The sequence below is a fragment of the Algisphaera agarilytica genome (assembly GCF_014207595.1).
GTDB lineage: Bacteria > Planctomycetota > Phycisphaerae > Phycisphaerales > Phycisphaeraceae > Algisphaera > Algisphaera agarilytica.
Window position 1 is genome coordinate 2680102 of record NZ_JACHGY010000001.1, and the last position, 57671, is coordinate 2737772.

Consider the following 57671-nt stretch of genomic DNA (forward strand, 5'->3'; position numbering starts at 1 on the left):
TTTCGTGTTGCAGGGTGTCGCGCAGCGACTCGAGCAGGTCCCCGATGAGGTCCACGGCCCGGTCGCGCGACGACTCCCGGCCGTTGTTGTAATTCGGGATCAGGATCGAGACACGCGGCGCGTTGGACATGTCTCATTTATCGGTGGCCCGCCGCTTGGTTCTGGATTCACGGCGCAGCGGCCCAAACCGCCGCAGAGTGAACCGGATTCGGCGGGTGAAGTAGCGAAAAGCGGGCGTGGAGACCGATAAATCCCGCATGAATACTTCGTTGATCGCCGGTACCGCTGCGCCCGTTGAGTCCACTGAAGCGGGTGAGGCCGCGTCGCTGCGTTGGGAACACCAGCGGGCGGGCGGCGTGGTGGTGATCCGCCACCGCACAGCCGTGGACATGCAGCCCACCGAGACCTGGCCGGACGAACTCGCCGCCTTCCTCGGGATGAGCGGACAGGTCGGCATGGTGGGTGCCAAGCGTCTCGCGCCCGACGGCTCGATCGTCTCGATGGGCGAGTTCGTCATCCACCCCAAGGGCTTCCACCACCACGGAAAGGGCGTGCCCGCTCAGGCCTACCGCTTCCCCGAAGAAGTCGACACGATCGCGGGTGGCGTCGTGGTGATGAACGAAGAAGTCTTCGACGAAGTCGGCGGCGAAGCGCTGCTCGGTTGGGGACAGATCGGCTTGCTCGCTTTGGGTATTGCTGTTCGGCAGACGGGACGCAAAGTGTTGGCCGTGCCGCAGGTGCTGGTGACCGACGCGTTTACCCCCGAGTATCAGGAAGACGAAGCGAAGAAGTTCCAGGAGCGGTTCGGCTTCGATTGGTTCTGTGCGGACATGGACGCGGTGCGTGAACAGCACTTCGAAGACGGGCTGATGTGGAACGTGCGCTACCACGCCGCGGCGATGCCGTTTGAGAAATACGAAGAGCGCGGCGCGCTGGTGTGGGAGAGCTACCAGAAGGCCGACTTCTTCCGCAAGCGGGCACACCACCTCGCGAGTGCCGCCAAGCAGTGCTGCCCCAACGAAGGCGACCTGCTCTTGGATGTCGGTTGCGGCGACGGCTTCTTCTCGCACATGTTTGCTCAGCAGGGCATCGAAGTCCTGGGCATCGACCCCGAGCCCGAGGGTGTCGAGCAGTCCCGCCAGATGACCTCCACCCAGCAATACCCCGGCAAAGCCCCGCGTTTCGAACTGGGTCGCGGCGACGATATCCCCCGCGAAAACGAGAGTGTGGACGCGGTCACGCTGTTCGACGTCATCGAACACCTGGCCAACCCGATCGTCATCCTGCGTGAGATCTCACGCGTGCTCAAGCCCGGCGGCAAGGCGCTGATCGTCACCCCGTCGTGGCAGTTCGGCGGCTCGTCGGATGCCGTGTACCACGGCTTCGAGTACACGATGGAAGAACTCGTCCGCCAGGTCGGCGCGACGCCCGGTTTGACCGTCGTGCATACAGGTCAGATCACCGGCGTCTATCGCGACCTGGTCATCGTGGCGCAAAAGGGTTGAGAGCCGCTTGCGGCTTAGCGGGTTCCCCGCATTCATGATGATTTGGGCTAAGCCGCAAGCGGCTTAAGCGACGTGTTGATTGAAATCAAACGCGGGGGCGGATGCAATGCCGTCCGATGGTGTTGCGTTGAGCTTGGCGATGAATACGCCCTGGTCTTGCGACACCTGAACACCCTGCGTGCCCTGCGGCGTGATCGAGGCGGGTAGGGATTGCAGCGCGTGTTGGATCGTGGCTTGTTCGGAGCCGCTGAACAACGCGACCCAGAGCAGCGTCGTGGGTTGCGAGATTTGAAGTTGAGGCAGTTGGCTCGCGGCTTTCAATCCGAGCAACACTCGTTGGTTGCAGTCGGCATCATCGGTGACGCAATAACCCAACTGCTGAGCGATCCACCCGAAATGACCGTCGTCATCGCCGACGAGGTGCAGTGTGCTGCCCTCGGCGAAGTTGCCCAGCGCCTGGGCGAACCACCGCGACTCGCCGATCGCGGCGGGGCTTTGCTCGCGGTGTGTGGCGTGCCAATGCGTTGTTTTTGAAGTGTTTTCGCTCGGCCAGGCGTTGATGTAGTCGCCGTAGTGCTCCGCCCACTTCGATAGCACCAGGCTGTAGTACACCGGCATGGTCGTTTGCGCCGAGGACTGCCCCGTCTCGAGGAAGGCCTGCCACTGCGGCGCGAACACGCCGGCGATCAGCGGGGCGGTGTCGCGGAAGTGCTGGGCGATCTGTGATTGGTTCTGTTCGAGCCAAAGCCCGAGCGGTGGGGTGAAGCCGCGCTTCGGGCGGTCGTAGGCTTCGCGGGGTAGGTAGCGTTCGCAGAGCTTGAAGAGCGGCCACTTGTTTTGGCCGTCGCGCACCTTCATCTCGGACGGGAGCGAGAGGAGGAAGTTGACCACATCGTGATCGAGCAGCGGGTTGCGTGCTTCGAGGCTGGCCGACATGGTCATGCGCTCTTCGATGGTGACCAGGTAGTCGGGCAGGTTGGTTTTCACGTCGGCGTACAACACGTTGTTGAGCGCATCGCCCGAGGTGCGCCAGAACGGCGCGACGCCGTCGGCGGGGCTGTGCGCTTCGGTCACGGCGTGGCGCAGTTCATCGCTGAACATCGATGCCCGCCCGCCGTTCCAACCCACGAAGCTGGTTCGGCCGAGGTAGGTGTTGAGGTGATCGACGGGCGGCAGGTGTTCGTGACGCGCGGCGTCTTGCGGGGCTTCCAGCACCCAGTTGTATCGCCCGGGGTAGCCCGCGGCGAGTTCGTCTCCGCCCTGACCCGAAAGCACGACGGTGAGGTGTTCGCGGCAGAGCTGGGCGAGCTTGCGTTGGGCGATGACGGTGAAGTTGCCGTAGGGCTCATCGAAGTAGCGCAGCGCATCGTCGAGGTCGCTCAGGAAGTCGCTCCCGGCATCGCCCCCGGAATCACCGCCGCGCACCATGCGCGAAATCCACTGGCATTCGTGGTGTTTCGCCACCATCTCGGCGAAGGGGAGCTCGTTGTGCGCATCGGATTCATCGAAGCCGATGCTGAACGCGCTAATGGGTGAATCGCTGACTTTCGAGGCGATCGCGGTGATGAGCGACGAGTCGATCCCGCCCGACAACAGGCAGCCCAGCGGGACATCGCTGACCATGCGTTTGCTTACCGCGTCGGTCAGCAGTTCGTCGAGCAGTTCGACCGCGTCGTCAGCATCGGTTGGCACGTCGGCAGGGTCGTAGGTTTCGACATCCCAGTAGCGATCGATGTTGATCTGCCAGTCGCGTGCGCTAAGCCGCAAGCGGCAACCGGCGGGGAGTTTGTGGATGCCCCGGAAGATGGTGCGGGGCGAGAGGATGTAGCCGCGGGTGAAGAACTCGTCGAGTGCTGCGGGGTCGATGTCGAACTTGCGGTCGAGGTAACGCAGCAGTGCCTTGAGTTCGCTGGCGAAGACGAGCTGGTTGCCGTCGTCGTGCCAGTAGAGCGGTTTCTGTCCGAGCCGGTCGCGGACGAGCAGGAGCTGGCGGGCGTGTTGGTCCCAGTGCGCAATAGCGAACATGCCCTCGAAGCTCTGCACGGCGTCGGGGCCCTGGGCATTGAGCGCCGCGAAGAGGACTTCGGTGTCGCCGTCGCCCTCGAAGGTATGGCCTTGTTGCTCGAGCGATTGGCGGAGGGTGCGGTAGTTGTAGACCTCGCCGTTGTAGACGAGCGCGTGGCGCGGCTCGGCGGGCTGGTCGAGCATGGGCTGCTGGCCGTGGGTGAGGTCCAACACTTTGAGCCGGCGGTGCGCGAACGCGATTCCCGGCGCGATCCAGTCGCCTGCTTCGTCGGGGCCGCGGTGGGTGAGCGTGTCGCGGGCGGCGATCAGGCGATCACGGTTCGTTTCGAGTTGGGGGTCGCGTTGGACGACGCCGAGGATGCCACACATGGGATGAGTTATCGGCGGTTGCGGGTGGGATGCGAGATAAAAGAAACCCGCAGGAGATCGGAGATCACCTGCGGGCTTTCGGTTGGCGGGTGTGTGGGGTATGAAACGAAAGAAGGGCGGCTTCCGAAGAAGCCGCCCTTCCGCATCAGTGATCGGATGAAGGGTTTGATCCGCTTCATCCACGTTTCGAGTCGCCTCGAAACGCTTTCCGTTGCGTGCTCGGTTTAGCCGAGCAGCGAGAGCACGTTCTGCGGCTGGGAGTTTGCGATTCCCAGCGTGTTGGTCGCGGCCTGAACCAGGATCTGCGACCGGGTCAGCTCGGCGGTTTCCGCGGCGAAGTCGGTGTCGCGGATGGCCGATTCGGCGGCCGAGGTGTTTTCCAAGGCGATGCCCAGCGATCGGATAGTCGCCCCGACGGTGTTCTTCTGGAACGCACCGAGTCGACCGCGGAGGGTGGAGACTTCGGCGACCGCGTCGTTGACGATCTTCTGAGCGACGGTGAGGTCGCCGTCGACCACGTTGGAGTCTTGGCCCGAGGCGAGCTGGTTGAGGAAGCCCGATTCGTTGGAGCCGAGGTTCCGCGAGGCGACGTTGGAGATGCCGATGGAGACCTGGTTGCCGATGTCGACGTTGGGGCCGAGGTTGAAGTTGGCTCCGCCGCCGGTGATGGTCACGGCGTCGATGGCGGCGAGGGCTTGAGCCCCCGCGGTGGTCAGGTCGATTTCAACATCCAGGAAGTCGCTGGACACGCGGGCCGAAGAGCCCTTGGTGGTGGCGGCGACGCCGTTGATGGTGGCGCCGATGTCCTGGCCGGCATCACGCAGCGGGTTGTTGGCGGCGGAGAACGCGGTGCCGCCGGCGGTGGATGCGGTCAGCGAGGCGTTGCTGCTGAGGTTCAGCACCGAACCGGCTTGGCCGGCATCGTCACGGATGTCGATCTGGACGAATTCGTCGCTACCCAGGCCGACGGAGTTGAATTTCACGCCGGTACCGGAGGCCACGGCGGAGACGCCGGTGATCTCGGTGAAGGTGTTGATGGTGGCGGCGATGTCCGCCAGGGCGGTGCCCGAAGCGAAGCTGAACTCGCGGCTGCCGATGGAGCCGGCCAGGTCGAAGCGGAAGGTCGCGTCGGCGGCGGAGAGGTCCAGCGCACCGTTGGTCGAGAGGAAGAAGCCGGCGTTCTGAGCCGACTGGGTGACCAGCACCTTGACGTCACGGCTTTCACCCGCGGGGATCTTGGCCGCGTTGACCTTAACTTCGTCAACGGTGGCGGCCTGCGATTCGAGGTTGAAGTCGTAGGTGCCGTTGAGCAGCTTGGTGCCCTGGAAGCTGGTGGTTTCGGAGATGCGGTCGATCGTTTGGAGGATCGAGTCGATCTGCAGCTGGTTCGCTTCCTTTTCGTCGGCCGAGAGGCCGGCGTCGTTGGCGGATTGGCCGACGAGCGATTGGACTTCGAGGAGAAGGTTGTTGATCTCCTGGAGGCCGCCCTCGGCGATGTTGACGACCTGTTCCGCACGCTCGGCGTTGCTGATGGCCGCCGTGATGGAGGCTTTTTCCGATCGCAGCGATTCGCTGGCGATCAGGCCCGCCGGGTCGTCCGCCCCGCGGTTGATCCGCAGGCCGGTCGAGAGGCGTTCAAGAGAAGTGTTGAGTGAACGGTTTTGTAGTCCGAGGACGCGTTGACCCAACAAAGACGAGACATTGGTATTGATCCGACTCATAACTGTTGTCCTTCCGTGAACACGTGCTTTTAAAAAGTGTCACGTTCGTGGTTGAGGCGTCCTGCCTTGACCGTTAGCAGATCTGTTCATCCGATCTGAAGACTGATGCTGCGTTGAGGCGTTCCCGGTTCCGCGGAGTCGCGGGTCGGCCTCGCTGCATGCATGTTCTCGGCCTTTCCCGCAGATCACCCCCAGTCACTTCCGCATTTCCCCTTATCGGAACCGCGATCCACTCACCGCCGGGTGTCGGCGGGTCGGGTGGGGCCGTGATTGGGTCCGGAAACGGGTTATCGCGGAGTGCGCGCAAAAAAAAGCGGCGACCCGTTGGGGCCGCCGCGTTCGGTATTGAGTTGTCTAAACTGTTCCGGAGAACTTATCGGAGCAGCGAGAGGGCGTTCTGGGGCTGGCTGTTGGCGATGCCCAGAGCGTTGGTCGCGGCCTGCACCAGGATCTGCGAGCGGGTCAGCTCGGCAGTTTCCGCGGCGAAGTCGGTGTCGCGGATGGCGGACTCGGCGGCCGAGGTGTTCTCGAGGGCGACGCCCAGCGAACGGATGGTCGAGCCGACGGTGTTCTTCTGGAACGCACCGAGGCGGCCACGCAGGGTGGAGACTTCGGAGATGGCGTCGTTGACGACCTTCTGGGCGTCGGTCAGGCTGCCGTCGACCACGTTGTTGTCTTGACCCGAGGCCAGCGAGCTGAGGAAGCCGTTGGTTTCGGTGCCGAGGTTACGGGTGGCGACGCTGCCGATGCCGATGGAGACCTGGTTGCCGATGTCGACGTTCGCACCGAGGTTGAAGTTCGCGCCGCCGCCGGTGATGGTGGCTGCGGTGATGGAACCCAGGGCTTGAGCGCCGGCGGTGGTCAGATCGATCTCGACGTCGAGGAAGTCGGTCGAGAGCTTGGCCGTGCCACCGTTGGTGGTGGCGGCGACACCGTTGATGGTGGCGCCGAGGTCTTGGCCTTCGTCACGCAGCGGGTTGCTGGCGGCGGAGTAAGCGGTGGCACCAGCGGTGCTGGCGGCCAGCGAGGAGTCGGCCGAGAGCACGTACACGCCGCCGGCTTGGCCCGCGTCGTCCTTGATGTCCACCGAGACGAACTCGCTGGAGCCCAGGCCGGTGGAGTTGATCTTCACGCCGGTACCCGAAGCGGTCGCCGAGACACCGGTGATGTCGGTGAAGGTGTTGATGGTCGAAGCGATGTCGGCCACCGAGGTGCCCGAAGCGAAGCTGAACTGACGACTACCGCCCGCACCAGCGAGGTCGAACGTGAACGCGGCGTCAGCAGCGGACAGGTCCAGCGCACCGGCGGTGGAGAGGAAGAAGCCGGCGTTCTGAGCCGATTGGGTCACCAGGACCTTGACGTCGCGGGTGTCGCCCTTGGCGAGCTTGGCGGCGTTGATCTGGATGTCGTTGACGGTGGCGGCTTGGCTCTCGACGTTGAAGTCGTAGGTGCCGTTGAGCAGCTTGGTGCCTTGGAAGCTGGTGGTTTCGGAGATACGGTCGATCGTTTGAAGGATCGAGTCGATCTGCAGCTGGTTCGCTTCCTTTTCTTCCAGCGAGAGGCCGGCGTCGTTGGCCGACTGGCCGACGAGCGATTGGACTTCGAGGAGGAGGTTGTTGACTTCTTGGAGGCCGCCCTCGGCGACGTTCACGACTTGCTCGGCACGCTCAGCGTTGCCGATCGCAGCGGTGATCGAAGACTTCTGCGAACGCAGGGCTTCACTGGCGATCAGACCCGCGGGGTCATCACCACCACGGTTGATCCGGAGACCGGTCGACAGGCGTTCAAGCGAAGTGTTGAGCGAGCGGTTTTGTTCACCGAGAACACGCTGGCCCAGCAAAGAAGTGACGTTGGTGTTAATGCGACTCATATCTTAAAGCTCCTGGAACTTATCCTTAGTTTTCCGCGATAAAGACGACGTCATCCTTGGTCGCCCGGCGGTTTGAATGAACTCGGCTTCGAATCTTTTCACTCTCAGCCGGTTGCCACTCTCGGCACGGCCCCACGCCCACACAGCGTGAAGTTTCCTCGTGCCGCCCGGTACCGCCGGGTCTGGCCAACGGATTGCTCATCGTCCCCACGACGAATTCAATTCAGCACGCATAATTCCGCGGACCCGTTTTGCGGGTTGTCGGACCCAGTCAATCGTTACAACCGTTACAGACGGACCTATCTGTCCGGATAACCGGGCGTAGAACCGCCTGAATTCACCGGGAACCGCAAAAATAGTTTTGACTTGCGTAAAACAGTGGTCCGGAAAAATCACGCCGCATGCGCGATCCCCCGCATTCACTTGGGAAGCGATGCGGAGCATAGAAAAAACCTACGACGATCTTAAAGATCGCCGTAATGTGAATTCCACAATAATAGGGTTTACCAGTGACTCAGCCCGCGTCGCTGTCGGTGCTGCGCCGGTTGCGTTCCAGGTCGTCGATGTACGCTTCGGTGCGATCGAGCTCACGCTTGAGGTGACGCACACGCAGCAGGCTCTTGACGCGCGTGATCAGCTCGAGCTTGTTCACGGGCTTGGTGAGGAAGTCGTCGGTGCCGGCCTCGACGCCGCGCTCGATGTCGCCGAGCTCGTTGAGCGCGGTGACCATCATCACCGGGATGGTCCGCGTCTTGGGGTTCTCTTTGATCTTCTGGCAGACCTCGAAGCCCGACATCCGCGGCATCATCACGTCCAGCAACACCAGGTCCGGCGTGGGTTGGCTGTCGTCTTCGATGATCGACATGGCTTCTTCGCCGTCGAACGCCGTCAGCGTCCGGCAGGGCAGCGCTTCGAGGTAGGCCTGAAGCAGTTCCACATTCTGCTCGTTGTCGTCCACCAGTAGCAGGGTCGAATCGGAGAGGTCCATCGGCTCGTCCTGGTCGGCACCAGTGGGCAGCGGGGCGGAGGAGGTCGGCGTGGGGGTGTCGCTCATGGTCGGGGAGGAGTCAGGGGCGAGCGGCGTGAGCCGGTCGCGGAGTGGGGTCAGGTGCGGTTCAGCGGTCGAGGCGAGGCGCTCGACCAGGGCGGCGAGATCGGCCGGGTCATCGACATCGTGCCAGCCGGGCAGCGGCTGCAGGTCGATGCCCGCATCCCGCGCGATCGCTAGCGTCTGATCGTACACGGCAGGCGTCCCCCAGTCGATGCCTGTTAATAGTCCCGGCAGGTAGTCCCGGCAGGCCAGCGTCCAATAACCCCCGTCTTCCACCGGCCCGATGACCGCGGCGGCGTGGTTCAGCGCGTCGCCGATGGATTCGAGGATGTTCGTCGGCACGTCGGGGCTGTCGACCCCGAAAAACACCACCCCGTCGTGCCCGGTCTGCTCGCGTGACCCCTGCCAAACCCGGTCCAGACGCTCTCCGAGGTCGCCCTCGCCCTGCGAGACGACGTGCCAACCCAGGCTTTTCGCGGCCTGCGGAGCCCCCGCGGGGTCATCCATCGCCAGAATCAGCCGGGGCTGACTCCCATCCGGGGCACGCAGGTGGGCCGAGACCCGGGCCAGGACCGTATCGAGCATGGCCGAGTGAACGTCGGACGCCTGAACTTCCGATAACGCGTGTTCGCCCCGCGTCAGGCGGGTTTTGACCCGCCCCGGGACGGCCGCCTTGGCCATGACGACCACCGAAAAAGTGACGTTGTTGTTCGTAACCGTTTTTTCCATATTGACTTAACGGTAGAGTCCGGGGGTGCGTGGCTTGCCCGGGGCGAGAAAAAACGCTAGGATGCTTCGTTCAACACGGCCCAGGGATCCTTTCTGGTGTGTGAACGGGATTCTACCCACCTCGGCCGTGATCATGCTTGATTCAGTTTGATCGATTTGATCCTCCCTCCGCCGGCCTGCACGGCGGACGATGCTGCCGCCCCCCGAACTCCCGGAATTCCGCCATGACCGCCAAACCCGCCGAACCGTTCCGCCTCGCCTGGGAAGACCAGTGGAACCCGCCCACGTTCGAGCAGCTCATGGCCCCGCAGAAAGAGCAGCACCAGGCCCTCCTGAACACCCTCCTCGAACGCCTCGAAGGCTTCGAAGGCGTGGAGAAATCCATCATCTGGCACGGCAGCGCCTGGAAGTGGACCATCGAATTCACCCTCACCACCGAGGACGGCCCGACCTCCGAGCCCATGGCCTACTTCGTGCCCGATCCCGAATCGCCGGTGTTCTGCATGCCGTTCCGCGAAGAGATGATCGCACTGCTCCCGATGAAGCGGCTCAACCGCTACATCCGCGACGGCATCCGCGGCGCGAAGTGTGCGGTCGAGATCCACTGGTGCAAGTGGTCGCCCACCGCGATGACCGAAGTCGAACACCTCACCGACCTGATCAAACGCAAGCACAAGATCCTCACAGGCCAAACCAAGCCCACCAAAAAAGCCGCCAGCTAATCGTTCGCGCTTTTCCAACCGCTCCCCCTCGGGGGAGCTGTCGCCATAGGCGACTGAGGGGGCAGGTGAGTCCTCTATCACAATGAACGTGGAGTTCCCCCTCCGACCCGCTCCGCGGGCCACCTCCCCCGGCGGGGGAGGGGTTATGCCATTGCTTGTTGAGCCAGGCGATCCACTCGCAAACCTCAAAATCTCTTCGCGATTTTCCTTGACCCGCGTCGCCAGCCTCCAAATAATCGAAATGTCGAAGGCAACCTTCCCCGTCATACAGCTTGGCATGCCAAGGATGCGGCGGGCACGGAAGCGTCGGCCGGGCAAGGCTTCACGGTTGAAGCCACCCGATCGTGCCCCGCGAGTCGTCGCGGGGCGGAGAAACTCCGGCGGCCCCAAGTCGTCCGAACCCGCAAGGTCGTGGGACGGAGACACACGGGGCGACGGCTGGAACTATTCGTTTCCGAAAGGAGTGTGATCCAGTGATTGAAGACTGTACCACCTGCCCCAGCGACTGTTGTACTCGTACCCCGTACCACTGCAGCGACTGCTGCGGGCAGAAGCAGAGCGGCCTGCGCTAGGCAGCTCGACGGAGACTGCCGTCGAGCGCAGTCCGAAACGACCCTACGGCTCACCCCGGAATCTCCGCGGGTGAGTCTTTTTTATGCCGCTTACGGCTAGGCGCTCAAGCATGACGGCGCTAAGCCGCAAGCGGCTTTGCGTTACACTTTCTTGATGGATTTCCGGGACCATGAATCTTGTGCGCTGCTTGCGTTGATGCTGACGCCGGGGCTGGGGCAGACGCTGATCGGGCGGTGTGTTGAAGCGTTCGGATCGGCCGAGGCGGTGCTTGGGGTTTCGGGTCAGCAGCTCGGCGGGGTCAAAGGTATCTCGCCGAAACGAAGCGGTGAGCTGAAGCGGAAGCTCGACGAGGTATTGCAGAGTGGGGCGGTGGAGCGGGAGCTTGAAGCTGTGCGGGCGGCGGGGGTGTCGTTGGTGCATCGTGAGAGCGAGGCGTATCCGCGTTTGTTGAAACTCATCCCCGATCCGCCGTTGCTGCTTTGGGTGCGCGGCGAATTGCGCGAGGACGATGCGTTGGCGTTGGGGATTGTTGGGTCGCGGCGGTGTTCGCACTACGGCCGAGAGCAGGCGGATCGGTTTGCAGCGCAGTGCGCCTCGGCGGGGTTGTGCATCGTGTCGGGCGGGGCGTACGGGATCGACATCGCAGCACACCGCGCGGCGATGCGGGTGAAGGGGCGCACCATCGCGGTGATCGGGTCGGGGCTGGGGGTGCCTTATCCGAAGGACCACGTGCCGGTGTTCGACGAGATCGTGGACGAGGGTTTGGGGGCGGTGGTGAGCGAGTTCCCGATGGGCGTCGGGCCCAAGCCGGAGAACTTCCCGCGTCGGAACCGGATCATCAGCGGGATGGCGATGGGGGTGTTGGTGGTCGAGGCGGCCAAGCGGTCCGGGGCGCTCATCACGGCGAGGTTGTGCGTGGAAGACCACTGCCGGGAGTGCATGGCCTTGCCGGGCCGGGTCGATGCGCCGGGCTCGGCGGGGTGCCACAAGATCATCCGCGAAGGCTGGGCGACGCTGGTGACTTCGGCGGCGGATGTGCTGGATCAACTGGGCGACGCGGGGCAGTTGCTGAAAGCGGGGTTGGATAAGAGGGAGCAGAAAGCTAAGCCGCAAGCGGCGTCGGAAGATCAGCCGGGTTCGTTGTTTGACGTGACGCTGACCGAACCGCAGAAAAAACTGGTCGAGGCTTTGTCGGAAGGGCGGTCGTTGGATGAACTGGTGGCGTGGATGGGCGGCGAAGTAGGACCGGTGCAGGCGGACCTGACGATGCTCGAGATCCGCGGGGTGATCCAGCGGCGGGGCGGGCTGTTTGTTCGGCGGCGGTGACTTTAGCCCCGGGTCAATGACCCGGGGTGCCGCGGCTCAACTTCGTGTCTTACGCCTCCAAACCTCCGCTACCCACGGCACCCCGGGCGACTCGCCCGGGGCTAAGTGATGGCCGGGCAAATATCTGTCAAACTACCGAATCCCGACGCGGCGATGCGTATCATCCGCCCCCGGCGTACCCCAAGGATTGTCCCGTGCTACCGATCTACGACCTGCAAACTCCCGACGGCCAGGCGGGCCTCGACGCCTGCCTCGCCCGACTCCGCGACACCGCCTCGGCGACGGGCGACGCCGCCAAGACCGTGGCCGACGTGATGGCGGATGTGCAGGCCCACGGCGACGCGGCGCTGGTCAAGTACATGCAGAAGTGGACCGACCCGGCCTTCGACGCGGCCCGTATCCGTGTCACCGCCGAAGAGTTGGCCGAGGCGGAAGCCACGCTCGCGGAGAACGCCGAGCTGCGCGACGCGATCCAGCGGGCCATCGACAACGTGCGCGAATACCAGCAGCACGTCATGCCCGCCGACACGGGTACGGTCACGATCAACGGGGCCGAGCTCGGTATGCGTTGGACGGCCGTGGACAAGGTCGGGCTCTGCGTGCCCGGCGGGACCGCGGTGTTGTTCTCAACCTTGGTCATGCTCGCGGTCCCCGCGATGGTGGCCGGCGTCGCGCCCGAAAACATCCACGTCATGTCGCCGCCGCCCACGGCCGGCACGGGCATGGGCACGAACGACATCTCGCCGATCGTGCTGGGCACGTGCAAGATGCTGGGCATTACCAACGTCTATCGCATCGGCGGTGCGCAGGGCGTCGCGGCGCTGGGGCACGGCACCGAGTCGGTCCCGCAGGTCGACCTGATCGCGGGCCCCGGCAATATCTTCGTGCAACTCGCCAAAGCGCAACTGGGTGCCGCCTGCGGCACGGACAACGGGTTCTATGGCCCGTCGGAAATCGTCACCGTCGCTGACGCCTCGGCAAACCCAAGGTGTGTCGGTGCGGACCTCATCGCCCAGGCCGAGCACAACCCCGGCAAGTGTTTTCTCGTGGCTTGGGAAGCCGGCGTGATCGACGCGATTGTCGACGAAGTCGAAACGCAGCTCTGGGAGCGGGACCGGACGGAGGCGATCGTCAATGCGTTGCGTGACGAGTCGTGCGCGGTGGTGGCCAACGACGAGGCGCACGCGATCGAGATCGCCAACACGTTTGCCGCCGAGCACGTAAACCTGGCCGTGGCCGACCCGCAGAAGATGCTCGACCAAATCCGTCACGCCGGCGAGGTATTCCTCGGCGACCAAACCCCGGTCGCCGCGGGCGACTACCACGCCGGCCCGTCGCACTGCCTGCCCACCGGCACCACGGCCCGCTTCACCAGCGGCGTGAGCGTGTACACATTCCTGAAGCGCACCGGCACCGTGGCGTACCCCAGCGGGATGAGTTCTCAGACGATCGCCGACATCGCCGCCATGGCCGAGGCCGAGGGTCTCGATGGCCACGCGGCGTCGGCCCGCGTGCGGGGTTGAGTTGAAATCAAGGTGTTTTGCCGCGGCGGCCCCGGGTCATTGACCCGGGGTTAATGCAAGCGTTACCTGCGGTAACGCTTGAGCGTTTCCACGACTTTCGCGTGAACGTCGAGGGGTTGGGCGACCATCACCCAGTAGGACTCGGCGATGGCGGTGCCGGCGGTGAAGAAACCCAGGGAGCCCAACGCGAACAGGCGTTCGCGCAGCGAGAAGAGCAGCTCGCTGTGGGTGATGTTCTGCAGGGTGGTTTCGAAGACGCGGACGCGCAGCACACCCGCGACGGTGATCACCCGCTGGTCGGTCATGACGTACACCCGGCTGAGCCATTCGAGTAGTTGCCAGAAGAGGCGGGCGGTGATGAGCAACACGCCGGCGATGACGATGTTCTGGGCCAGGTCGTACGCCTCGGCGTCGCGCGCGAACAACACGCCCAGCAGCGTGAACAGCGTCATGATCGTCAACGTTTTGAGCGGCCAGAGCAGGATGTAGAGCGGGTGGGGTTTGAGCAGGAGGATGATGACCTCGCCGGGCTGGAGCAGCTGGGCGGGGATCATCGTGGCGGCGCGGACGGCCGAGGCGTCCTGATCGATCGAGCCGTCCATTTCGACGTCGGATGCTGCTGCGTGGGCGGGCTCGTCGGACGCGGGCGCGGCGCTGAGCTTGCGGTCGGGTTGAGGCGGGGGGGTGAGGTTCAAGCGTGTTGCTCGATGACGGATTTCTTGAGGACGCCGATCTCGGGGAGGTTGCGGTAGTAGTCGTCGAAGTCCAGGCCGTAGCCGACGACGAACTCGTCGGGGATGTCGAAGGCGACGTAGTCGATGGGGAAGCTCATGGCTTCGGGGCGTTGCTTACGGAGCAGGGTGCAGGTCTTCAGAGCCAGCGGGTTGCGTTTCTTGAGTTCTTCGGTGACGGCCCGGAAGGTGTTGCCCGAGTCGAGGATGTCGTCCATGAGCAGCACGACCCGGCCGGTGAGGTCCTGGGGCACGGTGTTCAGGGCGTTCTCAATTTTGACACCCTGGCTGGTGGTGGCGGTGCCGGGGTAGGAGCTGACGGACATGAGGTGGATCTGCATCCGCTGGGGCAGGCAGCGGATCATGTCGGCGACGAAGATGATGCTGCCGGTGAGGATAGGGACCAGCGTGACCTCGCCGTCGTGGTCGATTTTGGCCAGATCAGCGGTGACTTCCTGGGCCAGGGCTTCGATCCGCTGGGCGATCTGCTGCCGGGTGATCAGGACTTTTTCGATGTCGTCATTCATGGAAACAGTGTACCCGGTCAAGAATGCTTGACCCCGGGCCGGAGGGTGCAGACAATGTTGAATCCCTCCCACACCCGCGATACCCGGCGGCCCACCTTCGCCGGCGGCGCCGCCCACCCCGATCGATCTTCCGAAAGCCCTGCTTATGTCGCTCATCTCCCGCCACGCTCTGGTTTGTGTTCTGGGTCTGCTCACGGCGGTCACGCTGGTGGGTTGCAAGACCGAAGAGGCCGGCCGTGCCCCCGCCGCGGCCCCCGGCGCCACCTTTACCGGACCGCGTTACCTCTACAACACCGTGGGCTCGCTGGCCCGCCTGAAGAACAACCAGCCCCGCCTGGTCAGCGGCTACGGCGTCGTGGTCGGACTCGACGGCACGGGCACGAGCGAGGTCCCCGCGGCCCTGCGGCAATGGCTCATCAACGAGATGACCAAGCAGGGCGTGGGCAGCCGGCAGTACGACGAGATCCTGCCCATGAGCCCGGCTCAGTTGCTGGCCAGCCCAGACACCGCGGTCGTGCGCATCGCCGGGATCATCCCCCCCGGTTCCGTGGCGGGTAGCCGTTTCGACCTGGTCGTGACCGCCGCCGACACCAGCACCACCAGCCTGGTCGGTGGCCGGCTGTGGACCTGCAGCCTGTCCCAGGGCGGGCTGAACCCGGAGAACTTTTACCTCACACCCCTCGCCGAGGGACGCGGCCCGATCTACCTCAGCCCGACCGACAACGCGAGTCGCGATGCGTTTGAGCTTGACGAGAACCGCCGGACGGCGCTGGTCGTCGCGGGCGGCGAGGTGTTGGAAACCCAGGCGTTCGAGCTGATCCTGAACCAGCCGAGCCACCCGCGTTCCCGGGCGATCGCCGACCGTATCAACGAGCGTTACCCCGCCGCCCCCAGCGACAGGAGCCAGACCGCCAACGCGATATCGCCCCTGGTGATCCAGCTGAACATCCCCGCCCGTTACGCGGAAACGCCCAAGGAATTTATTGATCTGGTCATGCACACGTTCATCGATCGCTCGCCGGGGCTGGTGAAGTTCAAGGGCGAGGAGCTGATCGAGCTGTTGCGTGAAGACCCTACGCAAAGCAACCAGATCGTGATCGCGCTCAAGGCGTTGGGGCCGAATGTGCGGCGGGTGCTACAGGACTACTACACGGTGGACACCACCAAGCCCGAGGCCGAGCGCATCCCGCTGTACCTCCGCTTGGCGGCGCTCGAAGCCGGGGCGTATGTCGGGGACGAGTTGTCCAGCCGGCACCTCCTGGAGCTGGCTGGGCACGAAGAGCCATCGGTCCGCATCCGCGTGGCCGAGGCTTTGGTGAACCTGCCCGACAGCGACTTCGGCGGGCAGGCCCTGCTGACCCTGCTCAACGACCCGGTGATCTCGGTCCGCATCTCGGCGTACGAATCGCTGGCACGCAGCGGGAACCGTCGGCTCATCGAGCGGACCGAAATCAAGGACCGCAACGGCGAGATCAAGCTGGTCATCGACCGCCTGCCCGTGAAAGAGCCGCTGGTCTACATCACCCAGAAGGGCTACCCCCGGCTGGTGATCTTCAACCCGCGTCTGGGTTTTGACGTGCCCACCATGGCGGGCATCTGGGGCGGCCAGCTGATGGTCCGACGCACCGCCGCCAGCGAGCCTGCCGAGCTGTTCTACCAATACTCCGACCGCGATCAGAACAACAAGATGGTCTCGGACCAACACAAGATCGACCCCACGCTCGCGACCCTCGCCTACATCCTCGCCCACAATCCCACCTTCGAAGACCCCCAGCCCGGCTACAACCTGACCTACGGCGAAGTGGTGGATGCGGTCTACCAACTCGCCCAGGCCGGCGCGATCGATGCCGAGGTCGAAGTCGACCGCAGCCTGCTCACCCGCCTGCTCGACCGGACCCGCGACGAACGCGGCGCCCCCGGCCCCGACCGCCCCGAAACCGCCCCCCGAGACACCTCCGGCGACAGCGCCGCCTCGGGCTCGGCCCCCACCACACAGCGTGACGAGAGCTCAGCGGCGCGTTGAGCGCAAGTGATTTTCCACAAATGAGTTCCCCGTGGGGCACGAAACCCGTCATCCCGGACCAGGGCCCGCCGGGCTCAGCAGTTTTGAACGCGATTCGTTATCATGCCCGATAATGAATTGGGAGAAACGTATCGCCCCGGATTCCATCCGTGACACGAAGAGCGTGCCGCCGAGTCCGGATCAACTTCACCAGCACCCGGTCCGACACGGAGGTCGACCCGCATGCGTCTAGCGAAACTCACCCTCGCCGGCTTTAAGTCGTTCGCCGACAAGACCGAGATCCCCTTCGACGAGCCCGTCGTGGGCATCGTCGGCCCCAACGGCTGCGGCAAGTCCAACGTTGTCGACGCCATCAAATGGGTCCTCGGCGATCAATCGCCCAAGAGCCTCCGCGGCGGCGCGATGATGGACGTCATCTTCAACGGCAGTGCCAAACGCAAGCCCGCCGGCATGGCCAGCGTCACGCTCACCTTCGACAACCCCATCAAGCCGGGTGCTGAGGACCGTAGCGACGAAGCCCCGGATCAACCCCCCAAACGCGCTCTCCCCCTGGACACCGATCAGGTCTCCGTCACCCGCCAGCTCTACCGCGACGGCACCAGCGAGTACCTCGTCAACAACCAACGCGCCCGCCTCCGCGACATCAAAGAACTCTTCATGGACACCGGCATCGGCACCGACGCCTACTCCATCATCGAGCAGGGCAAGGTCGCCCGCATGCTCGAAGCCAACGCCGCCGAGCGCCGCCAGATCTTCGAAGAAGCCGCCGGCGTCTCTCGGTTCAAGGCCCGCAAAAAAGAAGCCCTCCGCAAACTCGACCGCACCGAGCAGAACCTCGCCTTGGTCCGCCAACGCCTGGAAGACACCGAGAAGCGCCTGCGCTCCGTGAAGATGCAGGCCGCCCGGGCCCGCTCGTTCCAAGAACACTCGGCAAAGCTGCGCGACCTGCAACTCACCTTCAGCCTCGCCGAGTACCACCGCCTGCAGAAGCAGCTCGGCGAAGTGCAGGAACAACTCGAACAAGCCGAGGCCGACCGCGTCGCGGCGCAGCGCGAACTCGCCAAGCACGAATCAGCCGTATCCGACGCCGAGACCGAGCGCGAGGCCGTCGCCCAGCGCAGCCAGCAGTTGCAGCAGGCCCGCGTGCAGCAGGAGTCCGCCAAGGAGCAGGCCGAGCAGCAGCGCCGCTTCGCCGAGTCAACCCTCGCGGATGTGAAGAAACAGATCGAGCGCGACCAGACGCGTCTCAACGAACTCGACGGCCGGCAGACCCAGCTCGCCGAGGAAGCCGCGCAGCACACCGAGCAGGTCGAAGAACTCACCACCGCCCAAGCCGACGCCAAGCAGCGGCTCGAGGCCGCGCAGACCGAGCACCGCGAACTCCAGCACACGCTCAACGAAAAACGCGCCAACCTCGAAGACGAGAAGAACGGCCTGACTGACCTCTTGCGCAGCGTCTCCAAGCTCCACAACGAGATCACCTCGATCGACGCCTTCGAGAAATCGCTCGTCGGCACGCGTGAAAAACTCGACCAGCGCACCGGCCAGATCGCCGAGCAACTCGAAGCCCTGCTCACCCAGCGTGACGAAGCCGAGGGCCAGCTCGCCGAATCGGTCTCGCTCATTGATGCCGAGAAGACCAAACTCGAAGAGCAGAAAGACCTCGCCGGCAAATTCGGCGAGCAGCAGAAGCAGCTCTCCGCCCGGCTCGCCGACTCGCGTGAGCAGCGGGCCGACCTCGACTCGCGCCGTCGTCTTTTGCAGGAGATGGAAGACAACCTCGAAGGCATCGCCGACCCCGTGAAGGCCGTGCTCTCACAAGCCGCTTGCGGCTTAGCCCCCGAGGACCAAGACGCCGCCGACCCCGCCTTCGACCTCGTCCGCGGCCTCGTGGCCGAGCTGATCGACTGCGACGTCCAGCACGCCGCCATCGTCGAAGCCGCCCTCGGCGAACACCAACAAGCCCTCGTCGTCGACCGCCTTGCCGAGTTGTGCGACCCCGCCACCGGCCAGGCCGCCATCGACGCCCTCGCCGGCCGCGTCACGTTCCTCTCCATCGATCAACCCCCGCTCCCCCCGCTCACTCTCAAGCCGAACGCTGCGGAGCAGAGCGACAAAGCGTCGGATGCCCTCGCGAACCACCTCCGCCCCGTCATCGACCTGGTCCGCTACCCCGAGTGGCTGGGCCCCGTCGCCTGGCGCTTGCTGGGCCGCACCCTCGTCGTCCGTGACCTGGACACCGCGATGATGCTCCGGGCCACGCTGCCCTCGGGCTACCGCTTCGTCACCGAAGAAGGCGAAGTCCTCGACGAGCAGTGTCGCGTGTTGGCCGGCCCCCTGAGCGCGAACGCCAGTGGCGGCTTGATCTCGCGTCGTTCCGAGCTCGCCTCGTTGCAGGCCGAGCTGTCCCAGCTCGACGCGATCATCGCGTCGGACCACACCACCCTGACCGCGATCTCCGACCAGGCGGCCCACATCGAAGAAGTCACCGCCGCGCTGCAGCAGTCGATCTTCGATGCCAACGCCGTGAAGGTCGAGCTCACCAGCCGGCTCGACAGCTTCCGTGGGCAGATCGAGTCGCTCGAGAAAGAGCAGCCCGTGGTCGCCGCCGAGACCGAGAAGCTCCACCGCCAGCTCGCCGAGGCCGACGAGAAGCGAACCGCCCATCGCTCCGAAGCCGAGCAACTCGAAGCGCAGTCCGCCGAGCGTGAAGCCCGCCGTGCGGCGCTTGATGCCGAGATCACCGCAGCCACCGAAGCCGCCGACGCCGCACGCGAGAGCGTGACGTCGCTGCGGATCGACGCGGGCAAGCTGGCCGAGCAGCTCAGCGCCGCCGAGCGCCAGTCGCGTCAGTTCGAAGTCGCCCGGGCCGACGTCACCCGTCAGCACACCAAACTCTCCGAAGAACTCAAGGGCACCCACGCCCGCATCGCCGAGCTCGAAGAAACCCAGGTCAAGGCCGAGGAGGCTGCCGCCGTGGCCAAGCGTAAGCTCGACGAACTCGTCACGCAGTGCGAACTGATCCAACGCAAAGTCACCGCCGCCGACGAGGCGCTGAGCACCCTCAAGGCCGACTTCAGCCAGCGCAGCGGCGCGGTGGGCAAGCTCGAGAAGAGCGTCCATCAGGCCGAGATGAAGCAGCGCGAACTCGAGGTCAAGCTCGACAGCGTCACCCAGCGCACCGCCGACCAGCTCGACCTCGACCTGCCCGACGCCTACCGCAAGCAGAAGCAGCTCGCCCTGTTCCCCAAGGAGCAGCAGCACGTCGCCCAAGCCGGTTCTGAGCGAAGCGAACGGCCGGATCACGCCGATGAGAGCGATCCGGAATCCGGGATCGAGAACCCGGAAGCGCCCGCCCCCATCGCCGCCGCCGCGACCGAAGTCCAGGGCGACCCCTTCAACCTCTCGTCCGAAGACTGGGACCAGATCAAGTCCGACATCGAAGAGCTCAAGGGCAAGATCGCCCGCCTGGGCACCGTGAACATCGACGCCATCGCCGAGGAAGACCAGCTCGCCGGCAAGCAGGACGAGCTCGCCGACCAGGTCAAGGACATCGAAGACGCCGAGAAACAGCTGCACGCCTTGATCGAACAGCTCAACGACGACTCGCGCACCCGCTTCGAGGAAACCTTCAACCAGGTCCGCGAGAACTTCGCGGGCAACGACGGCATGTTCCGCAAGCTCTTCGGCGGCGGTCGGGCCGACGTCTTCCTTGAGCCGGACGAGAATGGCAACGTCGACATCCTCGACTCGGGCATCGCCATCACCGCCAAGCCCCCCGGAAAAGAACCGCGTGCCCTCACGCAGCTGTCCGGCGGCGAGAAGACCATGACCGCCGTGGCCCTGCTCATGGCGATCTTCAAGTCCCGCCCCAGCCCCTACGCGATCCTCGACGAAGTCGACGCCGCGCTTGATGAAGCCAACGTCGAACGCTTCGTCAACGTGATCAACAGCTTCCTCGACCACTCGCACTTCATCGTGATCACCCACCACAAGCGCACCATGCAGGGCTGCAACAAGCTCTACGGCATCACGATGCAGGAACGCGGCGTCTCCAAACGCGTCAGCGTCAACTTCGACCAGATCGGCAGCGACGGCAGCGTCTCCCAGGAGACCCTCAACGCCAACGCCGAAGTCGAAAACCAGGCCGAGCAAGCCAAGCCCTCGTCCCGCGAGCAGCTCGCCGCGATGCTGGCCAGCAAGGAACCGGTCGAAGTCGGTAGTTGAGTGCCAGGCAACTCGTTTAGCGGGAGACGCGAAGCGTCCCACGCGGGGCACTCCGTGCCGCCCACTAAACGATGATGTCGATCGGTTGCGAAAGTTTCACTTGGCGGTGATCAGGATCGCCCAGTCCTGGTCGGACTTCGACGGTGCTTTGCCGAGCGAAGCTTTTTCGCCGCCGGTGAGTGACGTCACGCTGCCGTCTTGCAGGTCACCACCGTTGCGCGGGTCGAACCACTTCACGTCGAACGTGCCGGAGTAAGCGCTCAGGTCCAGCGTCGCGTCGCCGCCTTCGGTGAGGTAGACGACGAGTATGTCGCTGCCGTTGGTCAGGTAGTGGCCGAGCTTGTTGCCGATCAGCGAATCGTCGTTGTGCATGTCCCAGAACGGGATGTCGTGGGCGTAGAAGAAGTCGTGCACCGCGTAGCCGGACCAGATGAGCAGGTCGTGGAAGTGGGCGTAGTCGTCGAGCTTCAGGTCCGAGCCGCCCGAGTAGTACTCAGCCCCGCCGCCGCCGGCCATGATGTTGCCCCAGAGCACATACTTCCGGCTGAGGTCGAAGCCCGCGTTTACACCCTTGTTGCCCGGTCCCTGCTCGTCACACGCCACGACCCAAGGGTGGCCCTTGGCGGCCGAGCGATCCACCCAGATCTTGGTTTCGTTGAACACGTTTTGGGTGGACGTGGCTTCGGGGGTTTGGAGGGAGATGCCGGTGAGGGAAGATTCGCCGAGGTGGGGCTTGTAGAAGTTGCTCTTGTCTTTGGATGGGCCGGTGTGGAAGACGCGGTGGTTCTGCCACGGGTCGATTTCTTCGAGGTAGCTCAGCCAGGCTTTGCGGGTGCCCGCGCCGACGGGGATCTCTTCGGAGATATTCCAGTTGAGCGCCAGGTGGTGGCCGAAGCGGGCGACCATCTCGCGGTAGTAGGTCTTTCGTTCGTCGCCGATGCCGCCGTTGCCGAAATCGAGATCGCGGGCGTTTTCGATTTCGGCGAGCTTGAAGTGCAGGTGCAGGCCCTTGCGCTCGGCGTGGTCAAACACGATCTCCCACTGATCGAGTTTGGAGCAGTCGAAGCGGAGGCGTTCTTGTTTTGAGGTGTATGGAAACGCGCGGTCGCCGTCGCCGGGGCCCGAGAGGGGGCGTTTGTCGTTCTTGGGGTCGGGCACAAGCCGGCCGATGTTGTTGAGCACCATCGAGATCGAGTTGGCGCGGGTGCTTTCGATGTAGTTGACCGCGCCGAGGATGTTCTTGCCCTTGCCGTTCTGCCAGGTCTGGCCGTCGCCCTGGTAGTGCTTGGCGTGGGCGGTGAACGGGTGTCGGATGCCTTTGTGTCCCTTGGCGGGGGTGTTGTCGAACTTGTCGTACTCGAGGAAGTTCTCCGGCGAGTCGGGGCCATACTTCAGGAAGTAGCGTCCGCTGCCTTCGAACTGCAGGTGGTGTTTGCCGACGTAGCGGAGACGACCATCGGCGCGGAGGTCGGGGGCGGTCGCGGGGTTGTCGGCGTCGATCTCAAACGAGCCGGCCAGACCGTCGTAAGGCGCCAACGCTTTGCCGGGGTTGCGCTCGGTGCTGGTCGCCACCATCTTGCCTTCACGGAACGACACCTCGTACTCCCACACGCCCGGCTCGGAAGGGCGGAAGTGGCAATGCCAGGCGTTTCCGGCCGTCGCGCTGCTGTTGGCTGCATCGCCATCCGCCGCGAAGAAGCCCGGCACGGTCAGCGTCTTGCCCGACGCAGCGTGGGTGAAGGTCACGTCGAACCGGTAGTCGGTGAACGGGTTGGGCGTGGCGTCTTCCGCGGTGGCGGGGCCGTCCAGAGCGAGGGTGACTTTGTGCCAGGGGTGCAAGTCGCCGAGGACTTCGATCTCGCCGGAGGAAGCGGAGGCGTTGCTCGCGGCTTCCGCTTCGACGTTGGTGAAGGATGATTCGGGAAGCGATTGGAGGTCTTTGAGTTTCGCGTCGTGTGACTCATGGAAGAACACCATCCGGTCGAGATTGAACCGCGTCGATCGGCCGGACACCGTGAAGGTGTAGGTCTCGCCCGCCTTGAACTCGTACACCGCTTCCTTGAGGTGGGCCTTCTTTTTCTTGTCGAGTCGACGCGCCTGGCCCCACGACTCGGGGGCGCCGCCGAAGAGCTTGGTGTCGGTTTGCAGGACGTCGAGCGGGATCTCGTCGCTGCCGGAGGCGAAATCGCCTTCCATGCGGACGAAGCAGTCGTTGTTCTTGTCGCCGGGGTTGCCGAGCAGGCGTTTGTGGGCGCGGAACATCAGGAAGTACCGGCCGGGCTTGTTGATCGTGAAGCGGTACTCCAGCGGATCGACGGCCTTCTGCCCGCTCCACGGGCCTTGGTACTCGAGGTGCCCCTCGCCCACGGCACCTTTGGGGTAGCCGTCCGCGTTGGCGGGGATCAGCTTCCACTGGCCGAGGAGCGAGTCGGTGCTCTCCATCTCGATGACGAGGTAGCCACCACGTTCCTCGAAGACTTTCTCCGCCAGTGCGCTGGGCACGCAAAACAAGACGACGCAAAACAGCAGGAGCGATCGACGCGGGCAGTGGGGCATGATGTTTTTCCAGGGAGGGGATTCAAGAGCAACAGATTGTGAACCATAAACAGTTTACCGAGCTTCGTGCGGCATTGTGCTTGGCAGAGCGTCGTTCCGGGGTGGTCGGTGGTACGGTGTTGGCCATGGTTGACGATGTTTTCGCCCATCGATGGCGGTTTCTCAGGTGCTCGTCAACGGTTTTGCTGACGGTATGCGGATCGGTTTTGGCGGGTCTGCTGGCGCTTTCGGCAACAAGCCAGGAGCTCCTCGCAACCCCCGTCGAGCGTCACGGCCAACTCCGCGTCCAGGGCACGCAGATCCTCGACCAGCACGATCAGCCCGTGCAGCTCCGCGGCATGTCGCTGTTCTGGAGCCAGTGGGGCGGGGCGTTCTTCAACCCCGATGTCGTCGATACGCTGGTCGACGACTGGGGCGTCACGCTCATCCGTGTGCCCTTGGCGGTGCACCGTGGCGGCTATATGGAGCACCCCGAACGCGAGAAGGCCAAGGTGATGACGGTCGTCGATGCCGCGATCGCCCGCGGCGTGTATGTCATCGTCGACTGGCACGCCCACGAACCCGAGCCCGAGGCGGCCGCCGCGTTCTTCGCCGACCTTGCGCAGACCCACGGCCATCACCCGCACCTGATCTACGAAACCTGGAACGAACCGCTCAACACGCACGGTTGGGCCAAGGTCGTCAAGCCGTACCACGAGCGCGTCGTCGCCGCGATCCGCGAACACGACCCGGACAACCTGATCGTCCTGGGGACGCCCACCTGGTCGCAAGACGTCGACGTCGCCGCGGCCGATCCGGTGGCCGGGACCAACCTCGCCTACACCCTCCACTTCTACGCCGGCTCCCACGGCCAAGCCTTGATAGACAAAGCCCGCCGCGCCATGGAACAAGGCGCCGCGCTCTTCGTTTCCGAGTGGGGCACGAGCATGGCCAACGGCGGCGACGGCGTCTTCCTCGACGAGTCGCGGACTTGGCTTGACTTCCTTGATGAGCATCAGCTGAGCTGGGCCAACTGGTCGCTCTTCGATAAGGATGAATCGTCTTGTGCGCTTCGTCCCGGCTCCTCGCCGCGTGGCCCCTGGCCGGAGGATCGGCTCACCGCTTCGGGCCGATTCGTCCGCGAACAACTTCAGAAGTAGGCTGTTTAGCCGCGCGGCCTGCTGATATTTTTACTTAGGTGTATAGCCGGATGTGAGAAATCGGTTGTATTTGACTCATCAGCACCCGCGTGTCTCATTTCCATCATCTCTATAATCGGGTCCACGTATTCAGCGTTCGCTGACTCGCGGTTTGATCCCTCGCCCTCTACAACGTCTCCCATGAAACATCACGCCTCGATCCTGCTCGGCACCCTGCTCCTGCTGTTGTCGCTGTCCGCCCGCGCCGCCGAGCCGGCCCCGCCCAACATCGTCTTCATCATGATCGACGACCTGGGCCTCTACGACCTGCACTGCTACGGCTTCGAAGCGGTCGACACGCCCAACATCGACGCCCTCGCCGCGCAGGGCATGCTCTTCACCCAAGCCTACGCCGCGTCGCCCGTCTGCTCGCCCGCCCGGGCCGGCACGATCACCGGCCAGTCGCCCGCTCGCCTCCACCTGACCAACCACCTCTCCCGCAAACACTTCGCCCCCGAGAACGCTAAGGTCCTCGACGCTCACACGCTCTTGAACCTGCCGCCCGAAACCGTGACGTATGCCGAGCGTCTCCAGGAAGCGGGCTACGCCTGCGGCTTCTTCGGCAAGTGGCACCTGTCGGTCAACGCCGCCTGGCCCAGCAAACACGCCGAGGACCCGCTCACCCTCCCCGACAACCAGGGCTTCAACAACAACCTCGGCGGCAACGGTTCGGGCGGCCCGCCGAGCTGGTTCTCGCCTTACAACAACCCCTACATCCCCGACGGCCCCGAAGGCGAATACCTGCCGTACCGCCTCGCCGACGAAGCCATCGCGTTTATGAAGGCCCACCGGGATCGACCGTTCCTCATCAACTTCTGGAACTTCACCGTCCACTCCCCGCTGGGCACCACCCCCGAGCTCGAAGCGAAATACAAGGCCAAACGCAAGGCCGGCGCTAAGATGCACAGCCCCGTCTACACCGGCATGATTGAAGCGACCGATCAGGTCGTCGGCAAACTCCTGACCGCGCTCGACGATCTCGGCCTGGCCGACAACACCCTCGTCGTCCTCACCTCCGACAACGGCGGCATCAAAGGCCTCACCCACGTCGGCGACCAGCCGCCCCTGCGCATGGGCAAGGGCTACCTCTATGACGGCGGACTCCGCGTCCCGTTCATCGCCCGCTGGCCCGGGAAGGTCCAGCCCGGCAGCACCAGCGACACCCGCGTCACCCACCTCGACCTCTACCCCACCTTCCTCGAAACCGCGGGCCTCGCCCCCGACCCCGGCCGCCCCCTCGACGGCGACAGCCTCGTCGCCCACCTCACCGAGCAAACCGACCTCGACCGCGACGCGATCTACTTCCACTACCCCAACTACGCCTGGCACAGCAAAAACCGCCTGGGCAGCGCCATCATCCAGGGCGACTACAAACTCCTGCTCCGCTACGACGACGATTCGGTCGAGCTCTACAACCTCGCCCAAGACCCCGGCGAAACCACCGACCTCGCCGCGGACATGTCCGAGCTCGCCGCCGAGTTAACGCAGAACCTCAAGGCCTGGCTCAAAGAAACCAACGCCCGGTTGCCCGTGCCGAACCCGGATTACGTTGCTCCATAACGGAATGGGGCCGAGTGAAAACTTAACGACTGGATATACTGGATTCTCCTTTCAGGAGTGATTCCGGCATGTTCAGGTTGTTTTATGTAATCGTTGTTCTTCTGCTGCTCGTGAGCCTGTCTGCCCGCAGCAATGCGGACAAGGCTCAGTATTATCAGCGCTTTGACGAACGAGTTGAAACTATGCGTGCGGCCATAGAAGCCGGGGCTGCGCCAGAAGAGTTGGCAGATGCCGCACGTCAATTAAGAAATTCTGTGAGTACGTTGGCATCTTTAGGCCATGTCGAACGTATGGACGAGATGTTGGATGCGATGTGTTTAACGCAGGACGCATGGGTGCGGGTCTACGCCGATCCGCAGTCGACCCCCAGGAAGCTGCATCTGGAGCCGGGCGTGATCCGATCGGTCGAGCGTCGGGTTCGCGGTGAGGAGGATCGGCTTAAGCTGGATGAGGTCCGACGAAAGACTTGGGTGGCGTACGAGGCTTACCTTCCTTATGCAAAAAGAAGGGCGGTTTGGGAACCGTTAACGCTTCACGACTTCTTGGCGTCTATGCCCGGCATGGTCCTGTCCGAGGAGGATTATGCAGATAAGACGCTTGAGCTTCTGGATGAATGGTCGAGCATGATCGAGGAGCATGAGAAGGTCGGTCAGCGTGTGAAGAGCTCTTGGAAGAGTATGGCTGCGGCTATTAATAAGCAGTTCCACTGGGAGCGTAGTCAGTCTGGCTTGCTCACTTCGCGTATCGATGCGAAGCAGGTGCAGCCCGTCCTTGATTGGTTGGAAGCGAGGCCGGAGCCGTCTTTCCATTTGTTGGCGCTGCGTCATCGCATGTTGGCATCGGAGTCGGAGCAAGATCGTCTTGCCGCAGCAGAGCAGGCCTTGGAAATACTATTTCCTGAAACTGATATCGGGAGTGAGTACAAGGGCAGCTATCCCACCGAATTCTATAGCACTTATTATTTTATGGGAGCAGTCGTCCGTGACGCGATCGATGTATTGGTGCGGCAAGAGAAGGATCAGGCGTGGTACGAAGGGGTCTTAGGAGGGGTAATCGAAAGCGGAGATGCCTTACCTCTGGTGTATCATCCCGAAGCGACCCACGCTTTGGCGTCGCGATTGGCGAAAATCCAGTCGCGCAACTATGACAGCGCCGTCAAACGAGTGGGGCTTGATCGGTCGGCGGCCCCCGGGGATATCGCGGTGCTTCTGGTGGCGCTGCGTGAAGGGGATGTGCCCGAGGAATTCGAGCAGGTCCACCGCAGACTGATCAAGTCGCTGACCGAGGACTACAACGTTCGGCGGGAAGCTCTTGAGGCGGTACAAGAGGTCAACTCGGGCGAAGCCGAACGCAACCCGTGGTTGTCGGGCGAGTTTGTGGTGGATGAGATCGAATTCGATGCGCCGGTGGCGGACTGGGGGGTGCTCTATGCCGTCCACCCCGATGCACGGCCGGGCGAGGACTTGTCGGCGGCAGCGGTTTTTCTCAAAGGGCTCAATGTTCGCTGGCCGGGTTTGGTTGATCGAGGTCGTTTCCAGGTGACAGTGGCGGCGATGTCTTTGCAGGGGGGCGGAGCTGAGGTGTTGCATCGGTTCGATCTTGAGTGGGATGCAGCGAACAGCAATCCCTACGGAACGAATCTTGAGTATGCGGTGTTCGGCGACATTTTTGTGTGTGTCGGGGCCGAGGATACGATCTATATCTCGACGCCTGAAGGGGTGACCGAGATCCCCTCGGATCAATTTGAACCCGGCAAGGCATATACGCCGCAGCGGCCCATCCGTGTGATGCAGAGTGGTGGCGAGTTTTATCTTGCGGGCTTTAAACGTTTCGCACGCATCGTTGCCGAAACGCAAGAGTTCGAGACTATTTATTCGTTTGCCAACGAGAAAGGAGCCGGCGATCAGCCGGTGCTGCCCGGGCTACGGGACGCGGCGATCCTTGATGCTGCGACCGATCCGGGGAATGGACGCGTATGGGTCTGCGTTGCGGTGCCGCCGTATTTGGGCTCACCACCTAAGTTCTTGGTGCTGAACCCTGATGGCGGGGGGCTGCGGGTGTACGACGCTCCTGTTCTGCCGATGGGGGTGCATGCGTGGTGGGCGACCTTCATGGAAGAGTCGCCGGTGTTCTGGGGCATCGATGGTGGGATGATGCTGACGCTTGAGTGGCCTGAATGGGTGACGCGGTACAACTCGGAAACGGATCTGCTTGAATATCTGGAATATCCCCGCAAAGACCTGGGGGAGTACCGAGGCCCGGATGGGCGTATCCTGAAGACCATGCCGTCTCTGATGTATTCCAATCGCCTAGGGCCCTGGGTCATCATCTTGGCTAGCGATATATATTGGGCGGCCGGGGTAGGGGGGAAGGGGTATGCGCTTGACGATCTCGACGCCTTCGACGGCTCGTGGGGTGTACAGATTGATCTCGAAACGATTTGGATCGTCCCCAGCTCCCCGCGAAATGTGGGGCAGGGGCAATTGGATGAGAAGCGGAATGTGATCCAACGGCTGCGGTATCAGGCAGCGGAGTGAGTTGAAGCTGTCATACATAGCTGATTTCGGTCTTAAATGAAGCGAAGACAGAAACCAATCAGAAGGTTGGTGGCGAAATTGATGACGGCGTATGTAGTCAGGAGAGCGGGCACAAGCCACGCATTGCTAAGCGAACTCTTCTGCACAACATAGATAACGGCCATGATGGCAGCAGCCAACATGTTTAGCTGTCCTAGTGCCATGAGGGGCGCTTCGGTCAAGAGCAGGAGACCCATGGGGAAGATTGCGAAGAAGATGAACTCGACGCCGGGTGGGATCGAGTCAGGCCAGATGAACATGTGGGGTACTACGCCTGTTGGCGGTTACGGTTCATCCGGTTGATCCGCATCGATGCGAGGCTGAGCGGGAATAAGCCTAGGCCTATGATCATCCCGTCGTTAAGGATCATGATGGTGGTTACAAGGAGCGGATCGGGGCCTATGCCGAAGGCGTCTTGAGTAGGTAATCGCAAAGGGGTGCCGGTGGGGATGAACAGCGGGGAGCAGGCGATGGCGAGGGCGGCAGCGGCGAAGACTGGCACCATGACAAAGACACGCCACCCGCGACCCGTGGACTTGGACCAGGCCGAGCGGATGATCACGAGGTAGGGAAGCAACAACACCGCCGCGATGATCACGGCGGTGTTGCTCAGCATGAGGAGTAACACCCAGACCCGGGAAGGCCCAGCGGACACGGTGCCCAGGCTGGGGAGTTTTTTAAGGGGGTTCATGCGGTTAATGGTACTTCGCGACGCGTGGTCTGGAACAGCTGATTCGCTGCCCGAGGGTTTACTTCAGCGCGAAGACCTTCATCGACGCGGCGTATTGGTTGACGTCGTATTTCTCGAAGAGGTCGCCGAGGTCGGCGTGCATGGGTTGGTCGGTGGTTGCGGCGGGGGTGCAGCACGAGTTGGCGACGGCCTCGTCGGAAGGCGGGGCGCAGCAGGCGGCTTGGCCGTCGACTTTGGCGTAGGCGGTGAGGTCGGCTTGGCTGTCGATCAGGGCGACGTCGCGGAAGCCCGCGGCTTTGAGGCCCGACTCGAATTCGTCGATGGGGATGGCCCCGGCGATGCAGCCGACCAGGGCGGCGACGCTGTCGGCGAGCTCCTGGGGGAGTTCTTGCTTGAGCGCGATGTCGGACACGGCGACGCGGCCCCCCGGCTTGAGGACGCGGTACATCTCGGCGAAGACGGCGTTCTTGTCGGCGGCGAGGTTGATCACGCAGTTGGAGATGATCACGTCGACCGAGTCGTCGGCCAGCGGGAGGTTGTCGATGGTGCCGAGCTTGAAGTCGACGTTGGTGTAGGGCTTGCCGCCCGGGCCTTGCAGGGTGTTGCGCTGGGCGAGGGTGATCATGTCGGGGGTCATGTCTACGCCGATGGCGCGGCCCGTGGGGCCGACTTTTTGCGCAGCCAAGAAGACGTCGAGCCCTCCGCCGCTGCCGAGGTCCACGACGACTTCGCCGGGGCTCAGGTTGGCCAGGGCGATGGGGTTGCCACAGGACAGGCCCATGTTGGCCTCGGCGGGGATGGCGGCGAGTTCGTCGGCCGAGTAGCCGAAGGCCTCGGCCACGGCGTGGACGTTGATGTCGGAGCTGGAGAGTCCGCTGCGCGCGGTCTCGCCGTACTTCTCGCGGATAACCTGGGTGAGCGGCTCGGTGTTGGGGGTGGGTGAGCAGCAGCCGCTTGAGGGGTCGCAGCAGGATTCGGAAGTCATGGGGTTTCCTGTGGGTTGGTGGTGAATCGTGGGGTGCAGCGGGGCTGCGGGGTTTAAAGAAATTCAGCAGCAGTCGCCGCCGCACAGACGATCGCGGTCGGCCTGGAGTTCGGGGACCTCGGCGAAACAGCACTGCAGACATTCGAGCATCTTGGCGTGGAACGCACTGCCCGACGGGGCGAGGCGGTAGTACACCCACTGCCCGTCCTTGCGGGTCTCGACCAGCTCGGCCCGCCGGAGATAAGCGAGGTGACGCGACACCTTGGCCTGGGGCAGGTCGAGGGTGTTCATCAGGTCGCAGACGCAGACTTCTTCCTGATCCTGCAGCAGATTCATCAGGCGCAGCCGCGTGGGGTCGGCGAAAGCGCGGAAGATGAGGTCGGCATGGGGAAGGGTGGCGGCTGTCATATTCGTTTATGCGAATATACTGGATCGGAGCTCGACGTCAAGGGGCTGGGCTTCGGTGAGATCGGGGGTCGATTGCAGGACGTGGGTGGCCGGCGGGTGAAACAGCCGGGGCAATACTTCGTATAGCCAAGCGTTCACCGACACGGAGCTCATACGATGAATGATGCGAGACGGATTGGGTGGTTGGGAATCATCGCCATCGCGGCGTGTTTTGGCGTGATCGCCGATGCCGCACCGCCGGCCTACGACCCGTTGGCGGTGGGTGCGGCAGAGCCGGTGGTCGTGGACCTGTCCGTGCACGATGCGGAACGCCAACGAGAGATTCCGTTGCGGGTCTATCTACCGGTGAACGCCGAGGGGGCAGACGAAAACGCGGATGCCATGCCCCGGCCGGTGGTGCTGTTTAGTCACGGGCTGGGCGGGTCGCGTGAGAACAACCCGTATCTGGGTGAGCACTGGGCGAAGCGGGGGTATGTCGCGGTGTTCATGCAGCACTTGGGCAGCGATGAATCGGTGTGGAAGGACGTGCCGGTGGGGCAACGGCTGCGGGAGATGCAGAAGGCGGCCAGCGGGAAGAATGCTCGGCTCCGTCGCGGCGATGTGGTCGCGGTGATCGATGCGTTGGAAGCCTGGAACGCGGACCCGGCGTCGCCCTTGATGGACCGATTAGACCTGGATCACATCGGGATGTCGGGGCATTCGTTCGGGGCGGTGACTACGCAGGCGGTGAGCGGGCAGCGGCCGGGCTGGGGCCGTGAAGTGTGGGGCGATCCGCGGATCAAGGCGGCGGTGGCGATGAGCCCGAGTGTGCAGCGCGGCGTCAACGCGGACCGGGCGTTTAGCGAAGTGACGATGCCCTGGCTGCTGATGACCGGGACGCTGGATGTTGCGATCATCGGCGATGCGGATGTGGAAGCACGCTTGGCCGTTTACCCCGCGCTGCCCGCCGGTGACAAGTACGAACTGGTGTTAGACCGGGCCCAGCACTCGGCGTTTGGTGATCGGGCTTTGCCGAGCGACCGTGAGCCACGTAACCCGAATCATTACCGCGTGATCCTCGCATTGAGCACGGCGTTTTGGGACGCCTACCTCCGCGACGACCCGGCGGCGAAGGCGTGGCTCCGGGGCGATGGGGCCGAGGGGGTGCTGGAGCCGGGCGACCGTTGGCAGCACAAGTGAGCGACCCGCACGCAGGATGCGATAACCGTGGCGACGCATTTCACACTGCATGCGGAAATAAAAACAGCCCTCTGAATCAGAGGGCTGCTGGGGGTGTGGGCCGTGTCGCGAGCTGAAGGGATCAGGCGGCCGACGGGGCTGGCGTGGGGGCGGACGTGCTGGCCGCGGGTTTGTGGAGGCCGACCACGATGGCGACCGCTGCGCCGTTGGCCCAGTAGAACCAGGCGTCGATGCCAGAGAATCCGAACACAAAGGGGGCGGCGAGGAAGGTGATGCCCACCGCGCCGTCGACCGCGAGGTGGATGCGGTAGGACAGGATACGGAAGACGCCCAGCATGTGGTCGGTCAGCAGCGTAAGCACGAAGGCGGCAACGCCTGTGGTGACCGAGAGCCAGAGCGCAAGCGGGTGGGAATCGCCCAATCCGAAAATGAACGGGGCGGTGATCAGCAAGAGCGCGACGGGGTAGTCGAGCAGTGCGTGGATGTTTTTGGTGATGAATCGCATGGTAGGTCCTTGTATGGAGTTTGTAGGTTCAGGGTTGGTTTGAAATAGTCGGGAGTTAGTCGGTGGCGATCGCGCAGGTGTGGTGCCAACACGGCCGCGCGTCTACGAGGCAGACGTACGCAGGCACGGCGATCACACGCTCGAAGGCTGGGGGCCGGAAGTTTCGGGATGTCGTTGAGTAGGGGGCTGCCTTAGAACAAGGCGAGGCCGGTGCCGTTCAGCGCTGCTTGGAGCGGGTCGCGACGGTCACATCGGGGAGATTGGAACTGGGAGGGCAGGGGCCGCATAAATAAACAACCGCGCAGGCCGGCGGATTGTTCCACGGCGGGAGCAGGTATTACTTGGGAATCTAGGTGAAGACGGGACGGGGGTGGCCGATTATTCGGCCACTGGGGACTGGACCTCGGTGACCAGAATCAAGGAACTCACATGGCCGTCGGAGTCGGGGAACGTGAGGGTGACTTCGGTGGTCTCGGTGAGGTGTTCGATGGGCACGGGGATCGGGATCGCGCCGAAGAAGTCCGAGCGGTTGGCCTGGTCGTAGCCGGGCCAGTCGTTGGGGACGTCGACGCGGTGACCGTTGACCTCGAGGACCGGCTGCTTGGACTTGTCGTGTTTCCGCCCCAGGCCCATCCGCAGGATCGCCCGGCCGTCACCCGTCGCCACGTCGTTGAACGTGAACGTGATGGGTTTGTCGGCTTCAATGGGTTGGAGGTAGGTCTTGCTGTAGTGTGTGGTGGATTGCACCTTGGTGGTGGTGGGGATTTCGCTGCCGAACGTGTAGACGAGCATCACCGCTTCGTGCCCCCGCAGGGTCAGTTCGTTGATCAACCCGAAGGCGTTGTCTTCGATGTAGATGGCCGCTTCGCGCTCGGGGACGTGGAGCTGGCGCAACTGGAGCGAAGACTCGGCGGGCAGCTCAGTCTGGTGGTTGAGGTTGACCGTGCGCGGGTTGTCTTCGAGGTTGGTCAGGCCGACGTAGGCGGTGGTGCCGTCCACAAACGCCTGGACGTAGAGGTCCGGGTCGTCGGCAAACGCAACGGCGCGGTCGCCCTTCACATCTTTCCAGAAGTCGTAGAAGTAGAACTTGGGCGTCTTGAGGAAGCCGGTCACCTGGCCGTCGACGATCTTCTCGGGGTCGGGCCGCCAGAGGTCGACGCTGTAGGGTTCGAAGTTTTTGGACGGGTCTTCGTAGTGCCACGGGCTCTTCGTGGTGATGAAGGGGACGGTGATGGCGATGCGGTCTTGCCGGTCGAGGAAGCCGAAGGTCAGGTGGAGGAGGCTGGGCAGGTGGGCGGAGGCGTAGGCGTCGGAGTAATGGTCGCCGAAGCCCTTGGGGATATCGCCGAACTCGGAGATGGCGTGGGGTTTGGGCTGGTCCCAGAGGATGTAGCCGTAGGTTTCGATGAGGTCGAGGATGGCGTCGACGTTGGAGCCGGAGCGGCGGTTGTCCTGGCCGGTGACGTTCGTGCCGTCGTAGGGGTGGACGGAGATGGCGTCCATATACTCGCCCGCCTCGTCCATAAACATCTTCATGCGCTCGTCCCAGTGCTTGAAGTCCCAGAGCTCCTGGGAGGGCCAGGCGCTGGAGTAGCCGATGATCTGGGTGGACAGGCCGCGTCGATCGAACTCTTTGCCGATCGCTTTGAAGTACTCAGTCATCTCCTTGCGGATCGCGGCGTGGTCCGTGCCGAAGCTCTTGGTGTGGACGAACGGCTCGTTCAGCGGCTCGTAAAAATCGGGGCGGTAGTCGTCCTCGAACAGGAACTCGAAATAGTCCGCAGCGAAACGCGCCGCATCGGTCGGGTCTTCGCCGAGGCGGAAGGCGACGTAGGGGTGTTCGGTCACGATGCGGCGGGTGGTGCGCTCGCTGAAGGCGGGGTCGTTCGTGTCACGCCACAACTTGTCCGGCGCCATCGCCTTGACCATGTCGGTCGTGGGGTAGGGCGGCGGGCCTTTGAAGAAGTTGAACGGGCTGTTGAAGAAACGCCCGAAGCCGACGTCGTAGTCTTCGGTGAGGTGGCGGATGTCTTCGGGGGTGAACGCGAGGACGTTGGCCCAGTCGCCGTGAACGTTGATGAACTTGTCGCGCTGCAGGGCGGACTCACCGCCGATGAAACGCTGAGCGCCGAGGTCGAGGGTGACCTGAATCACCTCGTCGGCGGCGTGGTGCTCAGCCACGCTGGCGGCGGAGTAACCCAGCCCGAGGCAGGCCGCGGAGATCGAAAAAAGCGTGGGTAGCTTGAGCATGGTGAATCCCTTGGAGAAGCGAAAAGCAAGAAGACGGGCGGGCCGGGTGAGGGCCGATTGCCCGAAATTATATACTTAATCTTCTCGGAATCCACCCGCGTTGCGAGCGATCTCGGGGGCTTATCCGGCGTTGTCGACGTCGAACGCGTTGATCTGATCGATCATCGCCCGGAGCTTGCCGTAGCCGTGCTTGGTGTGGTGGAACCACAGGCGCGGGAGCTGGAGGTGGCTGCGTTCGGTTTCGAGCGGGCCGCCTTGTTGGATCTTGCCTTCGACGATGAGGTCGGCGTATTCGTCGCTGAGCTGATCGAGCTGTTTCTCGGTGAGCGGCCGACGGATCCGCAGCACCAGATCGTTCCGCACGAAGCGTTGGCTGTGGTAGTTGCGGTAGAACCCGCTGACGTGGCGGGCCGCGGCGGCGGGGTCGTCGGTGACGAAGTAGAGGTTCTTGTCTTCGGGGCTGATCCACCCGTTCTCGAGCAGCGACTTGGTGACGTAGTTGTCCCAGTGCATCCAGTAGCCGGTGCCGGCCGCGTGGGTGCCGGGGGCGTCGATCATGACGATGGGCACGAGCGGGGCCTTGCCGGTCTGGATCAGCGTCAGGGCTTCGAAGCCTTCGTCCTGCGTGCCGAACCCGCCGGGGAACAAGGCCACGGCGTGACTCATCCACATGAACATGAGCTTGCGGGTGAAGAAGTAGCGGAAGGTGACGAGCTTGGGATCGCCGACGATCACGTCGTTCGCATTGGTTTCAAACGGCAGGCGGATGGCGACGCCGAACGCGGACTCTTTACCCGAGCCCGCGTGTCCGGCCCGCATAATGCCGTCGCCCGCGCCGGTGATGACCATCCAACCCGACTCGGCCATCGTGCGGGAGAACCGGACGCAGGCTTGATAGTCGGGGTGGTCTTCGGGGGTGCGGGCGCTGCCGAACACGCTGATCTTGGGGTGGTCGTCGTAGGGGCGGAAGACCTTCAGGGCGTAGCGGAGTTCTTTGAGAGCACGGGAGATGAGCTTGACCTCGCCGAGGTTGGCCTCGTCGGTGATCAGCTTGAGCCCGGTGTGCATGATCTCCCGGACGGACTTGCCCTGGATCGTGTCGGGGTTGCCGCCGAGTTTGGCGACGAGTTGGTTCATTTCAGCGATCATCGATTGATCGACGGGGTTGGGGGATTTGGATTCGGTCATGCAATAACAAGTCTTTCTTTCGAACGGGCCGTGGCGTCATCAGTGTCGCGCGCGGCGGGGTTTAAGCAGGTAGTTTGGGGCCCGTGGATGAGGGCGGTGTAAGCGAAGGGTCGTCGGGTCGCAAGTCCGGCGCGACCTCGGTGGCCGGGTCGCCCTTGCCGGTGCGGAACCCGAGCTTCACGAACAGCCACCGTCGGCCGGCGTGGATCGGGCGGATGAACTTACGCCACAGCCGGATGCTCACGGGGCGGTAGCGGTCCAGGTCCATCTGTTCGGGCGTGAGCTGATCGGGGCGGTGGCGCCGCCAGTTCTTCATGAGGTGGTACAGGTCCGCACGCTTGGCCGAGGGCAGCCACCACGCCCGCGGATCGAACCACGCCCGCCAGCCGCGGCTGGCGAGCAGGCTGATCTGGAAGTCGATGAGGTACGGCTCGCCGTCGTCGCCGACGAGGATGTTGTCGCGCTTGTGCAGGTCGACGATGGCGACGCGTTGGGCGTGGAACCGCCGGATGAGTTTTTCGAGCGTCGGGAAAAACGCGTCGTGCGGTCGTTCACCTTCTTCCAGCGGGTGGCCCTCGATGTACAGCCGGGCCGCCGCACTGGGGTAGATGTATCCATCGACATCGATTTCGCCGAGGACCGTGGGCACGCCGGGCTCGCCTTGCATCCGCCGGTACACTTCTTGTTCCCGTCGGTGGAACAGCTCGCCCAGCCAGGCAAATGGAACGCCGAACGCAGACTGGCGTCGGCTGAATTTGCCCACGGCTTTTTGTGTCGCGTCGTCGGCCCGGGCGTACAACGCCGTCGCAGCGAAGGCGTCGTGTTTATAGATGTGCAGGCGACGCCAGGTGTACCCACCGGCGTCGAACCGAGCGGGCGGGTCATCGGCCCCGAGAGCACGCAGCCAACGGGGCCGGGGCCGAACCGTGGGCGCTGTGCCGTCTGGGTCAGGAGTCGTTGAGGCCGATGGAGGCATTGCGATAGTTTAGCCACAATCGCCATCACGCAAGGGGCGAACCTTGCGAACCGCGCGTTTTAGCCCTCCGAAGCGGGCGTTCCGCCTTCCATCGAAACCAAATCCTTGGCGATCCGTTGGGTGAGGTCTTCGATGCGGCGCATCGATTCTTTAATGTCCGAATCCAGTCTGAACGTGGCCAAATCATTGGATCCACCGTTGGCCAGGATGTCCGCCAGGTGCTGATTGATCCGGTTACGCAGCGACTTCAAGGTTGGGCGCAGCTCCCGCGCCTGCTTGGCCGGCTCCGGGTCGCCGGTGTGCAACGAATCCACGACCAGCTCCAGCGCTCGGCTGTTCGTGGCGTAAAGATCGGCAAAGGTCTCGCGCGAATCGGTCGAAACCGCGAGCGAGGTATTTGCCATGCGGCGGCCGGCCAACGCCAGGAAGTCGGTCTCGATGATGTCGGCGATCAGACGGACGCGGTTGCTGATCGACAGCAACTCTTCGAGGCGCTCGGCCGCGTTGGCGGAGACCTCGCGCTGCGACAACTTGCCGAGGTAGGGCACGACGTGGCCGTAGAGCGTGTCGACTTCTTTGCCGAGTTGCTTGAGCCGCTTCATCCCTTCGCTGTTCTTGGGGTCGAGCGCATCGGGGACCGCGGCGAGCATGTTGCCCACCCGCCGGGCGGCGCGGCCGATCTCCATCCGGGCCAGGTCCATCGCGATCGGCGGGGTGCCCAGGGCGCTCGACGTGATGAACTTGGGCTTCACATCCGGCACATCCGGCTCCTCGGCCGGCATCGGCAGCATCCAATCGACGACCCGGATCATCGGCGTGGCCAGCAGCAGGAAGACCACCCCGTTGATGACATTGAACAACGTGTGGGCGTTGGCGATGGCGCGGGGCGCCTCGGCCGCCAGGCGTTCCAGGCCTTCGAGGTCGGCACGATCGGGGGTGATCATGCGCGTGAGGTCCGCCAGCTGCGGGATGAAGAAGACCCACAGCAAGACACCCAGCACGTTGAACAAGACATGCATGGCCGCCACCCGGACCGCGGCGCGGGACTTGCCGATCGCCGCGAAGATCGCGGTGACACACGTGCCGATGTTCGCGCCCAGCGCCACGGCGATCCCCGCCTCCAGCGTGAGAAAGCCCTGGGCCGCCAACACAATGACCAGGCCGGTCGTGGCCGCCGAGCTCTGCACCACCGCGGTAAACGCTGCGCCGATCAGCACCGCCAGGAACGGGTTCGACATGCGTTTCATCAGGTCCACGAAGGCGGGCTCGTCACGCAGCGGATAGGTCGCGTCGGACATCAGCCCCATCCCCGCGAAGATCAGCCCGAGGCCGAGCACGATGCCGGCGTAGTTCTTCAGCCGCGATCGCCGGGCGATCAACTGCGTGAAGACGCCCGCGGCGATCAGTATCGGGGCGTAGGCCGTGATGTTGAACGCAATGATCTGTGCGGTGAAGGTGGAGCCGACGTTGGCCCCGACGATGACGCCGAACGACCGAGCCGCGTCGATCAGCCCCGCCGAGACAAAGCCGACCAGCAGCACCGTGGTGATGGACGAGGACTGCGTGGCCGCGGTGATGAACACGCCGCTGATGGCCGCGACGACGCGGTTGCCGGTGAGCTTGTGCAGCAACTGCCGCATGCCCTCGCCCGCGGCCGCCTTGAGCCCGTCGGCCATCATGGTCATGCCCAACAGGAACACCGCCAACCCGCCCAGCAGGTTCATGGCGATCATCGGGATGTTGAGATCGGCGAGCGTGGGGCTAAGCAAATCGGCCTCGTTAGACAGGGCAAAACACCGTTAGGAATCGATTCATCATACCGATAATGCATCGCGTTCCCGCATCGGCCGTGAACCGGCGGCCCGCGTTGGACGATACACCCGTGTGGTTGCATCACGACCGGGTGGTGCATGCGCTGCCCCGGTGTTGATGGGGCCATCCTGCCGTGTGTCCGAGAGAGAGACTTTATGCCGCTGCCCAATCGTTACATGCAACTCGCGCCCGGGCCCGACCCGGAGCAGATCCCCCAGATCGTGAATATGATCGTGGAGATCCCCAAGAAGCGGCGGAGCAAGTTCGAAGTCGACAAGACCTCGGGCCTGATCAAGCTCGACCGATATTTGTACAGCTCGGCGATGTACCCCGGCGATTACGGCTTCGTCCCGCGCACCCATGCCGAGGACGGCGACCCGCTGGACGTGCTGGTGATGGTCAACGAACCGACCTTCGCGGGCTGCCTGATCGAATGCCGCCCGCTGGGCCTGTTTCGCATGACCGATAAGGGCGACAACGACTTCAAGGTCCTGGCGGTTCCCAACACCGACCCGATCTTCGCCGACTACCTGGACATCAGCGACGTGCCCAAGCACTTCCTGCGTGAGGTCGAACACTTCTTTGCGACCTATAAAGAACTCGAAGGCGGCAATCAGGTCGTCACCAACGGCTGGGGCGACATCGAAGAAGCCCACGCCGAGATCCTCAGCTGTATCGAGCGTTTTGAAACGATGCAGAAGCGTCGGGATGAAGACATCACCCAGGAAGCTCAGCGTCCGCTGCGGCGATCCAGCGACGCGGCGTGATCTAAGCCAGATTAGAAATCGTCTGTTACGAAGGCAACAGTGCCCTGCTTTATTCTGCGCTATCAAAGGTCTGAGTTGATTAAGTTGAAACAACGATCCGGGTTGCGGTCCGTATGAAATTATGGTTATTCCATCGCTCACGGTGTTTGAGATTATTGGAACTCCCGGTGTGGCGATAAAGGAATTTATGAACTGTCCAAGTTCAACTTTGGAAAACGAATCTGCCGTCGCCTCCCCACACGGTTGGTTCGCTTGGGGATTAGTCGGGGTTTGGTTCGTGTTGGTCGCGTCCGGGTTTACGATCGTGAACGCGTCCGGCGCTGCCGGCCAAGCGCCTCCGTTCTGGCCATCGGGTTCGGGCTTGCAAGCCCCGTTCGACGATTTCGAAGTGATTAGTTTTTGCCCACACCGACTGCCCGTGCACGACCGCTACGCTGGCCAACATCCGCGCGTTATCCGCGAAACACCCCGAAATATTTAACACCCAGATCGTTTTCTTCGATACCGAACGGCGTCGCGACGAATGGGCCGTGACCCGGCTGAAAACGATGGCCCAGGGCATCCCCGGGGCCGAAGTGATCTTGGCCCACGATGGCCAAGAAGCGAAACGCTTCACGGTTGAAGCCAGCGGCCACGTTCTGGTTTACGACACGGATCACGGCTTACTGTTTAGCGGCGGCATCACGCCCTCACGGGAGCACGAAGGCCGGACCCTGGGATTGGACGGGATCGAGTCGTTGATCAAGGAAGACACACAGCTTCCTCTCCTTCAAGACGCGACCGTTTACGGCTGCCCGCTGAACTGCCGATGCCAAAACGCTAATCAAAATTGGGAGCTGTAAATCGAGATTTGTAGTTACAGAAAGTATCGGATCATGATTTCTATTGAACAAGACAAAGCTGATCTCATTAATTCGAAACTCGATCACGCCTACCGCGACCTCTGGCGTGGCAATGACCGCGTATTTGCCGTAGCCCTACTCGTGCAGTGGGGCGTGTTGATTGTGCAGGCCCTGGTAATTTCGTCACGGACCTGGGTCGGCGAAGAGAGCGCGACGCACATCCACGTCTGGGCGGCCTTGCTGCTGGGCGGGGTGATCTGCCTGCCCACCGCGTTGATGGGTTGGTACCGACGTGGAACACGCACTGCCCGGCTGAGCATGACCGTCGCGCACGCGCGCGTGGTCGCGCTGATGATCCACTTCGGCGGCGGCCGGATCGAGTGGCACTTTGCGGTGTTTGTCTCGCTGGCGGTGTTGGCGATTTACCGCGACCCTTGGGTGTTGGTGGTGATGACCGTGCTGGTCGCGGGGGATCACGTGGCCCGCGGCATCTTTGGGCAGCAATCGATCTACGGCTACGTGGGCGCGAGGCAGTGGCTCTGGCTGGAGCACGCGGTCTGGGTGGTGATCGAGGTCGGGCTGTTGATGGGCGGGATCCGTCGCTCGGCCCGCGAGATGATACAGATCGCCGAACGGGAAGCTGAGCTCGAACTAGTCGGCCAAGTCGGCATCGCCCGCTCGGTCGACGGCATGATCCAGTACATCAAGCATATCGAGACCACCTGCGACCTGACCGAGCAGGTCGACTCCCGCTTCGACGGGGTGACCGTCGAGCTGGCGAACACCATGAACGGTTTCATCAAGACCCTGCGTGGCATCATCGAAGAAGTACACGGCGCGGCGCGCGAGGCGTCGTCTTCATCGATGTCGATCTCGGCGGGCACACAGGAGATGGCGCAGACGGCCGAAAGCATGCTCCAGTAAGCCAAGGCGATCAGCGGAAACGCCAGTTAAGCCAGCAGTGTGGCGGAACAGGGCAGCCAAGTGATCGGCGAAACCATTCAGGGCCTGCGTGTGATCGGCGAAGGCGTACAGCAGGGCGGCGAATTGGTGAGCCAACTCGACGGCCGGAGCCAACACATCGGGTCGCTTGTCACGGTGATCCAGGACATCGCCGACCAAACGAACCTCTTGGCGTTGAACGCCGCGATCGAGTCGGCGCGGGGCGGCGAACACGGGCGGGGCTTCGCGGTTGTGGCCGACGAGGTTCGCAAACTCGCGGACCGCACGGCGAGCGTGACCGAGGAAATCCAGAAGGCCATCTCCGAGATCAACATCGAGACGAGCCGGGCCCGTGAGGAGATGGAACGCAACAGCCAGAAGGCCGATGAGTGCGTGGAGCAGAGCGCGACCGCTGCGGAGATCCTCGAGAGCATCCTCTATCGATAGCGGGACGTCGACGCCGACATCCAGAAGCTCAGCGCGGGTTTCTCCGAAGTCGGCGACGCCTCATCGTCCATGAGCGAGTCGGTGACGTTGTTGGCCGAGCGGAACGAGCAGCTCACCAAGCTGGCTGAGCAGTTCAAAATGCGTTAATCGCTCAGGTGTGTATAGACAGCGTTAATATTGTCACTTGGCCGCGCAGGCCTTCCGGCTGTTCTCGTATCCTTGGTGGTATTCCGATTTTTCCACGAGGTAATGCGATGAAGCTGCGGAGCGCAAATGGCAGGACAGGTTTTGTTCTATTGGGCATCATTGGCGCGGTGGCCGGAGCGTTTCCTATTGTGGCGGGCAACGTGACGCTCGATGCACAAGACCGCGAGACGTCGGTGTTGATCCAGGCGCGGACCGGGCCGGCGGACAATGTCGATGTCACGAACGCCGCGCCGGGCTTTGGTTTGTTCGACGACACGATCGACGAGGGCCTGGTCATTGGCGACCCGCCGCCGCAGGTCAGCAACGCGTTTGCGGCCCAGACGTCATCGCAGGGTGTGGACGGCCCCGACTTTGTTTTCGATGCGGCGGGCAATGTGTCGTACGACTCGGTCGAGACGTTCACGCTGACCTTTGCCGACAGCGAGTACGCGGTCACGTTCACGGTCGACATGAGCACGAACTACAGCCTCACCGGCACGGGCACCTACATCGACGGGGCGGGCGGCGCGGGTGGCTACCGGGTCGCGCTGCTCAAGGGGACCGAGACGTTTTCGCCCGATCCGATGGACACGGTTTTCACGTCGTTCGGCTTCGCCGATCAGGGGCCGGACTTTGACGGGCTGGTCGAGGTGGTGCCGTTCGCCGACGCGGGGACGCTGGACCCGGGCACGTACACCATCGTCGGCGACGCGGGGGTGAGCGGCGGGATCAACGCGGGCAACCCGGTGACGGGGTCGTATGACTTCGAGCTGCGGCTGTTCGACACGGTGCCGGAGCCGACGACGGGGCTAGTGCTGGCGGGGTTGGTGGTGGCGATGGCGGGGCGGAGGCGAGGGGCGTTGGTTGGTGCGGTGTGAGTGGGATGTGTTGTGAAAGCCGCGGCGGCCCCGGGTCATTGACCCGGGGCTAAAGTGAAACCGCTCACGGTTTTGGCCGTGGGCGGTTGTGGTTTTGGGAGGGAGGGTGTGCGTTAGCTGCCGAGGGCTGCATTGAAGGTTGCGCTGGGGCGCATCGCGGCGCTGGCCTTGGCGTCGTCGGGCTGGAAGTAGCCGCCGAGGTCGACGGGTTTGCCTTGGGTGGCGTCGATCTCGGCGAGGATCTTTGCTTCGTTGCTCGACAGCGATTCCGCGAGCGGGGCGAACTGGGCTTGTAGCTCGGCGTTCTCGGTCTGGGCGGCGAGGGCCTGGGCCCAGTACAGCGCGAGGTAGAAGTGGCTGCCGCGGTTGTCGAGTTGGCCGACCTTACGCAGCGGGGATTTGTTTTCGTTGAGCAGTTGGGTCGTCGCGGCGTTGAGCGTGTCGGCGAGGACCTGGGCGGCGGCGTTGCCGGTCTTCTGGGCGAGGTCTTCGATGGACACGGCCAATGCGAGGAACTCGCCAAGGCTGTCCCAGCGGAGGTGGGCTTCCTGCACAAACTGCTGGACGTGCTTGGGAGCGCTGCCGCCCGCGCCGGTTTCGAAGAGGCCGCCGCCCGCGAGCAGCGGGACGATGGACAGCATCTTGGCGGAGGTGCCCAGCTCGAGGATGGGGAAGAGGTCGGTCAGGTAGTCCCGCAGCACGTTGCCGGTGACGGCGATGGTGTCCTGCCCGTCCTTGCATCGCTGCAACGCGTGGCGGGTCGCCTCGACGGGGGCGAGGATCTGGATGTCCAGGCCCGTGGTGTCGTGGTCGGGGAGGTAGGCGTTGACCTTTGCGATGAGCTGGGCGTCGTGGGCGCGGTTTTCATCGAGCCAGAAGATCGCGGGGCTGCCGGTGAGCTTGGCGCGGGTGACGGCGAGCTTGACCCAGTCGCGGATCGCGACGTCTTTGGTCTGGCACATCCGGAAAATGTCGCCTGTCTCGACGTCGAAGTTAAAGATGCTTTTGCCGTCCTGATCGACGACCTGCACTTGGCCGGCGGCGGGGAGTTCGAAGGTCTTGTCGTGGCTGCCGTACTCCTCGGCCTTCTTGGCCATGAGCCCGACGTTGGCGACGCTGCCCATGGTCGACGGGTCGAACGCGCCGTGTTCGATGCAGAAGTCGATCGTCTCGCGGTACACCCCGGCGTAGCAGCGGTCGGGGATGACACACTTCGTGTCTTTCTGCTTTCCATCGGGGCCCCACATCTGACCCGACGCGCGGATCATGGCGGGCATCGAGGCGTCGATGATCACGTCGCTGGGCACGTGCAGGTTGGTGATGCCCTTGTCCGAGTCGACCATCGCCAGGGCGGGTTGGCTGTCGTAGACCGCCTGGATATCGGCCTCGATCGCGGCCTTCTGCTCGGCGGGGAGGTCGGCGATCTTCGCCACCACATCGCCGAAGCCGTTCTTGGCGTTCACGCCCAGCTTGGCAAACAGGTCGGCGTACTTCTCGAAGAGATCAGCGAAGTACACCTCGACGCAGTGGCCGAAGATGATCGGGTCGCTGACCTTCATCATCGTGGCCTTCATGTGCAGCGAGAACAACACGTCCTTGGCCTTCGCGTCGGCGACCTGCTCGGCGAGGAAGCTTCGCAGGGCCTTGGCGCTCATGACCTGGGCGTCGATGACTTCACCTTCCAAGAGGGCGAGGCCTTCCTTCAGCGTGGTGGTTTCGCCGTCGCTAACCAGGTTGATGCTGACGGTGGTGGGGCCCGCGCAGGTGTGCGACAGCTCGCTGCCGAAGAAGTCGTGGTCGCTCATGTGGGCGACGTGGGTCTTGGAGTCAGACGACCAAGCGCCCATGGAGTGCGGGTTGGCCTTTGCGTATTCCTTCACCGGGCCAGCGACGCGGCGGTCGGAGTTGCCCTCACGCAGCACGGGGTTCACCGCGCTGCCCAGCACTTTGGCGTAGGCGGCTTTGATGGCTTCTTCTTCGGCGTTGGCGGGGGAGGCGGGGTAGTCGGGGATGTTGTAGCCGTGCTCCTGCAGCTCAGCGATGGCGGCGGTGAGCTGGGGGATGGAGGCGGAGATGTTGGGGAGCTTGATGATGTTGGCCCCGGGCGTCTTGGCGAGTTCGCCGAGCTCCGCCAGGGCGTCGGACTGCTGCTGCTCGGGGTTGAGCCGATCGGGGAACAACGCGATGATCCGCCCGGCCAGCGAGATGTCCTTGATCTCGACGCCGATGCCCGCGGCCTGGGTGAAGGACCGGATGATCGGCAGCAGCGAGTAGGTCGCCAGGGCGGGGGCTTCGTCGGTCTTGGTGTAGATGATCGTGGGCGTGGCGTCGGACATCGGGCGGGCTTCCGGGTGCGGGGAAAAGCGGGCAAATTCTTCTGGGGAGTGAGGAGTATAGTGTCAATGCAATTTCAAGCGGGGGGTCAAGGAGACCTGCGGGATGAGATGGGGTGTGGTGCTGGCTTGGGGGGTGTTGACGGCAGCGGCGTTGTGGCCCGGGTTGGCCGATGCGCCGCTGACGGGGACCGAGGGTCACCGCGCGATGACGGGCTCGCAGATGCTCGAGCGGGGGGAATATGTGGTGCCGACGTTGTTCGGGCAGACTTATCTGCGTAAGCCCCCGGGGCAGTACTGGCTGATCGCGGGGGCCGAGGGGGTGGTGGGGCAGCCGACCGAGTGGGTCTGGCGGCTGCCCGGGGTGCTGTCGATCGCGGGGCTGGTGGCGTTGTTGGCGTGGTGGGGCGGGCGCTGGTTCGGAACGATGGGGGCGTTGGCAGCGGGGGCGGCGGCGGTGTCGTTGTTTTCGTGGTGGACCATGGCGCGATCGGCGGACATCGACGCGGCGAACACGTTGGCGGTCGGGTTGTGTGTGGTGGGCCTGATGGAGGCGGGGGTGTAGGGGAAGCGTTGGCCATGGGTGCGATGGCGATGGTGGTGATCGGGGGTATGGCGATGTGGCTGCTCAAGGGGCCGGCGGTGTTGGGGGCGTGGGTTGGTGTGGCGGTGGCGTCGAATTGGCGAGGCGGCCGGGTGCAGAGTTGGGGGCGGGGGTGGAAAGGGTTCTTCCGCAGCCTGTTCCGCGCCAAGCTGTGGCTGCCGATCGTGTTGGGAGTAGTGGGGTTCGGCGTATGGGCCACGCTGGTGTGGATGCGGATGAGCAGCGCCAGCGACGGGGCGGTCGACACCACGGGGATGAATGAAGTGTCCGGTTACATGGGCGGATCCGGGCTGGCACGCTACGGCCGAGCCATCGGCGCAGCGCTGCTATCGCCAACGTATGCACTTCCCGCATGCCTGCTGGCGATCCCCGTGATCCTCGGGCTTCGACGCGGCACGTGGGAAGAGCGCGAACGGCGACTCCTGATCGGTTTGTTGGCGGCGTTCGTAGCCGGGGCGCTGGTGAGCCTGGTCGTGGGCCTACGGCAGCCGCGTTACTACTACACGTTGCTGGTGATGGTGCCGATGTTCGCCGCGGCGGTGGCGGGGCGGTGGGAGGCGATGGTGGGCGGCGACAAAGGGCGTGAAGCCGTGCGGGCGGGCATGTCGGTGTTTGCGATCGTGCTCGCCGTGGGCTCGGGCGTGCTGGCGAAGACGTCCACTGGAGCGCACGACATGAGCTGGCCGTGGATCACTGCGGGTCTGGCGATCGCGGCGAGCATCTGGGCGCTGGTCGAACTCGTCCGCCACCGTGCGGGCTGGGGTTTGGTGGCGCTGTCATTAACGCTGCTCGCCACGATGAGCACCTTCGGCGGGCGCTGGCTGTCGGACAAACACGACAAAGGCGTGCTCGCCGCCTCGGCTCAGCTCCGCGAGACCGTCGCCGATGCCCCGGCGGTGTACGCCACCAAGACCGTGTTTGACCACCCGGAGATGTACCACCACTCCGGCGTCTGGCCGACGAAGCTCCCCGCGGACTGGCTCACGCTCGGCCATTCGCTGCGGCCCGGCGCGTGGTGCGTGCTGCAGGACTACGAATGGGAACTCATCCGCGACCGTGAAGACATCGGACGCTGGCAGCCGCAGGAGATCGTCCTGGACGGCGACACGATGTGGATGGTCCGCGTGCCGTGATCAACGCCTACTTGCCGTGCACCATCTTGATCAGGTCGTCGACGGTGCGGTGCGCCTCGACGGGGTGACGCAGCGGCTGATTGCGGTGGATGGTGTAGTGGTTGCGCCGGCCTTCTTTCTCCCGGGTCACGATCCCGGCGGCTTCCAGGTCGGCGACGATCTTCTGCACGGCCCGCTCGGTGATGTTCACCTGCGTGGCGAGGTCGCGTAGCCGTAGGTCCGGCTCGAGGGCGAGCAGCAGCAAAACATGCGAGTGGTTGCTGAGAAACGTGAACTGCACGTGGTTATCGGCCTCGTCGGACGGGCGGGAGCTGGGCGCGGATTTTTTTTGGGCCATGGGCTTGACACGATCCTAAAATTGGGATAAAGTTTTCACGAAAATTAATTCGTGCATTTGTTTTCCAGATAGATTTTACCATAAACCTCGTCCGGAGACCCCCCGATGACCGCCGCCCTCAAGCATTCCCTGGCCGATCTCGAAGCCCCCGCCTCCCTGCTGTCCGATCAACCCCAGACCCGGACCCGTATCGCGGTGGCCTACGGCGACGGCATCGGGCCGGAGATCATGGCCGCCACCCTCAGCATCCTCGACCTCGCCGGGGCCGACCTCGGCTACGACACGATCGAGATCGGCGAGAAGGTCTACGAACGCGGCGTCTCGGCCGGCATCGAGCCCGAGTCCTGGGACACCCTCCGCGCCAACAAGGTCTTCCTCAAGGCCCCTATCACCACGCCCCAGGGCGGCGGCTTCAAGTCCCTCAACGTCACCACCCGCAAGACGCTGGGCCTCTACGCCAACGTCCGGCCGTGCGTCGCCTACACCCCGTTTGTCGCCAGCAAACACCCCGGCATGGATGTCGTCATCGTCCGCGAGAACGAAGAAGACACCTACGGCGGTATCGAGCACCGACAGACCTCCGAGGTCACGCAGTGCCTCAAGCTCATCTCCCGGCCCGGCTGCGAGAAGATCGTCCGCTACGCCTTCGAGTACGCCCGGTCCACGGGACGGAAGCGCGTGAGCTGCTTCACCAAAGACAACATCATGAAGGCGACCGACGGGCTGTTCCACCAGGTCTTTGACGAGATCGCCCCCGAATACCCCGAGATCGAACACGACCACTGGATCATCGACATCGGCGCCGCCATGCTCGCCGATCAGCCCGAGCGGTTCGATGTGATCGTCACCCCGAACCTCTACGGCGACATCATCAGCGACATCGCCGCGCAGATCGCCGGCAGCGTCGGCCTCTGCGGCACGTCGAACATCGGCGAAGACTGCGCGATGTTCGAAGCGATCCACGGCAGCGCCCCGGACATCGCCGGCCAAGACGTGGCCAACCCCTCGGGGCTGATCCTGGCCGCGGTGCAGATGCTCGTCCACCTGGGCAAGCCCGACGTGGCCGAGCGCATCCACAACGCCTTGCTCGCTACGATCGAAGACGGCATCCACACGCCCGACCTCTACGACCCGGACGTGAGCCAACTGAAAGTCGGCACCGCCGAGTTCGCCGACGCGGTGATCGATCGCCTCGACCTCAAGCCCCGGCAGCTCAAGGCGGTGCAATACCACACCGCGCCCGAACCCGCCGAGGTCAAGGTGCTCAGCCGTAAGGTTCCGCCCTCCAAGCCGTTCAAGCAATTGGTGGGGGTGGATGTCTTCCTCGACTGGGACGAGCCCCGGCGTGACCCCCAACGGCTCGCGGCCCGCCTGAAATACGTCTCGCAGAGCTCGGGCCTCGAGCTCCAGATGATCACCAACCGTGGGGTGAAGGTTTGGCCATCGGGCTTCCCCGAGACCTTCTGCACCGACCACTGGCGCTGCCGGTTCGTTCCCCGGCAGGCGCACGAAAAGTTTGAGCAAGATGTTTCAACCACGCCCAAGCAGTTGATCCTGCTGCTCACGCACCTGGACAACCACGGGCTGGACGTGATCAAAACCGAGAACCTCTACACCTTCGACGGCAAGCCCGGATACTCCTTGGGGCAAGGCCAATGATGAAAGATCCAGGTGAACGGTCCGCCGACCGCCCGACTTGAAATGAACATCGTCTGGAACATGCCAGACGATATCAATCCCTACCCACGGGCTGGCCGACCACAACCCGGCTTCACAATTGATCTTCCCCGTCTCCCGGACGGCCCGCGTCCCCTCTCCGCGGGCCGTCTTTTATTTCCCATCTCCAAAGATGGTCTACCACTGGCTGTTGCGTTGGCTCTTGGCGGCTTCCATCAGGCCTTGCAGATACATCAGGCCCAGCGAGCGGTCGAACAGGCCGTAGCCCGGTCGGCCTTCTTCGCCCCAGATCATCCGGCCGTGGTCCGGACGCAGCGGGCCGTCGTAGCCGGTGGCGACCAGCGCCTTCATCACCGCGTACATGTCCACGGTGCCGAGGCGGGAGAGGTGGGGGGCTTCGTGGAACTGCTTGTTGCCGGTGACCGCGACGTTGCGCATGTGCACAAAGTTGATGCGGTTACGCTTGCCGAACTTGCTGACGATCTGCGGGAGGTCGTTGCTGAGGCTCGCGCCCAGGGAGCCGGTGCAGACGGTGATGCCGTTGGACGGGCTGTCGACCACGCGGGTGATGCGTTCGTAGGCCGCCTCGCCCGTGACGATGCGCGGCAGGCCCAGGATCGACCACGGCGGATCGTCCGGGTGGATCGCCATCTTCACGCCCGCCTCTTCCGCGACGGGAACCACCCGCTCCAGGAAGTAGGTCAGGTTGTTCCACAGCGTGTCGGTGCCCAGCGCCCGGAACTGCTCGATGAGTTCTTTGAACCGCTCGGGCGTGTACACGGTCGACCAGCCGGGCAGGTTCGCGGCGCCCTCGGCATCAAGATCGATGTCGTTGAGCTCTTCGTAGCAGAAGCTCAGGGCGTGCGATCCGTCGGCGAGGGTGTGCTGGAGATTGGTCCGTGTCCAGTCGAACACGGGCATGAAGTTGTAGCAGAGCGTGGGGATGCCGGCCTTGCCGACATTGCGGATCGATTCGCAGTACGCATCGATGTAGTCGTCGCGTGTGGGCAGGCCGAGCTTGATGTCTTCGTGGACCGAGATCGACTCGATGACGTCGAGCTCGAGGCCTTCCTGGTTGATGATCTGACGCAGGGCCGCGATCTTCTCGAAGGGCCAAACGTCGCCGACCTCGACGTCGTAGATCGCGCTGACGATCCCGGTGACGCCGGGGATTTGACGGATTTTGCTCAGCGGCACGGGGTCATCCGTGCCGAACCATCGCATGGTCATTTTCATGGGTAAAACTCAGGGGGGATTCTGGCGGGTGAATTAAATATATAATCAAGGGGGTTGATGTCAAATCGATCGCGGAAATCTTGCGTGAGCCGCCGAGGCGATCGCGGCGTGAGGTGGCCCGCGGGAACCCAAGCCATCGCTTGCCCGGCGAGAGGTTGTTACAAAAACAAGTGGCGGAAGAGTTTCGGCCAGCCGATATCGGTGAAGGTGAACCTCAATCGTTCATCGATTTCGTCGTTGACATCCCCCACCCGCACGACTACATTTTCGCACATGCACCGCGACTCCCTTATTCTCTCGCTCCTCGGCAACAAGCTAAACGGCTTGCTGCTTATGGATTGGGCTGGATAAGGTTCGCTGCTGCTTAACGCACACACGCCAACCCTGTCCGGCCACGCCCGACAGGGTTTTTTTGTGTACTTATGAACCCCACGCCTCGAACCTCAACCCTTACGCCTCTTTAACCCCGAGCCTGCCATGACCGACATCCGCATCTTCGACACGACCCTCCGTGATGGCGAGCAATCGCCCGGCGCTTCGCTGAACCACGCCGAGAAGCTCGAGATCGCCCGCCAGCTCGAGGCCCTGGGCGTCGATGTCATCGAGGCCGGTTTCCCCATCACCAGCCAGGGCGACTTCGACGCGGTCAGCGCGATCGCCCACGAACTGACCAAGCCGATCGTCTGCGGCCTGGCCCGCTGCGTCCCCCGCGACATCGATCGTGCGGGCGAGGCGGTGAAACACGCCAAGCAGGGCCGTATCCACGTCTTCTGCGCGACGAGCAAGATCCACCGCGAGCACAAGCTGAAAAAAGCCTTCGAGCAGATCATCGAGCTGTCGCAGCACAGCGTCGAGCAGGCCCGCGGCTACGTCGAGGATGTCGAGTTCTCCCCCGAGGACGGCAGCCGGACCGAGCTGAACTACCTGGTCGACATCACCGCCGCCGTGATCGAAGCGGGCGCGACGACGATCAACATCCCCGACACCGTCGGCTACTCGGTCCCCGAAGAGTATGGCCACATCTTTGCCTACGTCCGCGAGCAGCTGCCGATCATCGACGAGAAGGGCATCTACCTGTCCAGCCACTGCCACAACGACCTGGGCTTGGCTGTCGCCAACTCGCTGAGCGCGATGCAGAACGGCGCCCGCCAGATCGAGTGCACCATCAACGGCATCGGCGAGCGTGCGGGCAACGCCGCGCTCGAAGAGATCGTCATGGCCATGCGCACCCGCGCCGACTACTACGAGAAGTACAACACCAACATCGACATCAGCAAGCTCTACCCGACCTCACGCATGGTCTCGACCCTGACCGGCCTGCAGGTCCAGCGCAACAAGGCGTTGGTCGGGCAGAACGCGTTTGCTCACGAGTCGGGCATCCACCAGGACGGCATGCTCAAGAACCGCAACACCTACGAGATCATGGACCCGCAGACCATCGGCGTCCCCGAGTCCAAGCTGGTGCTGGGCAAGCACTCGGGCCGACACGCGCTGGGCGACCGTATCAAACAGCTGGGCTACACCATCGACGACGACACGCTCAACCGCGTGTACGAGACGTTCAAAGCCTTGGCCGACAAGAAGAAAGACGTCTTTGATGAAGACATCGAAGCGATGATCGACACCACGCTGGAGAACGCGGCGCCCCTGTGGGAGCTGGTCAGCTTCCAGGTCAACAGCGGCTCGGGCGTTGCGCCCTCGGCCACAGTCACGATGCGTGACTCGTCCGGCGAAGAACGCGAAGACACCGAGACCGGCGACGGCCCGCTCGACGCGATCTTCTCGGCGGTGCAAAAACTCACCGGCGTTAAGGTCAAGCTCGAGGACTACAACACCCGTGCCGTCACCGGCGGCAAGGACGCCCAGGGCGAAGCCACCGTGCAGGTCAACCACCACGGCCGCAAGGTCCGCGGGCGCGGTGTCTCCACCGACGTCATCGAAGCCGCGGCCAATGCGTACGTCGCCGCGATCAACCGCATCAAAACCGCCGAGGCCCGCAAGGTCGCAGCGACGACGATGGGTGAAGACGACCCCGACGTGAAGGCGGAATCGCCATGAGCCTGCTGATTCCGGTTGACGACGAAGTGAGCCTGCGCCTGGTGCAGCCGCACCACGCCGAGGAGATTTACGCTGCCGCGATGACGAGCCAGGAATCGCTCTATCGGTGGATGCCGTGGTGTAAACCCGACTTGGTGGTCGATGACACGCGGAAGTGGATCGCGACGGTGCTCAAGGAGTTTGGCGAACGTAAGACGATGCCGTTGTCGGTTCTTGAGCATGGCGAGTTGGTCGGCGGATGTGGCTGGTCGTTCTGGGATGAGCACGACAACACCGACTGGAACCTCAGGTCACGCACCGCCGACATCGGCTATTGGCTGATCGACTCGGCACGCGGCCGGGGCATCATGACGCGCGCGGTCCGGGCGCTGGTGGACTACGGCTTCAAAGAGCAGGGCCTGCACCGCATCACGATCCGAGCCGAGCCCGAGAATCATTCGAGCTGGGGTGTGCCCGAGCGTTTGGGCTTTACGCTCGAAGGAACGATGCGTCACGTGCTTGAGTGGAACGGGCGCCGCATCGACCACCGCTGCTACGCCATGATCGCCGAGGATTGGCGAGACGCGCAGGGTTGAGGCCTTTCATCATGTCATCCCCCTGAACCGCCGTCACCAAGCGATTAACCCGCCATTAACCCTCGAAAACCGGTTTTTATCGGCAATCACCGAACCAGCCGATAGGATATATGGTAAGAGAGAAAGACTTTGAGCGGCCCACGCTCACATCCAGGAGACCCCGGCTTTGACTCAAGCCCCCGCCCCCCCGGAACTCACTCCTTCCGAGCCTCAAACCCAGGACGCCCCCAAGGCTCCTTCGAGTACGCAGACCAAACACTTCGTGCTCGACACCAATGTCCTGCTCCACAACCCCGGCTGTCTTTACATGTTTGACGACAACCACGTCGTCATCCCCTTCACGGTTCTCGAAGAGCTCGACAAGTTCAAAAAGAACAACGACGACACCGGCCGCAACTGCCGGGAAGTGATCCGCCAACTCGACAAGCTCCGCGCCAAGGGCCCGCTGGCGGACGGTGTGGAGTGGAACGGCCACGGCGGCACGGTCCGCATCGCCTTCGCCTCCAAAGAACGCCCCCAGGCCTTGCGTGAAGACGCGCCCGACAACCGCATCATCTCCGTTGCTCTTCGTTTGATGGACGAGGGCAAGAACGCGGTGATGATCTCCAAGGACATCAACGTTCGCATCAAGGCCGACTCGCTCGGCCTGCCCGCCGAGGACTTCGAGGCGCAGAAGGTCGACAGCGACCGCCTGTACAAGGGCTACGCCGAGCTCGACGTGCCCGGCGAACTGATCGATCGGCTCTACGAAGAGAAGCAGATCGAATTCGAAGCCATCGAGCCACACCTCACCGTCGAATACGAAGACGGCAGCACCTCGACCATCGAAGTCCTGCCCAACCAGTTCGTCCACCTGCGCAACGCGCTCGACGACTCGCACACCGGTCTCGCCCGTCGCCTGGCCGACACCGACCACCTCATCCCGATCCACGCGCCGCGCAAGCCCGTGTTCGGCATCATGGCCCGCAACGTCCAGCAGACCATGGCCCTGGACCTCCTGCTCGACGACGACATCAAGCTCATCACCCTGCTCGGCACCGCGGGCACGGGCAAAACCCTACTCGCCCTCGCGGCGGGCATGAACAAGGTCTTCACCGAGCAGCGCTACGACAAGCTCCTCGTCGCCCGTCCGATCATGCCTATGGGCCGTGACATCGGCTACCTGCCCGGCGACAAAGATGAGAAGCTCGGCGCCTGGATGCAGCCGATCTTCGACAACCTCGAATACCTCTTGAGCACCCGCGGCGTCGGCCAACAGGTCGCCGACTCCAAGCCGATCGAGCAGCGCATCGAGCAGTTCAAGAGTTCGGGCCAACTCGTGCTCGAGCCGCTCACCTACATCCGCGGCCGATCGATCCCGATGCAGTTCATGATCGTCGACGAAGCCCAGAACCTCACGCCCCACGAAGTGAAGACCATCGTCTCTCGCGTCGGCGAGGGCACCAAGATCATCCTCACCGGTGACGTTGCCCAGATCGACAACCCCTACCTCGACGCGTCGTCCAATGGCATGAGCTACCTGATCGAGCGCCTCAAGGGCAGCGCTCAGGTCGGCCACGTCACCCTGGCCCGCAGCGAACGCAGCGAACTCGCGTCGCTGGCGGCGGACAAGCTGTAGGGGGATAGATGCTGTGGATACTGAGCTACAGTGTAACGGTCATAGGTCCTGAGTATGCCTTTCCCGATTGGCTCGAGAGATTCGCGGAGAGTCTGACCTATCAAGAGTCGATCGTTGGTTGGCTCTGGTTTATCCTCTTTTCACTGCTTTATTCGGCAAGTTTATGGGGGCTGAGGCGATTTGGATTGCCACAGTGGGCCTGCGTAACAGGCTGCGGATGTTTGTTTATTGCATGGATATACAACATTCTCGCCGAGATTTGGATTCGCTCCGAGAACGATGATTTAAAGATTTTGAATTTTCTTTTCGAAAGTACAACTGATGGCTGGAGTATCGCGCATCACAGGAACCATGACTCGATTTGGCTGATTGTGCTTTTGTGGCTGTGGGGGAGTTGTCTTTGGTGTCTTGTGTGCAAGCAGCGTTGGAATCGCACGATATGGGTTCCATGGGGGCTTATGGTTTTGTATATCGTTGCCATGACCGCCCACCGATCCGTTGGCAAGATTGGTGACTTGGTTATTTTGGAATCAGGTTACGACTTGTATTATCTGGCTGCGGCCTCGCAGATGATCGCATGGTGTTTCACCTTGGCGTTTGTATTAATAGTGTTGCGTGGCGGTCGGATGAGTCGGGCTGGGTCAACGCTGGCAGGCATACAGGTTCGATGCCCACGATGTGAAGCAGAACAACTCATTACATCGCCCGAAGCACGTTGCAAGAAATGCCGGATGATCCTGCGCGTCGCGGCAATCGAGCCGCGTTGTCCGCACTGCGATTACATCTTGCATTCGCCGACGACGCCCGAGTGTCCGGAGTGTGGGGAGCGGCTGCCCGATGTGGAAATCGTCCAGCCACAAGAGTCGTAGGGTGGGCACCGCTCACCGGCTTTGAACGTGGCAGCCATGTCGCAATGGTGGGCGATGCCCACCCTACGCGGACGGATCGTGCGGATACAATCTCTCCGTGTCGATCAGACCCCAGGACATCCCGGACGAGGAAGAGATGGACGCCGTGCGTGAGGCGGCCAGCGGTCGGCCGCGACGGGGCGGGGTGCGGCGGGTGGTGCGTTGGGCGGTGCGGCTTAGCGTCGGCGGGGTGTTGCTGATCGCGCTGGTTGTGGCCTTCCTGCCCACGCTCATCAGCACCGGGGCGGGCACGGCTCGGATCGTCGACACGATCAACCAGCAGATCCCCGGGCACGTCGAGATCGACGACATGAAACTCGCCTGGCTCAAGGGCCAGTCGCTGCAGGGGGTGCGGCTCTACGACCCGGCGGGGGATGTGGTCGGCTCGATCGACGAGGTGCGTCTCGAAGACGTCGGCCTGATCGCCCTGGCGCGGGGCACACGCGACCTGGGCATCATCGCCATCGAAGGCGGGGCGGTCAGCCTGGTCGAAGACGAAGACGGCAGCACCAACCTCGACCGTGCGCTGGGCACTTCGATCTTTGCCAAACCCGAGCGCCAGCCGATGCCGCCTGCAGGGCCCGCGCCGCCGAGCGAGTCCGACACCGAACCGGCCGACAAGCCCGAAGTCCGGACCGAGCCCGCGCCGCGCTCCGAGCCCAAGCCCGACACGAAAGACAACGGCCCGGTCCTGCCGGCCGACCTGCGGCTGGCTTTTGCGATGCGGGACATCAAGTTGCATGTCGTCGGCCCGACGCTGCCGGATGTGTTGATTGAAGTCCCCGAAGCGACCCTGACCGCCGACACCCCCGCGAGCCTGGGCTTCACGCTCGACGCCACCCTCGCCCAGGGCAAAGAAAACGGCCAGGTCAAGATCGCGGGCACCGCCAAGGACTTGTTCGACGCCGCGGGGGAGTGGTCGCTGTACGACGCGGAGTTCGATGTCGAGGGGTTGGTGCAAAGCGTGCCGATGTCGGCGATCGACCGCATCGCGTCGGAGGGCGAGCCGTTCCTCCAGACCGTCATCGGCCCGATGCTCGATGCGAACATCTCCATGCAGGGGCCGACCGATGCGCTCGACGCGTTGGTCACGGTCACCAGCGAAAACCTCAACGTCCGGCAGGGCTTGATCGCCAGCGCCCAGCGCATCAACGCATCGGACGAATCGTATTCGACCTGGGTGTTCACCCCCGAGACGTGGAAGATGCTCACCGGCGGAGGCGAGCAAGACGAGCCCGGCCCGGAATTGGTCGAGCCGTTTGTGTTGTCGTTCGGTTTGCGTGGGTTGGATGCGCCGCGGAAGGGGCAAAGCCTTGATCTGGATGCGACGCAGTTCCTGGCGTCGGTGTCGCTTGAGAACGGCCAGTCCGTGCGGCTGGCGGTGCCCGAGCAGGGCGAGATCACCGTGCAGAACTTTACCGCGGCGCTCGGCAGCGAGTCGGCGGCGACCGGCGTCTCGTTCACCCTGGACGCCGATGTCGATGCCTACGGCAACGCCGGTGAACTGTCGGGCGTGGTGGATGTGCGTCGCGGCGAAGCGGGCTGGAACGAGTTGGAGATCGAATCGGTGCTGCGGACGCTGCCGATGGCGGTGGTCGATGCCTTGGCGGGGCAGGGCAAGCGTCTGACCACCACCTTCGGACCGACGGTCGGCATGAACCTGCTGGCCAAGGCGGATGGCGCGGGCGGATACGCCCTGACGGCGGGGTTCGATCCCGGGGCCGGTTCGCCGGGCGTGTCGCGGCTGAGCGGAACGATGACGGGGCGTTACTCGGCCGATGGCGCAATCGCGCTCAAGACCGACACGCCGATCCGGCTGACGATGTCGCCCGAAGCGTTTGATCAGTGGATGCAGCCCGTCGCGGCGGCGGCGGACATGGGCGAGTCGGTGGGGCTGAGCCTGCCCGAGGCGGCGGACGTCGAGGCGGACCTGGATATCAAGTTTGCGTTGGCCGACGGCCCGGGCCTGCGGTTCGACCCCGAGCGGACGCGGGCGGTGGCGGTGATCGACCTGCCCGAGACGCAGCTGGTCGACGAGTGGTACCACCGCAGCTTCCCGCTACGCAACGGCACGATCCGCATCGACGCCCCCGATCTCCGCCAACCCATCACCGCGAAGATCGGCTTCGAGACCGACACGCCTACTGGCGAGACCGGCACGCTGACCGCCGACGCCCGCCTCACCGGCGTGATGCTCGACGACGGCTATATCCAGGTCGAGCGTGGCAAGCTTGAATGCGAGATTGAGCTGAACCGCGTGCCCACCGTCGTGTTCGATGCGCTCAGCCGGCAGCAGGGCTACGCCGTCGCGGCGTTCGGCGAAACGGTGTCGACCAACATCGAC

Annotated in this window: 44 protein-coding genes (2 of these 44 only partly in view); 23 read left to right on the forward strand and 21 right to left on the reverse strand. The window is 63.6% G+C overall.

Annotated elements, in window-relative coordinates; genetic code table 11:
• On the reverse strand, positions 1-130 hold the 5' portion of the coding sequence (locus tag HNQ40_RS11595; protein ID WP_184677994.1) for a glycosyltransferase. Its footprint begins 1367 nt before the window's first position; only the first 130 of its 1497 coding nucleotides appear in the window; the start codon lies at positions 128-130; its stop codon lies beyond the left edge, outside the window.
• A 127-nt stretch (positions 131-257) separates the two neighbouring features.
• On the opposite strand from HNQ40_RS11595, the gene HNQ40_RS11600 reads away from it, so the two are divergent.
• Positions 258-1505 carry a class I SAM-dependent methyltransferase gene (locus HNQ40_RS11600; RefSeq protein WP_184677995.1) on the forward strand — a complete coding sequence of 416 codons (1248 nt, stop codon included), beginning with the start codon at positions 258-260 and terminating at the stop codon, positions 1503-1505.
• Between the two features lie 63 nt (positions 1506-1568).
• Here the strand turns inward: HNQ40_RS11600 and asnB are convergent, their stop codons facing one another.
• From asnB to HNQ40_RS11620, 4 genes are all read right to left on the reverse strand, one after another.
• The gene (asnB, locus tag HNQ40_RS11605; protein ID WP_184677996.1) at positions 1569-3899 is read right to left on the reverse strand and encodes an asparagine synthase (glutamine-hydrolyzing); all 2331 of its coding nucleotides are present in this window, start codon (positions 3897-3899) and stop codon (positions 1569-1571) included.
• Positions 3900-4123: 224 nt separating this feature from the next.
• Positions 4124-5620 (reverse strand): flagellin N-terminal helical domain-containing protein, encoded by a 1497-nt coding sequence (locus HNQ40_RS11610; RefSeq protein WP_184677997.1) that lies wholly within the window; start codon positions 5618-5620, stop codon positions 4124-4126.
• 373 nt (positions 5621-5993) lie between these two features.
• Positions 5994-7490, reverse strand: a complete 1497-nt coding sequence (locus HNQ40_RS11615; protein ID WP_184677998.1) for a flagellin N-terminal helical domain-containing protein — start codon at positions 7488-7490, stop codon at positions 5994-5996.
• 514 nt (positions 7491-8004) lie between these two features.
• Positions 8005-9270 (reverse strand): TIGR04282 family arsenosugar biosynthesis glycosyltransferase, encoded by a 1266-nt coding sequence (locus HNQ40_RS11620; protein ID WP_184677999.1) that lies wholly within the window; start codon positions 9268-9270, stop codon positions 8005-8007.
• A 224-nt stretch (positions 9271-9494) separates the two neighbouring features.
• Between HNQ40_RS11620 and HNQ40_RS11625 the strand changes: the two genes are divergently transcribed.
• The 3 genes from HNQ40_RS11625 to hisD all read left to right on the forward strand — a co-directional run bounded on the left by HNQ40_RS11625 (position 9495) and on the right by hisD (position 13414).
• Entirely contained in the window at positions 9495-9992 is a 498-nt protein-coding gene (locus tag HNQ40_RS11625) for a hypothetical protein (protein ID WP_184678000.1), read from the forward strand.
• Between the two features lie 726 nt (positions 9993-10718).
• Entirely contained in the window at positions 10719-11891 is a 1173-nt protein-coding gene (gene dprA / locus HNQ40_RS11630; RefSeq protein WP_184678001.1) for a DNA-processing protein DprA, read from the forward strand.
• A gap of 194 nt (positions 11892-12085) precedes the next feature.
• Complete coding sequence (gene hisD / locus HNQ40_RS11635) at positions 12086-13414, forward strand: histidinol dehydrogenase (protein ID WP_184678002.1); 1329 nt, start codon at positions 12086-12088, stop codon at positions 13412-13414.
• A gap of 62 nt (positions 13415-13476) precedes the next feature.
• On the opposite strand, the gene HNQ40_RS11640 is transcribed toward hisD, so the two are convergent.
• On the reverse strand, positions 13477-14109 hold the full coding sequence (locus HNQ40_RS11640) for a PH domain-containing protein (protein WP_184678003.1): 633 nt from the start codon (positions 14107-14109) through the stop codon (positions 13477-13479).
• Positions 14106-14672 (reverse strand): hypoxanthine phosphoribosyltransferase, encoded by a 567-nt coding sequence (gene hpt, locus HNQ40_RS11645; protein WP_184678004.1) that lies wholly within the window; start codon positions 14670-14672, stop codon positions 14106-14108. Before hpt ends, HNQ40_RS11640 begins: the two co-directional genes overlap by 4 nt.
• 145 nt (positions 14673-14817) lie before the next feature.
• Here hpt and HNQ40_RS11650 point away from each other — a divergent pair, with 145 nt between their 5' ends.
• Complete coding sequence (locus tag HNQ40_RS11650) at positions 14818-16695, forward strand: flagellar basal body P-ring protein FlgI (protein ID WP_184678005.1); 1878 nt, start codon at positions 14818-14820, stop codon at positions 16693-16695.
• 222 nt (positions 16696-16917) lie between these two features.
• Complete coding sequence (gene smc / locus HNQ40_RS11655; protein WP_184678006.1) at positions 16918-20922, forward strand: chromosome segregation protein SMC; 4005 nt, start codon at positions 16918-16920, stop codon at positions 20920-20922.
• 96 nt (positions 20923-21018) lie between these two features.
• Here smc and HNQ40_RS11660 read toward each other — a convergent pair whose 3' ends face one another.
• A complete protein-coding gene (locus HNQ40_RS11660) occupies positions 21019-23478 on the reverse strand; it encodes a DUF5060 domain-containing protein (RefSeq protein WP_184678007.1) in 2460 nt (819 codons plus the stop codon).
• A 206-nt stretch (positions 23479-23684) separates the two neighbouring features.
• On the opposite strand from HNQ40_RS11660, the gene HNQ40_RS11665 reads away from it, so the two are divergent.
• The 3 genes from HNQ40_RS11665 (at position 23685) to HNQ40_RS11675 (ending at position 28753) form a co-directional block, all read left to right on the forward strand.
• Positions 23685-24617 (forward strand): glycoside hydrolase family 5 protein, encoded by a 933-nt coding sequence (locus HNQ40_RS11665; protein ID WP_221435503.1) that lies wholly within the window; start codon positions 23685-23687, stop codon positions 24615-24617.
• A gap of 180 nt (positions 24618-24797) precedes the next feature.
• Positions 24798-26216, forward strand: a complete 1419-nt coding sequence (locus tag HNQ40_RS11670; RefSeq protein WP_184678009.1) for a sulfatase — start codon at positions 24798-24800, stop codon at positions 26214-26216.
• 68 nt (positions 26217-26284) lie between these two features.
• On the forward strand, positions 26285-28753 hold the full coding sequence (locus HNQ40_RS11675; protein ID WP_184678010.1) for a hypothetical protein: 2469 nt from the start codon (positions 26285-26287) through the stop codon (positions 28751-28753).
• 32 nt (positions 28754-28785) lie between these two features.
• Here HNQ40_RS11675 and HNQ40_RS11680 read toward each other — a convergent pair whose 3' ends face one another.
• The 4 genes from HNQ40_RS11680 to HNQ40_RS11695 form a co-directional block, all read right to left on the reverse strand.
• Positions 28786-29052, reverse strand: coding sequence for a hypothetical protein (locus HNQ40_RS11680; protein ID WP_184678011.1), 267 nt, complete (start codon positions 29050-29052; stop codon positions 28786-28788).
• Positions 29053-29060: 8 nt separating this feature from the next.
• Positions 29061-29483, reverse strand: coding sequence for a hypothetical protein (locus HNQ40_RS11685; RefSeq protein ID WP_184678012.1), 423 nt, complete (start codon positions 29481-29483; stop codon positions 29061-29063).
• A 58-nt stretch (positions 29484-29541) separates the two neighbouring features.
• Positions 29542-30468, reverse strand: coding sequence for an arsenite methyltransferase (arsM, locus tag HNQ40_RS11690; RefSeq protein WP_184678013.1), 927 nt, complete (start codon positions 30466-30468; stop codon positions 29542-29544).
• Positions 30469-30531: 63 nt separating this feature from the next.
• The gene (locus HNQ40_RS11695; protein WP_184678014.1) at positions 30532-30876 is read right to left on the reverse strand and encodes an ArsR/SmtB family transcription factor; all 345 of its coding nucleotides are present in this window, start codon (positions 30874-30876) and stop codon (positions 30532-30534) included.
• Positions 30877-31059: 183 nt separating this feature from the next.
• Between HNQ40_RS11695 and HNQ40_RS11700 the strand changes: the two genes are divergently transcribed.
• On the forward strand, positions 31060-32055 hold the full coding sequence (locus HNQ40_RS11700) for an alpha/beta hydrolase family protein (RefSeq protein WP_221435504.1): 996 nt from the start codon (positions 31060-31062) through the stop codon (positions 32053-32055).
• 121 nt (positions 32056-32176) lie between these two features.
• Here the strand turns inward: HNQ40_RS11700 and HNQ40_RS11705 are convergent, their stop codons facing one another.
• The 5 genes from HNQ40_RS11705 to HNQ40_RS11725 all read right to left on the reverse strand — a co-directional run bounded on the left by HNQ40_RS11705 (position 32177) and on the right by HNQ40_RS11725 (position 38743).
• Positions 32177-32560, reverse strand: coding sequence for an SPW repeat domain-containing protein (locus HNQ40_RS11705; RefSeq protein ID WP_184678016.1), 384 nt, complete (start codon positions 32558-32560; stop codon positions 32177-32179).
• A gap of 378 nt (positions 32561-32938) precedes the next feature.
• On the reverse strand, positions 32939-34810 hold the full coding sequence (locus HNQ40_RS11710) for a T9SS C-terminal target domain-containing protein (RefSeq protein WP_184678017.1): 1872 nt from the start codon (positions 34808-34810) through the stop codon (positions 32939-32941).
• Positions 34811-34930: 120 nt separating this feature from the next.
• Positions 34931-35998, reverse strand: coding sequence for an LOG family protein (locus tag HNQ40_RS11715; protein WP_184678018.1), 1068 nt, complete (start codon positions 35996-35998; stop codon positions 34931-34933).
• 61 nt (positions 35999-36059) lie between these two features.
• Complete coding sequence (locus tag HNQ40_RS11720; protein ID WP_184678019.1) at positions 36060-36974, reverse strand: hypothetical protein; 915 nt, start codon at positions 36972-36974, stop codon at positions 36060-36062.
• A 59-nt stretch (positions 36975-37033) separates the two neighbouring features.
• Positions 37034-38743: a Na/Pi cotransporter family protein gene (locus tag HNQ40_RS11725; RefSeq protein ID WP_184678020.1), complete on the reverse strand. Its 1710-nt coding sequence runs from the start codon at positions 38741-38743 to the stop codon at positions 37034-37036.
• 198 nt (positions 38744-38941) lie between these two features.
• Between HNQ40_RS11725 and HNQ40_RS11730 the strand changes: the two genes are divergently transcribed.
• The 4 genes from HNQ40_RS11730 to HNQ40_RS11745 all read left to right on the forward strand — a co-directional run bounded on the left by HNQ40_RS11730 (position 38942) and on the right by HNQ40_RS11745 (position 41784).
• Positions 38942-39553, forward strand: coding sequence for an inorganic diphosphatase (locus HNQ40_RS11730; RefSeq protein WP_221435505.1), 612 nt, complete (start codon positions 38942-38944; stop codon positions 39551-39553).
• 530 nt (positions 39554-40083) lie between these two features.
• Positions 40084-40395, forward strand: a complete 312-nt coding sequence (locus tag HNQ40_RS11735; protein WP_184678021.1) for a hypothetical protein — start codon at positions 40084-40086, stop codon at positions 40393-40395.
• Positions 40396-40428: 33 nt separating this feature from the next.
• A complete protein-coding gene (locus HNQ40_RS11740) occupies positions 40429-41319 on the forward strand; it encodes a hypothetical protein (RefSeq protein ID WP_184678022.1) in 891 nt (296 codons plus the stop codon).
• 39 nt (positions 41320-41358) lie between these two features.
• Positions 41359-41784: a methyl-accepting chemotaxis protein gene (locus HNQ40_RS11745; protein ID WP_315852775.1), complete on the forward strand. Its 426-nt coding sequence runs from the start codon at positions 41359-41361 to the stop codon at positions 41782-41784.
• Here the strand turns inward: HNQ40_RS11745 and HNQ40_RS11750 are convergent.
• Positions 41775-41921: a hypothetical protein gene (locus HNQ40_RS11750; protein ID WP_184678023.1), complete on the reverse strand. Its 147-nt coding sequence runs from the start codon at positions 41919-41921 to the stop codon at positions 41775-41777. The two genes, HNQ40_RS11745 and HNQ40_RS11750, sit on opposite strands and share 10 nt — an antisense overlap.
• A gap of 177 nt (positions 41922-42098) precedes the next feature.
• On the opposite strand from HNQ40_RS11750, the gene HNQ40_RS18620 reads away from it, so the two are divergent.
• Entirely contained in the window at positions 42099-42848 is a 750-nt protein-coding gene (locus HNQ40_RS18620) for a PEP-CTERM sorting domain-containing protein (RefSeq protein WP_184678024.1), read from the forward strand.
• Between the two features lie 113 nt (positions 42849-42961).
• Here HNQ40_RS18620 and HNQ40_RS11760 read toward each other — a convergent pair whose 3' ends face one another.
• Positions 42962-45184: an NADP-dependent isocitrate dehydrogenase gene (locus HNQ40_RS11760; RefSeq protein WP_184678025.1), complete on the reverse strand. Its 2223-nt coding sequence runs from the start codon at positions 45182-45184 to the stop codon at positions 42962-42964.
• A 103-nt stretch (positions 45185-45287) separates the two neighbouring features.
• Here HNQ40_RS11760 and HNQ40_RS11765 point away from each other — a divergent pair, with 103 nt between their 5' ends.
• Both HNQ40_RS11765 and HNQ40_RS11770 read left to right on the forward strand, forming a co-directional pair.
• A complete protein-coding gene (locus HNQ40_RS11765; protein WP_184678026.1) occupies positions 45288-45746 on the forward strand; it encodes an ArnT family glycosyltransferase in 459 nt (152 codons plus the stop codon).
• Between the two features lie 14 nt (positions 45747-45760).
• Positions 45761-46918 carry a hypothetical protein gene (locus HNQ40_RS11770; protein WP_221435506.1) on the forward strand — a complete coding sequence of 386 codons (1158 nt, stop codon included), beginning with the start codon at positions 45761-45763 and terminating at the stop codon, positions 46916-46918.
• Positions 46919-46925: 7 nt separating this feature from the next.
• Here the strand turns inward: HNQ40_RS11770 and HNQ40_RS11775 are convergent, their stop codons facing one another.
• The gene (locus HNQ40_RS11775; RefSeq protein ID WP_184678028.1) at positions 46926-47255 is read right to left on the reverse strand and encodes a helix-turn-helix transcriptional regulator; all 330 of its coding nucleotides are present in this window, start codon (positions 47253-47255) and stop codon (positions 46926-46928) included.
• A 228-nt stretch (positions 47256-47483) separates the two neighbouring features.
• On the opposite strand from HNQ40_RS11775, the gene HNQ40_RS11780 reads away from it, so the two are divergent.
• On the forward strand, positions 47484-48914 hold the full coding sequence (locus HNQ40_RS11780; protein WP_390675694.1) for an NADP-dependent isocitrate dehydrogenase: 1431 nt from the start codon (positions 47484-47486) through the stop codon (positions 48912-48914).
• A gap of 195 nt (positions 48915-49109) precedes the next feature.
• On the opposite strand, the gene uxuA is transcribed toward HNQ40_RS11780, so the two are convergent.
• Positions 49110-50168 (reverse strand): mannonate dehydratase, encoded by a 1059-nt coding sequence (gene uxuA / locus HNQ40_RS11785; RefSeq protein ID WP_184678030.1) that lies wholly within the window; start codon positions 50166-50168, stop codon positions 49110-49112.
• A 477-nt stretch (positions 50169-50645) separates the two neighbouring features.
• Here uxuA and HNQ40_RS11790 point away from each other — a divergent pair, with 477 nt between their 5' ends.
• From HNQ40_RS11790 to HNQ40_RS11810, 5 genes are all read left to right on the forward strand, one after another.
• On the forward strand, positions 50646-52226 hold the full coding sequence (locus HNQ40_RS11790) for a 2-isopropylmalate synthase (protein WP_184678031.1): 1581 nt from the start codon (positions 50646-50648) through the stop codon (positions 52224-52226).
• The gene (locus HNQ40_RS11795; RefSeq protein ID WP_184678032.1) at positions 52223-52801 is read left to right on the forward strand and encodes a GNAT family N-acetyltransferase; all 579 of its coding nucleotides are present in this window, start codon (positions 52223-52225) and stop codon (positions 52799-52801) included. The genes HNQ40_RS11790 and HNQ40_RS11795 overlap by 4 nt, the downstream gene beginning before the upstream one ends.
• A 166-nt stretch (positions 52802-52967) precedes the next feature.
• Complete coding sequence (locus tag HNQ40_RS11800; RefSeq protein WP_246402841.1) at positions 52968-54419, forward strand: PhoH family protein; 1452 nt, start codon at positions 52968-52970, stop codon at positions 54417-54419.
• An 8-nt stretch (positions 54420-54427) separates the two neighbouring features.
• Entirely contained in the window at positions 54428-55288 is an 861-nt protein-coding gene (locus HNQ40_RS11805) for a hypothetical protein (RefSeq protein WP_184678033.1), read from the forward strand.
• Between the two features lie 97 nt (positions 55289-55385).
• Positions 55386-57671, forward strand: partial view of a hypothetical protein gene (locus tag HNQ40_RS11810; protein ID WP_184678034.1) — the 5' portion only. Its footprint extends 894 nt past the window's final position; the window shows 2286 of its 3180 coding nt (coding positions 1-2286); the start codon lies at positions 55386-55388; its stop codon lies off the right edge, out of view.

Coding starts and splice junctions, on each gene's coding strand:
- HNQ40_RS11670 (WP_184678009.1), top strand. CDS start 24,798: ATGAAACATCACGCCTCGATCCTGCTCGGCACCCTGCTCCTGCTGTTG.
- HNQ40_RS11760 (WP_184678025.1), bottom strand. CDS start 45,184: ATGTCCGACGCCACGCCCACGATCATCTACACCAAGACCGACGAAGCC.
- HNQ40_RS11680 (WP_184678011.1), bottom strand. CDS start 29,052: ATGTTCATCTGGCCTGACTCGATCCCACCCGGCGTCGAGTTCATCTTC.
- HNQ40_RS11615 (WP_184677998.1), bottom strand. CDS start 7,490: ATGAGTCGCATTAACACCAACGTCACTTCTTTGCTGGGCCAGCGTGTT.
- HNQ40_RS11775 (WP_184678028.1), bottom strand. CDS start 47,255: ATGGCCCAAAAAAAATCCGCGCCCAGCTCCCGCCCGTCCGACGAGGCC.
- HNQ40_RS11710 (WP_184678017.1), bottom strand. CDS start 34,810: ATGCTCAAGCTACCCACGCTTTTTTCGATCTCCGCGGCCTGCCTCGGG.
- dprA (WP_184678001.1), top strand. CDS start 10,719: ATGGATTTCCGGGACCATGAATCTTGTGCGCTGCTTGCGTTGATGCTG.
- HNQ40_RS11770 (WP_221435506.1), top strand. CDS start 45,761: ATGGGTGCGATGGCGATGGTGGTGATCGGGGGTATGGCGATGTGGCTG.
- asnB (WP_184677996.1), bottom strand. CDS start 3,899: ATGTGTGGCATCCTCGGCGTCGTCCAACGCGACCCCCAACTCGAAACG.
- HNQ40_RS11730 (WP_221435505.1), top strand. CDS start 38,942: ATGCCGCTGCCCAATCGTTACATGCAACTCGCGCCCGGGCCCGACCCG.
- HNQ40_RS11600 (WP_184677995.1), top strand. CDS start 258: ATGAATACTTCGTTGATCGCCGGTACCGCTGCGCCCGTTGAGTCCACT.
- HNQ40_RS11740 (WP_184678022.1), top strand. CDS start 40,429: ATGATTTCTATTGAACAAGACAAAGCTGATCTCATTAATTCGAAACTC.
- HNQ40_RS11790 (WP_184678031.1), top strand. CDS start 50,646: ATGACCGACATCCGCATCTTCGACACGACCCTCCGTGATGGCGAGCAA.
- hpt (WP_184678004.1), bottom strand. CDS start 14,672: ATGAATGACGACATCGAAAAAGTCCTGATCACCCGGCAGCAGATCGCC.
- HNQ40_RS11705 (WP_184678016.1), bottom strand. CDS start 32,560: ATGCGATTCATCACCAAAAACATCCACGCACTGCTCGACTACCCCGTC.
- HNQ40_RS11765 (WP_184678026.1), top strand. CDS start 45,288: ATGAGATGGGGTGTGGTGCTGGCTTGGGGGGTGTTGACGGCAGCGGCG.
- HNQ40_RS11780 (WP_390675694.1), top strand. CDS start 47,484: ATGGCCGCCACCCTCAGCATCCTCGACCTCGCCGGGGCCGACCTCGGC.
- HNQ40_RS11660 (WP_184678007.1), bottom strand. CDS start 23,478: ATGCCCCACTGCCCGCGTCGATCGCTCCTGCTGTTTTGCGTCGTCTTG.
- uxuA (WP_184678030.1), bottom strand. CDS start 50,168: ATGAAAATGACCATGCGATGGTTCGGCACGGATGACCCCGTGCCGCTG.
- HNQ40_RS11650 (WP_184678005.1), top strand. CDS start 14,818: ATGTCGCTCATCTCCCGCCACGCTCTGGTTTGTGTTCTGGGTCTGCTC.
- HNQ40_RS11620 (WP_184677999.1), bottom strand. CDS start 9,270: ATGGAAAAAACGGTTACGAACAACAACGTCACTTTTTCGGTGGTCGTC.
- HNQ40_RS11720 (WP_184678019.1), bottom strand. CDS start 36,974: ATGCCTCCATCGGCCTCAACGACTCCTGACCCAGACGGCACAGCGCCC.
- HNQ40_RS11795 (WP_184678032.1), top strand. CDS start 52,223: ATGAGCCTGCTGATTCCGGTTGACGACGAAGTGAGCCTGCGCCTGGTG.
- HNQ40_RS11675 (WP_184678010.1), top strand. CDS start 26,285: ATGTTCAGGTTGTTTTATGTAATCGTTGTTCTTCTGCTGCTCGTGAGC.
- smc (WP_184678006.1), top strand. CDS start 16,918: ATGCGTCTAGCGAAACTCACCCTCGCCGGCTTTAAGTCGTTCGCCGAC.
- HNQ40_RS11715 (WP_184678018.1), bottom strand. CDS start 35,998: ATGACCGAATCCAAATCCCCCAACCCCGTCGATCAATCGATGATCGCT.
- HNQ40_RS11625 (WP_184678000.1), top strand. CDS start 9,495: ATGACCGCCAAACCCGCCGAACCGTTCCGCCTCGCCTGGGAAGACCAG.
- HNQ40_RS11805 (WP_184678033.1), top strand. CDS start 54,428: ATGCTGTGGATACTGAGCTACAGTGTAACGGTCATAGGTCCTGAGTAT.
- HNQ40_RS11685 (WP_184678012.1), bottom strand. CDS start 29,483: ATGAACCCCCTTAAAAAACTCCCCAGCCTGGGCACCGTGTCCGCTGGG.
- arsM (WP_184678013.1), bottom strand. CDS start 30,468: ATGACTTCCGAATCCTGCTGCGACCCCTCAAGCGGCTGCTGCTCACCC.
- HNQ40_RS11610 (WP_184677997.1), bottom strand. CDS start 5,620: ATGAGTCGGATCAATACCAATGTCTCGTCTTTGTTGGGTCAACGCGTC.
- HNQ40_RS11695 (WP_184678014.1), bottom strand. CDS start 30,876: ATGACAGCCGCCACCCTTCCCCATGCCGACCTCATCTTCCGCGCTTTC.